The following is a 57671-nucleotide window of genomic DNA, read 5'->3' on the forward strand; positions in this document are numbered from 1 at the left end:
GAAACAATACGATCGTCGTGGTGGAACAGGAGGGGGGAAAACAGGAGCTTGTCCCGGTCCCGCCACATAGGTTTTGCTACCCGATATTGCTATAAACGCTATCCCCTCGCGGCATACCAGCGCTCACTGCTCTCACACGCCAACCCCATTGCTGCGCCAGCGCCAGCTACGGTTTAACGTCCCTTCCGCGTTAATATCCCAGCCCATCGCGCCAGCGCGCCACCGCGACGCACTCCGTCTTTACGTATCAACCTCATCAAAACGCCGACGCTGAGCTTCCAACTCAATAATTCGCGCCAACAACCGCTCCTGCTCCGGCGAATCAGCACCAGAGCGCTGCATCTGCCCACGCACATCGGCAATCTGACGAGTAATCCCCTGACGAATCAACGACATCATAATCCCGCGAACAAACGGCCACTGTGCCTCCACACCCGAATGAGGCAAAGGCTCAATCGCTAGTTGGGAAATCCCCTGATGTACCACCCCGTCAGCTTGCTCTAACACCTGTGCAACAAACCACTGCCCAGCTTGTTGTGCACGCTGCCCCGCATCCTGCACACCTGAATCACGTAGCTGTTCATAGCGCCGCTCATACATAACAACTCCACCAGCAGCCCGAATCGCATCATGAATCGCCTGATGCATCGGAACAGTAAAACTGCGCGCCGGTAACTCCTGCGCATTCGCCGCCCGAGATAAACCAGGAAGCTGCAACATCGCCGCCAACGCAAGCCGCTCCGTGCGAGCCACCGGATCCTTCACCGCAGATAACTGCGGCAACGGCATATCCGTGCCCCGCTCCACTATCGAACCATCAGCGTGCTCTAACATCTGCACTGGGCGGCCAGCCGTTTTCACCGTCTGCTCCACCAGACGCTCATCCATTGACAACCAACCCGCCAACTGGCGAATATACTCCGCCCGCAGAACCCGATCCCGAATCGTTGCAACAATCGGCGCAGCCGCCCGCAAGCCTGCCGTGCGCCCCTCCGCAGTATGCAAAGGAATAACACGAAGTAGCGACTGAATAACAAAAGCGAACAACGGCTGGCGGCGTTCAATCATCTCACATACCGCTTTATCGCCATACGTCATCCGCACCTCGCACGGATCCAATCCGCCCGGAGAAATCGCGATAAACGTCTGCGCTGCAAAGCTTTGATCTCCGCTAAAGGCTTTCAACGCAGCTTTCTGCCCGGCCTCATCGCCGTCGAACGTAAAAATAATCTCCCCGCCGATTACTGCACCCGAGGAAAACTGCAGACCAGCCGCCGGATTCGCAACATCACGAATCAACCGACGAACAATCTTGGCATGCTCGTCCCCAAAAGCCGTACCACATGTTGCCACCGCATACGGCACACCAGCTAAATGCGCGGCCATCACGTCGGTATAGCCTTCCACAATAACAATCCGACGATCCTGCGAGATTGCCTTTCTCGCCAGATCTACCCCGTACAACACTTGGGATTTCTTATAAATCGCCGTCTCAGGAGTATTGAGATACTTCGGGCCATCACCAGAAAGCTTACGCGCACCAAAACCGATGGTATCGCCAGTAATGGAACGTATCGGCCACATTACACGACCACGAAATCGGTCATAAAGCCCGCGCCCGCCCTGGGAAGCCAGCCCAGACGCCGCAATCTCTGCCTCCGTAAAGCTATTGCGCCGCAACTCTTTTAACAGACCATCCCAACTATCAGGAGAATAGCCGACGCGAAAATGCGCGATAGCCTGCGCATCAAAACCACGCTCTGCCAGCATTTGCCGAGCTGGCTCAGCCTCGTCAGTACGTAACTGGGCAACATAAAACTCTTCGGCAATACGGTGCGCATCCACCAACCGCGAGCGGTTCACGCCCGCCGGTGACTCTCGCCGCTGGCTTCCCTCTTCATATTTCAGCTCAACCCCAACTTTTTGGGCCAATAACTCCACTGCTTCAATAAAGGGAATGTGCTCAATGCGTTCAATAAACTCAATCACATCGCCGTTAGCCTGACAGCCAAAACAGTGCCATCGCCCCACCTGAGGGCGCACATTAAAAGACGGGGTTTTCTCGTCGTGGAATGGGCACAGCCCCTTAAGAGACGCAACCCCGGCGCTTTGCAAAGACACATATTGACCGACGATTTCTTCAATCCGCGCGCGTTCGCGCACCTCGTCAATACTTGCCCGTGCAATCAACCCAGCCACGGCGCTATTGTACCGTGCCAACCACAAACACCACAGACCATGCCTCTAGTGGCGTAACATTCCGCAATAGCGCGAATGCCATTCCCGAGCTGACTGATCCGTCAATGACGCCAACTGATCGACCACAACCCGCCACCGTGCGTCATTATCCCGCGCTTGTTCCCACATATCAGCAAAATGCGGCTCAAGACGCTCCTGTGGGCACTCTTCAATCACATCAGCTAAATCCATCAGAATTGTTCGCTGCTCAATATAACCTTGGTCGCTCTCCCGAGGAGCCATCACAAAATAGACCGCAATCCCTTTAAGGAACATAATCTCAGCCCGAGTTTGCGCTGGCACAACAACATTGCCCGCATAGCGGGTTAAGGCATGGTCATATTTCTCCCGAGTGGCCTGGCAGATCGCAGAAATAAAGCGCCCAATAAGATCTGACGTTAAATCCTTCAATCGGGCAAGATCTCGCAGCGTCCCCGCATAGGAATGCGGCCAGGAAGGCATGCTAAACAGCCGATTTGCCGCAGCCGCTAACTCCTCGGCGCTCACTTTCTCCCCATACCAGCCCAAGGTGGCCGTGATAACGTCATCGACTCCAGATTCGTGGCGCACCCCAAAAGCATCGGGGTTGAATTTCCGACGGACAATCGCATCCTCAATATCGTGAATCGAGTAGGCAATATCATCCGATAAATCCATGAGCTGAGCTTCTACGCACGTCCCCTGCCGATCGCCCCGCACCCAGTCAAAGGCATCTAGTTCCTCGTCATACACCCCGAATTTAGCTGCCGAAGGGCCCGCCGGATTCTTCCCATTAACCCACGGATACTTGATCGTGGCATCAATGGTGGCGCGAGTCAGATTTAATCCGACGGAACGCCCCTGCGGATGAAAACGTTTCGGCTCTAAACGGGTAAGCACCCGCAGCGTCTGGGCGTTGCCCTCAAAGCCCCCAATATCGGCAGCGATATCGTTAAGAACCGTCTCCCCATTATGCCCAAACGGCGGATGCCCAATATCGTGAGCTAGACATGCCGTTTCAACCACATCCTGATCTGCACCCAGGTTCTTCGCCAGCGAACGCCCAATCTGCGCCACTTCCAGCGAATGGGTCAACCTATTGCGAATAAAGTCATTGGACTCCGGACCAAGCACTTGCGTTTTCGCTGCTAGTCGACGTAACGCCGAAGAATGTAGCACTCTGGCACGATCCCGTTCAAAATCTGTGCGGGACGGATTCTTGGCTCGTTCACAGACCCATCGTTCCATATCAAAACTGGTGTACACAGGTTAACTTTAACCGTCCGTGGCACAATAGGGCATATGGAATTGCCAGTAGATCATCTCAGATCCACATCGACGACGCAGCTATATCGTGCGCCGTCCTTTTCCTTTCCCGGTTTTGATCATCACGTGTGGTATCACGTTCAGCCCCATGAAGTCCCTACCATGCAGGCCGCGATTGATATTATCCGCGCGCAAACTCGGTTAGGAATACAGGTTTTCACTTTCCCGGCGGTGTGCACCGACGCAGACCCTCATTACTGTGCCGCGGTCATGGAAAAAGCGCAACAGCGCGGGGTGCGTATCTTGGTTCATATTCCGGTAACAGACTCTGACTCAAATACTCCGGATCACGTCACTTCTTCCCAGCGTCACGACATCCTCAACGAGTGGATCTCTCGCGGAGCAGTCGGTGTTGACCTGGGCGAGATTGACTTAACGCAACCACAAAACCACGAATTTGCCCAACATCAGGCTTTACATCTTTTACAGGCAGAAATACAAGGAATTAATCCCGACGCTATCGTTTCGCTCTTCTTGCGCGGCCCCAGCCTCGAAGCAATCACTGCCCATGCCCTTGAGGATTATGTTCACGTTTTGCGCTACGAAGTCACCAATGCCCCGTCAATTCATGCGCGATCTTTATCTGATCGACTCTTTGAAGCAATTGCCCTCTCCGATGCGGTTGGGGCCTTGCCATCGTGGAATTGTTCCGGGGGGCTATACAACCTTACGGGAGGCCGGCTCAGCGCCTCAGCAACCTTACTCATGCGCTGTTTCTTGCCAGGAATTTTACACTTCCATGAGCACGTCGAAGGCTACTCACCCTCTACCCGTCATGCGCTGCGGATTCGTCATTCTCTCAACCTATATCGGGCAAATATGCTCATTGATGATAGCCAGGCGGATGACGGTTTTATCTGGCTCATCACTGATCCCGTTGACATGCTGATCAATTTCGGCCCGTATGACTATCATGTGCCCAACGACGGACGAGTTCTCGTCTCATCCATGATTGCGCTACCGCAAGTGGGCAACGATTTAGTCATTCCCCCTGGCGAAGTTGCCTGGCGGCGACGCGACCAGTAAAGCACCAAAAATCCTACTGGCAAAACATCCTATTCTCGCCTGCCGTAGCGCTTGGCAGGTTTGCGCGCGCAAACGCCACACGCCGGTTAGCTTCTTACTAACAATGCTTCGGGCGTCATCTTTGCCAGTCTTTAGTGATCACAGTGCAGCTAATAGAATCCAATCCCTTGCGTCGGTTCTGATCGCCGTTTTTACTCCTCCCCACAGAGGGCTATCCGCCAGAAACGTTTATCTCAGCCTCCCGTAAGGCCCGTTGATGTTCCTCACTCAGTTCGTGCGAACTCAACCATCCCTCTGGCAGATGGGCTCGTTTTTCCCCGCCACTGCGCCCGCGTTTGCCTTCCGCGGCACTCGGATAGGGCTGATCCTCAAGCGCTGCCAAACGTTCATGCAGCTCTTCCCGACTGGAAATAAGCGCTAAATCGTGGCGCGCCGCACCCCCGACGGAAAAGCCACGCAAATACCATCCAACATGTTTGCGCATCTCGCGCATTGCCCGATCTTCGTCATGAAAATGCTCAACAAGGAGGTGGGCATGCTGCTCAATAATCGCCGATACATCACGCAGAGTTGGGCGTGCCCGACGGGAGGATCCGTGATAGTCCGCGTATAGGTCATAGAACAGCCACGGACGCCCCTGGCAACCACGCCCAACCACCACACCTGCGGCTCCGGTTTGCGCAAGCATGTCACGAGCGTCAGCAGCCTCAAAAATATCGCCATTACCAAAGACCGGCAGTTGCGTGTATGCCACCAGTTCAGCAATCCGCGACCAATCTGCCTGCCCGGAATAATGCTGCGTTAAAGTTCTCGCATGTAGCGTCAATGCCGCAATACCTGCGTCCTCGCACATTCGCGCCACATCGCGGAAAGTCTCATGCTCGTGATCGATCCCGATACGAAACTTGGCAGTGACGGGAACACGCCCGCCACTTGCGCGTTGCGCCGCCCGAACTGCCGCCCGCACAATAGCGGAAAATAGATCGTGTTTCCACGGTAGCGCCGCCCCGCCCCCTTTACGAGTCACTTTCGGTACTGGGCAGCCGAAGTTCAGATCAATGTGATCTGCCCAGCCGTGAGCGATAAGCAGTTCCACCGCATTGGCAATACTGCGCGGTTCAACCCCGTAGAGCTGGATCGAACGCACCGGATCACCAATATCAGGCTCAATCATTCGCAGGCTTTCCGGGGAGCGTTCCACTAACGCACGGGCAGTAATCATTTCGCAGATATACAAACCATCACAGGCATACGTTCCCGCGCGATCATCATTGTGTTTGGGGTGCCCTAACTCGGCTGCCGCCGCTGCCGCACTGAGCCGGCACATCTGCCGGAAAGGCGGATTCGTCACCCCAGCCATTGGGGCAAGCACAATCGGGGTTCCCAGCTCTAAGGCGCCAATGCGAAGCGTTCCAGCTTTGGTCTCGCCTGCTTTGCTAGGCGGATATTGCGCTGCCCTTTGGCAATAGCGATCATCGAAAGCGGAATTCGTAGTCGGTTGGGATGAGTGGATCCAGCCGGTCATCTTTTGCACTAGGCGGTTATCACCGTCGTAGTCACGTTCTATCCGCGCTGGGGCGACGGGGAAAGGCATCATTGATTAGCTCCTCGCGTCGGGGCAACTGGAGCGAGTCGCGTCGCGATAGCCGTTGTCATCGGGATAGCGAGCACAAGGCCAATTGATGGAACGAGAGTGCGGACGATCTCCTCAGCAATCTCGCCAACAACCATTAGATCTAAGAACCCACGTTCAATCATCGCCGCGCTCATTAGCAGCGGTAACGCCGATCCGACGTAGGCGAATGCCAGAGTGTAAACCGTTGAGGCAATATGGTCACGCCCGATCGTCATAGCCTGACGGAAAATTGTGAAACGGGATGCCGACGGATTCGCCCCATGTAGCTCCCATACCGCTGATACTTGCGAGATAGTGACGTCATTGAGCGCGCCTAAACCGGCCAGAATAATGCCGCACACCAGGATATGGTTCATCTGCAAATATCCCAGTTGTCCATAGAGCGAAACAGCCCCGTCGGAAAGCGTTCCAGTGAGATTTGCCCAACGCACGCACACCCCCGCAAGGATTCCGGTAATAACTAATCCGCACAGCGTGCCAATGACGGCTGTCGTTGTGCGAATCGAGATACCGTGTGCGCAGTAAATAGAGAAAAACATCATCGCACCGGCACCGACGATGACCACTAATATTGGCGGTTTACCCAGAATCAACGCTGGCAGCATGAAGAATGCGACCACGGCGAGAGACGCAGCTAATCCCAAAATTGCAGCCAGGCCTTTACGGCGCGCAACCAGGGCAACAACGAGAACATACAGCGCCGCCAGGGCCGCCAGCGGTATTCCCCGCTCAAAATCGACAAAGATATACGGGGTTCCTGAATCTATCGCGGCCGCATTGAAAATAGCACTGACGCGATCTCCTGGCTCTAGACCGTTCGAGACAATATCAAACGGGACGTGCAGCGGAACAGTGACGCCCTTATCGTCAAGCGTCATCGTCACAGATGTATTGCCGAGTTTATCTACTCCGCCAACTTCGGCAATCTGCCCGTGAACAATGCTGCCGCTGGTCAGCGGGGTGTGCACTGCTGGGCGTTCGGCGCTAGGCCATAACAATAGGCAGCCGATTAAGGTTGCCACAGCCACCGGAATAACTATCGCCGCTAAAACGATTCGCACCCGGCGGCGATCTGCCGGCGTCAAATTCAGCCGAGCATTATGGTTATGGCTGTGCGGGGGCACCTGCTCGCAGTCACGCTCAGAACCAGAGGTGCCCAGGCCCTCGGAAACCGTATCCGCCGCCTGATTCACTAGCAGCCGACCAATTTACCAGCGAGGTAGCTCTCCACGTCATCAATCGGAATTCGGATCTGCTCCATTGAATCGCGATCACGAATCGTTACCGCGTTATCTTCCAAAGAGTCAAAATCGACAGTGATACAGAATGGCGTGCCGATTTCGTCTTGCCGACGGTATCGACGCCCCACCGCACCTGCGTCATCAAATCCAACATTCCAATTCTGACGCAAAGCCGCAGCTAAATCTTTAGCCAACGGGGAAAGCTGCTCAGAGCGCGATAGCGGAAGCACTGCCGCTTTGACGGGAGCTAGCCGCGGATCCAGCTTAAGCACCGTGCGCTTATCGACGCCGCCCTTCGTATTTGGCGCCTCATCTTCCGCATACGCCTCAACGAGGAAAGCCATCAAGGAGCGGGTCAGACCGGCGGAAGGCTCAATCACGTAGGGAACGAAACGTTCACCACTGGCCTGATCGAAGTACTCCAACCGCTTTCCAGAGGCCTCAATATGGGACGTTAAATCGAAATCTGTACGATTTGCAATGCCTTCCAGCTCACCCCATTGGCTACCTTGGAACCCAAAGCGATATTCCAGATCAACGGTGCGCTTGGAATAATGCGAAAGTTTCTCTTTCGGATGCTCATAAACTCGCAGGTTATCCGGGTTAATTCCTAAATCGGTGTACCACGCCAGGCGCTCGTCAATCCACGCCTGGTGCCACTGCTCGTCAGTGCCTGGAACGACGAAGAACTCAATCTCCATTTGTTCAAATTCTCGGGTACGGAAAATGAAATTGCCGGGAGTGATTTCGTTACGGAAGCTCTTTCCCACCTGGGCAATACCAAAAGGTGGCTTCATACGAGCGCAGGACATGACGTTAGCAAAATTCACGAAGATACCTTGCGCTGTTTCTGGGCGCAGGTAATGCAATCCGCTCTCATCATCAACCGGACCAAGGAAGGTCTTTAATAAGCCAGAGAAGGCTTTGGGTTCGGTCCATTGACCACGGTTGCCACAGCTTGGGCATGGCAACTGGGTTTTATCCACCTGCGATTCATCGATGCCCTGCTTGGCAGCATAGTGCTCAATAAGTTCATCTTCTCGCAATCGCTTATGGCAAGCCAGACATTCAATCAGCGGATCAGTAAAGGTGGCAACATGCCCTGAGGCTTCCCAGATCGCTCGGGGAAGGATGACCGAGGAATCAATACCGACGACATCCGCACGCGACTGTACATTGCGCCGCCACCACTGCCGTTTGATATTTTCTTTCAGTTCCACGCCGAGTGGACCATAATCCCACGCCGAGCGCGTCCCACCGTAGATTTCTCCCGACGGGAATACAAATCCACGCCGTTTGGCGAGAGAGATAACATTATCCAGACGCGAAGGTGCCGGCTTGGCCACTGCGATTGCTCCTTTGATTGCCGCCCACATCTGGATGATGCAGGCTCTACCTCCGTTAATTCTACGAAAGATTGCGCACTGCGGTCACGCTCCGCCCCAGACCGATAACAGTGCATACCATCACAAACTCCGAACTAAGCAGGCCTGAAATTGACGGTATTACCCCCACTAGACAAGAATGATTCTCATGAACATTAAGAAGTACTGTGCCCTGGCAGCCGGCGCGCTTCTCGCCCTAGCTGGCTGCTCCGATACCACCTCATCGTCAGAATCCGGTAGTTCCTCCGCATCGGGGACCTTGGCGGTGACCACCTCGTTCTACCCGCTCGCCTACTTGGTAACGCAAATCGGCGGAGAACACGTCACCGTCACCGATCTCACCCCACCCGGATCCGACGCCCACGATCTTGAGCTATCTCCCCGCGAAATAGCTGATATGCAGAAAGCAGATCTGATTTTCTATGTTGCCAAGCTCTCTCACGCCATTGACGACGCGGTAGAAAGCTCCGGCGTGAAGAACGCCGTCAACATCGGCGATTCCGTGAATTTACTGGAATACACCGAGATTACGAAAGCTACTGGCGCACAGGCTACTGGCGCACAGGCTACTGGTGCACAGGCTACTGACGAACACGATCACGAACACGATCATGCAGCCGGCAGCACCGATGAACATGGCGACCACGACCATGACAAAGACAGCGCCGAAAAAGAATCCGGCAGCCACGACCACGACTCTGCCGATGCCACCCAAGACAAGCATGACGAACACAGCGACCATGACCACGATGGTCACGACCACGGGACTCGCGATCCGCATTTTTGGACCGACCCATCCCGTATGGCACGTGCCGCTGACACAGTAACTCAAGAGCTCGTTAAACTCGATCCCGATCACAAGGCTGACTACGAAAAGAACCTGGCCAGCGTCAAAGACAAGCTCTCCAAGCTCTCTGCAGACATTGCAAAGATCACTCCCAGCCAGTGCCGCACCAATGCTTTCGTCGTTTCTCACCAAGCATTTTCATATCTCGCAGTCCAAGCAAAACTGACCCAAATTGGTATCTCTGGTTTTGACCCAGAAAGTGAGCCATCACCAGCTCGAGTACGCGAAATCAGCGACTTAGCGAAAGCACACAAGATTGACACCATCTTTGCTGCCACCGACGGCGAAATGAAAGCCGCCAAAGCCATTGCCGACGAAGCAGGAGTTAAAGTAGAAATCCTGGACGCACTAGAGAGCCAACGTGACCCTTCAAAGGATTACATTGCAGTTATGTCCCATAATATTGAACTGCTGCAAAACTCTATGGGCTGCCAGAAGTAAGCCTTTCTCGAACACTAAGGAATAATCCGTGACTCACGCAATACAGACCAGTGGCGTTCACGTCCACATCGGAGCCGCACATATCCTCCGCGGGGTTGACTTCGAACTAGCGACTGGACGCACACTGGCTGTATTGGGGTCCAATGGCTCAGGCAAATCCACTCTCATCCGCGCCCTCGTAGGTATTATCCCCACGAGCCACGGAACCATCCGCCTCCTCGGCCACGACATCACCCAACGCTCGCGCCTCCCCTGGGCCAACATTGGGTACGCCCCACAACGCATTACTGCCACCTCTGGCGTGCCTGCCACCGCTTTGGAAACTGTTATGGCTGGTCTTATCTATGGACGCCGCATGCGCCCTGGCCGCGGCGCTCGCACCCAAGCTCTCGAAGCCCTCGATATGGTTGGCCTAGCCCACCGCGCCACAGATGCGGTACACACCTTCTCCGGTGGGCAGCAACAACGAATCCTCACCGCTCGCGCCCTCGTGCGCAAACCCGATCTTCTTATTCTCGACGAACCATTCGCTGGTGTTGATGACACCTCACGCGAGTCAATCCGTCGCGTCTTACACCGCGAACAAGAACGCGGAACCACAATCGTCCTCGTACTGCACGAAATTCAAGAACACCTCGCTTTACTCCATGAAGCGCTGGTACTTGACGCCGGGCGCGTCCTAGAGCACACCAGCGATCTGAGTCGAATCGCTGGACGCACCGGGCATAACCATCCAGGCCACGACCATCTCCACCCTCACAGCGATCCTCGGCAGGATATGCATATCTCACAGGAAAGAGGACTGCTGTAATGCTTATCGACATGCTGCACTCGCCCCTCATGCAACGCGCCCTCATCGTTGCGTTCCTGGTCGGGTTATCCGCCCCAGTCGTCGGCACTTATCTCGTCCAACGTCGGCTGACCTTACTCGGTGACGGAATCGGGCACGTTGCCCTCACCGGCGTGGCCTGCGGGTGGCTTGCTGCCTCCGCCGCCGATGCGTCTTCGCGCGACGCCTGGGCGATCCCTGGTGCGATCCTGGCCTCAGTGTGCGGGGCCCTGCTCATCGAATGGATGCGCGCTCGCGGGCATGCATCCGGCGATGTCGCTCTGGCTATTTTGTTCTACGGCGGAATCGCCGGTGGCGTCCTCCTCATCGGAATGGCCGGTGGCACCACCGCCAACCTCAACGCCTACCTCTTCGGCTCGATTTCCACCGTAACTCAAAGCGATACCTACGTTACGATCGTTCTCGCCGTCATCATTTTGCTTATTGGCATCGGTCTGCGACCCGTCTTATTTACCTTGTGCCATGACGAAGAATACGCCCGCTCGTGCGGTATTCCCACACAGCTACTATCCGTCCTTATCTCCGTCACCGCTGCGTTAACAGTTTCCTTGGCCTTGCGTATTGTGGGCGCGCTACTGGTCAGCGCGTTAATGATTATTCCGGTCGCAATCGCACAGACGGTCACTCATTCCTTTAAGAGCACTATGCATATTGCGATGGTCGTAGGCGTGATAGTTGCTGAAAGCGGGCTAGTCATTACCTACATCAAGCCGTGGTCACCAGGGGCAACTATCGTCGTTCTCGCCGTCATCATCTACGCCCTGGCAACGCTGAGCCGCCCACTATGGTTACGGCATGGTTCAGGAGCGCACATTCATCACCATCCGCACCCGCATATCACACCTGACGTGACGGTTCAGCCATCCGACAACTCCCCCGTATCGCCTGAGGTGCGGTAATATCTGTGTGGGAGGCCGGTATGAGGATGACGCAACAGCGCACAGCAATTCGTGAATTACTTCGCGAGCGGGAAGATTTTCTTTCTGCCCAGGATATTCACGCACTGCTCCAACAGCGCGGAGCGAGTATTGGATTGGCAACCGTCTATCGCAACCTACAGGCCATGGCCGAAAGCCGAGTTGTTGACGTCCTGCGCAAAGAAGGTAGCGATATTTTGCTGTATCGCTACTGCGAGGATGGCGGTCATCACCACCATCTCGTCTGCCGTTCCTGCGGGCGAACCGTGGAAGTATCTATGGAGGCATTCGAAGAGCTCACTCATACCATCGCTCAAGAACACGGCTTTACTGCGATTGCCCACGATCTTGAGCTTTATGGGCTATGCGCCCAGTGCAGCCAGCATGTTCCCCAATCCGATCCCTCTTATGGCGGTGGTCGCCACGAGGATCACAGCGCACATGCTGATATCCACACGAGCTATTCCCGAGTATAAGGAAACAACATGGAGCAGATTGACGTGCGCGTCCCGATTACCCTCGGGCAGTTCCTTAAAGTTGCGAATCTGGCAGATACTGGCGGGCAAGCACGATTAATCATTGCTGAAGGCCTGGTTCGAGTCAATGGCGAGGTGGAGATGCACCGCTCTCATAACCTTGCCGACGGAGATATTGTCAGCGTTGATCGCCTGACCTTGCAGGTACGCGCCTGCAACTGAGCATCGTCTGCATTTGCCGATTAAACCTTTGCCTATGGCAGGTAACTAACTGGCTCAGGAATAGGTAAGTCCAGGTAAAACACCACCAGCCTTGCTTCTACTCCAAGCCCTACCCCAATGCCAGCCGTTTACCTCAAGGGCTCATTTCGCACAGTTATTTCCATATCTCTTCCCACCTTTTACTCCACGGCAGTAAAAGGTGGCTCATTTCGCACAGCCGGTACGTTCCAATACCCCACGACTCCGGCACGCCCTATTCCCGTTACTCCAAGCCGCGCCGCACCCGTTCGCTACCTACTCCGTACTCGCTGTTAATGCTGCCACGGTTTTTTTGTTGTTATCTCACGCAGCTCAGCGAATCTCCATATTTTATTGTTAATACCTGGTTGGCTCCTGCTGGGTCGCGCACATTCAGCCAGCACAAAATCAGACCCGCTCCCTGGCATGCCATCCATTGGCATTAGCGCCTGTAACCATGTGCGCTCAAAGAAAGCCCAGCCGCCCAGCGATCTAATCCGCCTAATCCGTTGCAGCCGGTAAAAGCATATTTCCGCTAGCACCGACGGCAGATAAGCAGCACTCACTCGTCATGCCTGATCTCGTTCGCCGTTATATCCGAGCCACGGTGACGCCGAGCAACATAAAGCTTTTCTCCCTGACACCCTGCACCCACAAACCGTGGCAAACGCAGTCCCCCCCTGCGCGCCCTTACCGCTATATAAGCGACACCCGCCACGCCAATATCTGCCAAAGGCACTAGGGAATCCATACAGCCCGACGCTGTACACACATTCCCGACATCAAAGCACGCAGTTACGCCCGAAATACACCTTCACGTCAGCAAATAGCGGCGGCGAAGGAGTGACAGCATAATCCGATGAGAGCTCCAAAACCGTCGTTTTATTACCCTGACGCACATGCAAATGCACCGGAGTAACACCAGGGTAGCGCTGAAGAATATCGGCGAGCTGATCCATCTTTTCCGGTATGCACACCCGTTCATCCAAAGCAATACTCACCGGTGTATTCGCATCCATATCGGAAATCTGCGGGATCGACACCCCAAACGCATTGAGTCGAACTGACTCGTCATCTTGCACCGATACCCGCGCCTGCACCACCGCAAGGTGATCCTGGGCCAACGTGGCAGCAAATTGTTCGTAGGTCTTGGGGAAGAAATTCACTTCCACAGGGCCAGTCATATCCTCAATCGTCACCGTGGCCCAGGGTTTGCCCGTTTTTTGTGTGATCCGAGTTGCCACATTGGTAATCAGACCAGCAATCGCCACTTGGCGCCCGTTAAGATCCTCATCAGCGTCAAATAACGACACCACCTGCGTATCAGCAAGGCGATTAAGTAATGCCTCCATACCAGAAAGCGGATGATCCGAGACGTACAGCCCCAGCATTTCCCGCTCATAGTTGAGTTTATCGCGCTTAGGCCACTCCGGCAGATCCGGCATAGCGACCGTCGGGGCGGCAACATCTCCGACACCGCTACCACCAAACAGATCAAACTGCCCAGCCGCTTCCTTATGCTTAATTGGCATAACCGCATCAACTGCCTGCTCAACAATGGCAACCACAGCGCGTCGGCACTCCCCTAATGAGTCAAATGCCCCTGCCCGTGCCAGACATTCAATCGACCGCTTATTACAGGCACTGAGCGGAATTTTATCCAAGAAATCCTGGAACGACGTAAACGCCCCATGCTTTTCGCGAGCGCTAATAATGCCCTCGACCACGTTCTGCCCGACGTTGCGCACCGCACTCAAACCGACGCGGATATCTTCGCCAACCGCAGCATAATTTGCCACTGATTCATTGACATCCGGCACCAGCACGTTGATCCCCATGTGGCGGCACTCTGCGAGATAGGTAGCTACTTTCGTCTTATCCGACATCTTCGACGTCAGTAGTGACGCCATGAATTCGGCTGGGAAATGGGCTTTCAGATATGCCGTTTGATAGGAAACCAAAGCATAGGCTTCCGAATGAGATTTGTTAAAAGCATACGACGCGAATGGCAGCAGAATATTCCACAGGGTATCGATGGAATCCTGAGAATATCCGTTGTTGAGCATGCCATTAGCAAAGGCTTGATATTGCTTTTGCAGGACGTCTGCTTTCTTCTTTCCCATTGCCTTACGCAAAATATCTGCTTGACCCAGGGTAAAGCCAGCGAGTTTCTGGGCAATACGCATGACCTGTTCTTGATACACGATCAAGCCGTGCGTTTCGCCGAGAATCTCCTCCAGATCTTCAGCTAGCTCTGGATGGATTGGGGTCTTTTCTTGTTTGCCATTCTTACGTAAGGCATAGTTCGTATGAGAATTTGCGCCCATTGGGCCCGGGCGATACAAGGCAGAGACGGCAGAAATATCGGAAAAGGAATCCATCTTCATCAACTTGAGCAAGGTTCGCATTCCCGATCCATCGAGCTGGAAGATTCCTAAGGTATCTCCCCGCCCTAATAGTTCATAGGTCAGCGGGTCATCCAACGCCAAGGTATCAACATTAGGGGCCTCTTTACCGTTAGCTCGGATGTTCTCCAAAGTGTTTTCAATGGTCGTCAGGTTCGATAGACCTAAGAAATCCATTTTGATGAGTCCGAGTTCCTCACATTCGGGATATTCGAACTGCGTCAGAATCGCTCCATCCTTTTGGCGCATCATAATAGGGATGACATCCGTCAGCGGTTTGGAGGACATAATCACGGCGCAGGCATGCATGCCGGTTTGGCGAACCATCCCCTCAATACCACATGCCAGCTCATAGACTGAACGGTATGCCTCCGAGGATTGGATGAGTTCTCGAATCTCCACTGCTTCGGCATAACGTGGATGTTTTTCATTGAATAGCTCATTGACCGGGACGTTCGTGCCCATCACTGCCGGCGGCATAGCTTTGGTGAGCTTATCGCCGACCTCATAGGGATGACCCAGCACCCGGGCAGCGTCCTTGAGAGACTGCTTAGCTTTGATCGTCCCAAAGGTGACCACCTGGGCGACTTTATCTTTCCCATATTTCTTTTCGACGTATTCGATGACTTCCCCGCGTCGGCTTTCATCAAAATCAATATCCAAATCCGGCATCGAAACGCGCTCTGGGTTCAAGAATCGTTCGAAGAGGAGGCCGTGTTTGATCGGATCTAGCTGGGTAATCCCCAGTGCATAAGCCACCATCGAACCAGCACCAGAACCACGACCAGGCCCTACACGGATTCCGCGTTCGCGCGCCCACCGAATGTAATCCGACACGACGAGGAAATATCCTGGGAAGCCCATCTGGACGATGACGCTGACCTCATAATCAGCCCGATCACGCACTGGCTGTGGGATGACCTCGCCATAAATCCGATGCAAGCCATTATCCACTTCGCGGATGAACCAGGACGTCTCGTCTTCCCCCTCAGGCACAGGGAAATTCGGCATGTAGTTAACGCCGTCCGCAGTGGTTTGAAAAGAGACGTTACAGCGTTCAGCAATCGCGAGCGTATTGGCACAGGCCCCATCTAAATGCCCAAAACTATTCCACATATCCTCCGAGGAACGCAGATAGTATCCGGTGCCTTCAAATCGGAATCTATCGGGATCATCAAGGCGGGCATTTGAATTAATCGCCAACATAGCATCTTGTACCCGAGCTTGATCCTGCGTGACGTAATGAGAATCGTTTGTTGCAATTAGCGGAGCACCGATCTTACGGGCAATATCGAGCAAATCATTGCGCACCCGACGCTCAATATCCAATCCGTGATCCATGATTTCGACGAAATAATTATCCTTGCCGAAAATATCTTGAAACTCACCGGCCGCAGCCAATGCCTGCTCAAATTGCCCCAGGCGCAAGCGGGTCTGGACTTCTCCCGACGGGCAGCCCGCCGTTGCAATGACACCCTCGTGATACTTGTCAATCAGCTCGCGGTCAATACGTGCGGCCTTGCGGAAGGTCCCCTCTAAGGAGGCAATAGAGGCCATCTTAAAGAGGTTGTACATGCCGGTGTTATTCTCAGCAAGCAGGGTGATATGGGTATATGTACCGCGAGCCGATACGTCATCTTTGCGCTGATCTTCAGTTCCCCAAAAGACGGCAGTGGTATCTTTGCGCGATGTTCCCGGCGTCATATACGCTTCGATACCGATAATCGGGTTGATACCAGCGCTTTTTGCGGTTTTATACAGCTCATACGCGCCATGCATATTCCCGTGATCGGTGATCGCGACCGCTGGCTGACCTTGCGCTGCTACCTCCGCAACGAGCTGGCTAATCTTCGCAGCTCCATCCAAAAGTGAGTAATCCGTGTGGACATGCAAATGCGCGAAGTTTTTGGCCATAGCTCCAGTCTATTGAGGATCGGTGAGCAATAGCTAGCGCACACTCGACCCAGTATTACTCACCACGCAGTTGATCTAAGGCACAAGTGAGATCCTGGGCATAGGGTGCGGTGAACTCCACATATTCGCCGGTGCGCGGATGAGAAAATCCCAGCCGTACCGCATGCAACCATTGGCGGGTCAGCCCTAATCGTTGGCTGAGCGCCGGATCTGCCCCATACATATCGTCACCCACACAGGGATGTTTTATCGCTGACATGTGTACCCGAATCTGATGCGTGCGACCCGTTTCCAAATGGATCTCGCACAGCGAGGCACCTACCAGTGACTCAATGACATCGTAATGTGTAATGGCGTGTTTGCCCTCAGCTCGAACCGCCATCTTCCATTGATGACGCATATCGCGAGCAATCGGCGCTTCAATTGTTCCCGACATGGGATCCGGCTGCCCTTGTACGAGCGCATGGTAAATCTTCGTGACCGTCCGATCGCGAAACGCATTCTTTAATACGGAATAGGCCTGCTCTGATTTGGCAACGACCATCGCTCCCGTCGTGCCGACATCAAGACGGTGAACAATCCCCTGACGCTCTTGCGGGCCAGAGGTCGTCAGCCGTACACCACAGGCAAGTAGCGCCCCAAGTACATTTGGGCCATCAAAATTCTGGGAAGCGTGCGCGGCAACCCCAGCCGGTTTATTGATGACGATAATGTCTTCGTCATCGTACAAAATATCCAGGTTCGCAACTGGCGTCACCACAGGGGCAGTGCTAGGTGCTGGCGGCATATCAACTTCCACAAAAGCACCAGCATTAACTTTCGTTGAGCTCTTTACCGGGCGAGTATCAACGAACACTTTATCGGCCGCAATCAGATCCGCACATACCGCACGAGATAAGCCCGACATCCGCGAAAGTACCAGGTCAATTCGCTGACCGGCAAAGCCATCAGGAACGATATATAACTTCACCAAATACGTCCTTTCGCTCTTAGGTCAGTCGATCTGCACTGGAATGCTCAGCATGTGAATGGGGGCAAGAACACAACTAGCGCGTTGCTATCTCATCGTCTGCCGTATCATCTGTTAGCGCCAGCTCACCATCACGTTCTTCGGCTGCCGTATCCTCAGCAGTTGAGGCATTGCTGGGTATTTTGGCAGCCGTATCGGTATCCTTCGTCGGCTCATCATCTTGCTCGATATTATGCGTCGCAATCTGCGTCGGTGCTAATAGCTGTAACACCACGACGAGCACTAACCCAGCAACCAGGGCAATATCAGCAACGTTGCCAATAAACCAATCGCCATACTTGATAAAGTCCACCACATGCCCGACGCCGACGCCTGGATCACGGAATAATCGGTCAATCACATTGCCGATGGCGCCGCCCCACACTACAGCCAAGGTCAGAGCCATCGCGGTATTCGCGCGCCGGATAAGAACCGGAATGACGCCTACCGCGATCAGACCAATAATAGTGATAATCCATGTTGCTGAGCCGCCAACAGAAAAAGCAGCTCCCGAGTTGAACGTCAACCGCAATGACAACACATGCCCAAGAATGGGAATCTCGGTGCCATCTGCCAGGGAATGTAACGCCCAAATTTTGGTTAGCTGATCGAGAGCTGTCACCAATATAGCCACAACGAGTGGAAGAAAACGTGTTCGCATGAGTCCGTGATAGCCAGAAGGAGGACACCGTAGGTGCCCTCCTCCCGGACCAATAATTAGTTGTTCTGTGCTTCGACGTTGTGCAGCAACTGCTCAAGGTAGCTGCGCAGGCGGGTACGATAATCGCGTTCGAAGTCGCGCAGTTCGGAGATCTTGCGCTCCAAGAGATCCTTCTCTTCGTTGAGCTTGTTGATCGTCCGCTCCCGCAGATCCTCAGCCTCGGTGATGATACGAGTACGATCAGCCTCAGCTTCCGCGACAATGCGTTCACCTTCGGCCTTACCATTGGCGACATGCTCATCGTGCAGGCGCTGAGCCAAGGTGAGCACGGAGGCCGCATTGACTGCCTCGGAGGTATCACCGCTTGCAACCGGCGCGAACGCAGCGGTCGATGCAGCATCCGAGGGCTGTGCCTGATCGGGCTGAGCCTGCTTGAGGCCAAGCTGGTTCTCCAACTCTGTAATGCGGGCATTAGCTGCCTGCAGTTGAGCCTCTAAGGACTGCTTCTCTTCGGTGAGGCTGGCGATGGTCTCGGCCACCTCATCGAGGAAGTAATCGACCTCGTCCTGGTCGTAACCCGCTTCGGATTCCTTTGACTCCTTGAAGCGGACATTAACCACGTCGTGCTCGGTCAACTGAGCCATGTTCTACTCCTCATAACGTTTGGAAAGTCGATGCTCACCGTGTGGGCATCGATCCGCTTAGATTACGCGAGGATGCCGTGTGCGCGAGACGCACAGCGAATCTAACCGGAATGCCTCACCAATTTATCACAGTTCAATAACGTGCGCGGTAATCCTGCTGGATTTCTGCGTCAGTGCCAGAACTCACACCGGAGAATCTGGCCCGAGCTCTATCCTCACACCAGCACCAAACTCATTTGTTGAACTATCTGAACAGCAATAAATAACACGAGAAAACCGAAATCGATCCCCACGCCACCGAAATTCAACGTCGGGATAAACCGACCGAGAAAACGTAACGGCGGATTCGTCAGGCGATACACCATATTTGCCAACACCAGCAACACCCCACGGGGATACCAGTCGCGCGCCAGCACTTGAACGATGTCTAAGATGACGCGAGCGACCAAAATGAGGGTATATACCTGGCAAATCCAGAAGATAGTTATGCCCAGAATAGCCATAAATTCACAGTGGATTAGGCGTAATCGTGCGTCGATTCCGAGCCGTGTGCGTCAATCTTCACCGTATGCGGAGAGAGCAAGAACACATCGTCAGAAATCCGGCTGAATGCTCCCTGCAAACCGAAACACAACCCGACAGCAAAATCAACGATACGAGTTCGCTCCGCATCAGCAGCTTCACTGAGGTTAAGGATCACGGGCATACCGGAGCGGAACTCCGTTGCAAAGTCCTTTACATCGCGATAGGAGGAAACCCATACAGTAACGATCCGAGCAACTTCCGGGGCTTGAGTAACCGGATGAATCGTTGAGACGGAGGCGTCCTCGTAGTACTCCCCGTCCTCATACTCGGCGTAATCCTCGTAGTCCTCGTATGAATCCTCAAGCGGCATTGCTTTTGCCGTGATTTTGTCAAGAAATCCCATGGCTGGTGTCCTTTTCCGTTGGCTTCCTCCAAAATAACTGAGAACACACCGAAAAGTGCACACCATCGCCGGTGTGTCATCAGCTCAATGCTGCAATGACGGCAAAACGCCCCGTCGCCTGCCCCTGATGCGTGGCCCGGCGGTGAGAAAAATAATCCGTAGATTCATACGTACACACGCTACTGGTACGAATACGGCTTACCTGGCACTGCCTCAGTTGCGCGACAAGACCGGAACGAATATCAATACCGGCACTGCCCTGTGCCGTAATAGCGCGAGTATGCGGAAACTGACGCCACAGCTCATGTGCCATCTGATCGGGCAGCTCATAGCATTTTCCGCAAATAGCTGGCCCGATATAAGCCTCCAGCTCTGCCACGCCACGATCACGTAAGGCCTGAACAACTCGCTGAGCAATCCCCTGTTCAAAGCCGCGGCGCCCGGCATGCACCACTGCTGCGTATCTGCCCTGGGTATCGGCGATCACGAGCGGAACGCAATCTGCAACCATGACGGCACCTGCCTGCCCTGGAGCAACGATAATCGCGTCTGCTTGCCCCACGCTGAGATACCCTAATGGCCCCCACTCAGCCTCATCAGCCGACGCAATATGGGTCCCGTGGACCTGGCTCATCCAGGTAATATCACATCCTACGAGCGCAGTTAAGGAATCCCGATTAGCCCGCACAGCCTCCGGATCATCCCCAACATGGAAACCGAGATTTGCGCTGGCATAGTCTCCGACGGAAAAACCGGCGTGACGATTGGTAACACCAATGCGCACGCCGACCGGAGAGCACGCCGAGCTAAGCCACTCGATGTGCGTCATCCCTATTTAATCCTTATTCATCACCGAAGAGGAAGGGCGGAATATCTAGATCGGGACGCCGCGTCGGACGCTCTTCCACCGGCGGAACCAAAGAGATTGGTTCTGCTTCGGTGCGAGTGACCCGCGGGCGCACAACCGGAGTCTCCACTGCTGGCGGCTCAACTACCGCCTCTGCTTTATTGACCTGCCCCGGCAAACGATCCTCACCCTCAGTCTCCGGAACCACGGGAATCGGAGTTGTTGACGCATGCTTCGCCGTTGATGGAGTGTTCTGGATGAGGTAATCCGCAGCCTCATCAAATCCAGCGGCAATAACCGTCACCTGGACCTCATCACCAAGGGATTCGTCGATATTCAAACCAATAATGATATTCGCGTTAGGATCGACAGCTTCCTTCACCAACTGCGAGGCCTCAGCGTGCTCCCGCAGCGTGAAATCCGTTGACGCAGTGAAAGACAAAAGCACGCCATGCGCACCATCAATACGCGCCTCCAAAAGCGGAGAAGAAATCGCGTTCTCTGTTGCCCGCAAAGCGCGATCTGGGCCGGTTGCTGAACCAATACCCATCAATGCCGTGCCAGCACCCTTCATGATTGCTTTGACGTCAGCAAAATCCAAATTGATCTCACCGGGCTTCGTGATGAGGTCAGAGATGCCCTTCACGCCATCATAGAGAACCTTATCGGCCATTCGATAAGCATCCATGATGGACAGATCTTCTTCCGTCGTCTCCAGCAGACGATCATTCGGAATAACAATCAACGTATCGACAGCTTCACGCAGTTCCGTAATACCAGAATCAGCATTACGGGTACGCTGTAAGCCTTCATGGGAGAACGGACGAGTGACCACGCCTACCGTCAACGCGCCATCTTCACGGGCTGCCCGTGCAATCACAGGCGCCGCTCCCGTTCCCGTTCCGCCGCCTTCACCAGCAGTCACAAAAACCATATCTGAGCCACGAATAGCCTCGACGACGAGCTCCAAGTTCTCCTCAGCGGCACGCTTACCCACCGTCGGATCCGCGCCTGCTCCTAAACCATTGGAGACTTTTTGACCAATATCGAGCTTGACATGAGCTTCCGATTTCATCAATGACTGGCTATCGGTATTGACGGCAATAAAGTCCACGCCTGCCAGGCCATCTTGAATCATCCGATCAATTGCGTTGACGCCACCGCCGCCGACGCCGACAACCTTAATATTCGCCGTGTTGTTCATTGCAGAGCACATCGTCTTTCCTTCCAAACCTCAAGCTGTACTTGAAGTTTTACGACTCTAACCTCGCGGAAAAAATAGAGAGCATTTGCCGTAAAATCAATGACCAAAGCGGCGTGTTGCTAATTTCGTCGCTGCGATTTTATCGGCATAGCAGGCAGGACAATCAGAATATTCGCCGTGCCCCTGCAAAAATTCCTATCAGCGGGATCGAGTACCTCATCTCAACAACACACATCCGTGCGTGCGCATAGGACAGCAAGTAATGACGTGAAACCATACTGGGGAAACAAGATGAGGAGGACTACTGCCCCATATTGACGTAGCGGCTAGCATTGGGATGATCCTGCTAAAATTCCGCACAAACACCAACGGCCAGCATAATCACATTGGCTATTGCGCGTTCAAGTGCAGGTTTAGCTCATATCGTCGGCGATAATATCGCACAAAATCCACCGCAACTCCAGCAAAACTGCACACAACAAAATGCGTAGCGCAACAACTCAATAGCGATTATTTATTTACTTACCGGCGCATCTGGCACAGAAACGTCATAATAATGTGCCGGATGGGTCACAAGCGCATCGAGGACTCGGGCTTTGAAATCAGCGCGTTCCACGCCACCCCAAAACACTGTTTGCCCCTCATTTAAGCGCAGGGTCATCAGATTTCCCTTAGCCACTGACACATTCGTTACACGCGAGCGCGTCGGCGCAGAAATCGTCCGTAATACCTGTAAAGCTTCCGCGATTCCCGACGTGCGATCCACACCTTCGGCCACCTCAACATGCGGTAACGTATTGGCTCGATCCGGGCTGAGCCGCAATTGCGTCCCATCTCCAGCCACTGCAATGCATGTTTTATCCTGCGTCAAGCACGCCACTGGAATCTCCTCGGTAATATGCACCCGCATACCCGACGGATATTTCTTCGCGACGTCAACAGCCGCGATCTCCGGAATCTTCTCCAAAATCTCCGCTTCAATACTCGATCCGCGCAGTGTTACCAAAGATTCGCCATCATACTGAGCAAGAATTTGCTCTAATTCGGTGTGATTGACAATGGTGTTCTCCGCATAACCGGAAATCTGTTCGGCATGATAGTGGTAGCGCAACAGCGGTGACGCGCATAGCACCCAGGCAAGCACGCCTACGAATACGACGATTCCACCAAGTATTGCCACCCGCTTCGAGCGCAGCCGCCACCGTTCGCGTTCGCGTTCGCGCCGACGTGCCGCCACCTCATCAGAGATGGTTTCCGATGAACCTTTCTTGGAAAATCGTCTGCCCCAGGTCGAACGCAGATTATGCACCCAAGCGCTCACACCTGTTTTATCAGAATCCTCTGGCACGGCGCTTGTTGTTTCCACCTGTGCGTGCGCAGAAAGCTCCTGGGAATCACCAGCAAAAGCATAAGAGAAGGATTCTGCCCTCACGAGCTCCGCATCATGTGCTACCTCGTCGGTATCTCGCGTTACCTCATCGGCGGCAGAATTTTGCTCACCCGATACGGAGAATCGGCGTCGCCAGCGTGCCCACGGAGCACAGCGGCGCGGCTCATCAGAAACTGCGCCCTCATCAGGAGCAGACTCGTCATCGTGCGCCTGGGCGTCACCGGAAAAGAACCCACCGCGCAACCACCGTTTTGCCCCTCTTAACGAATCATTATCAGTTTCGTGTAGTGTATCCGAGGTAGACGCACCCGCAGCCGGAAGATCTCGCGCGCGGTGCTCCTGCCAATAATCAGGATGCACACTGGGAGCGCTCGGCTCGTCCTCCCAGTCATCTTCATCATCTATCCACTCGGAATACTCGCCGGCAGCCGTCGGAATATAATCCTGAGGCTGGGGTGTACGCGATGATTCAATCTCCCCTCCAGCGAGGCGCTCTGCCGGAGACTGTGGCGTCAAACGTTGCGGTTTGCGTGGCTGGCGCGGTGCTCTCATCGCACACCGTCCGCGATCTCGTCAGCTAACTCCGTGACGTCACCCGCCCCCATCGTCAGGATAATATCCCCCGATTGCGATAACTGAGCGATACGCGCTGCCGCTTCATACCGATCTGGAACATAATGCGCACCTGGTAAATGGGCTGTAATCACATCAGCTTCAGCCCCCGCCGACGGTTCTTCCCGTGCGGCATATACCGAGGTAACCACCACCTCGTCAGCCAATGCTAATGCCTGCGCGAATTCTTGAGCAAAAATCTGGGTCCGAGAATACAAATGCGGCTGGAACAGGACACACACTCGCCCACCCGTGGCGGCAACCTGCTCACGCGCAGTTATCAACGTTGCCCGAACCTCGGTGGGATGGTGGGCATAATCGTCAATAATCCGGCGCCCAGCTACCTCAGCACGCTGTTCAAAACGCCGACCCGTCCCACGGAAAGCCGCCAATGCCTGCGCCATCTGATGCAGCTCTTCACCCAGTTCAACACCTGCGAGCAGAGCTGCCGTGGCGTTCAATAGATTGTGATTGCCGGGGACGGATAAGTGCAGTTCTGCCGGCACCCCACGGAAAGTCACCCGCGCACGACTCGGATCGAGAATCTCAATACTGGCATGGTGCTCTAACCCAGCACCTACCCCATAAGTCCATGTACGAATTCCAGCAGCTCGCGCCTGCTGAGCCAAGGCCCACGCCCCTGGGGAATCCGCACAACAAATCAGCAAACCACCAAATTCAATGCGATGAGCAAAGTCAACAAAGGCCTGTTCAAAAGCCTCCTGCGAGCCATAGTGATCCAGATGATCTGGCTCAACATTCGTGACGATGGCAATGCGCGGAGTATAGTTCAAAAACGATCCGTCGGATTCATCAGCCTCCGCAATAAACACCGGACCGCTACCCAAGTGGGCGCCACTCAACCCGCCAGCAAGATTGCCGCCAATAGCACGCGAAGGATCTCGCCCCAGGCTCTCTAAAGCCACTGACAGCATTGCTGAGGTTGACGTCTTTCCATGCGCCCCAGCAACCGCCACAAAATCTCGATCACAGGCCGCCCGCGCGAGCGCTTGGGAACGATGGATAACCTCTAGCCCCAGTTCTCGAGCCCGCACCAGCTCCGGATTATCCTCCCTAATTGCCGAGGAAACCACAATGACGGCATCATCGGGAACATGCTCGCCTTGATGCCCGACGTACACCGTTGCCCCAGCAGCGCGCAACCGATCTAAATTGGCCGAATGTGACCGATCTGAGCCGCTGACGTGCTCGCCACGCGCACAGAGTAATTGCCCAACAACGCTCATTCCAGCGCCACCGGCACCGATCAGATGATAGATCATTGCGTCACTCCCACGAGCCGCAGGGCCATTTTGGCTAATCGCCCGGCAGCGTCCAAAGGGGAAACCCCACGGGCTTGTTCTGACATCTGCGTCAACGTACCACCGTGGAAGAGCGGCAAAATCTGCTCTCGAACGACTTGGGCAGTGAACTGTTTATTGCGAATTAGCATGGCGCCACCAGCGTTAACAACGTCTTTTGCGTTCAGCTCCTGTTCGCCATTACCGATAGGAAGTGGGACAAACACTGCTGGCAGGCCCACCGCAGAAACCTCCGCCACCATCCCGGCGCCAGCTCGGGTGATAACCAAATCGGACGCCGCATAGGCGTAATCCATATCCGTCAGATAATCCAACACCACATAGCGATCATCTGGTGCCGCACTGCGCACTAACTCATCCTTACCGCGGCCAGTGACATGAATAACCTGCACACCAGCCTGACGGATCTCGTTTGCCACCTCACATAGCACTTCATTGAGGTGCTGTGCTCCCGAGGATCCACCGGTAATGAGCAAAGTGGGCTGCTGTGGGTCTAACCCAAAACGCTGCGCAGCCTCTTTACGAATAGCCGCCCGCCCGCCAGGTCGCGTCGCCAAATGCTCAATTTCCGCCCGCAACGGTAGACCCACACACACGGTAATCCCCCGCTGAGCTCGCAACGGAGTCGAGGGGAAAGTTAAAGCCACCGTCGCCGCAAACCGAGCGCCGAGCTTATTTGCCAAACCAGGGCGCGCATTGCCTTCATGAACGATAACCGGAATACGCCGCTTACGCGCAGCTAAATACACCGGAGTTGCGGCATACCCGCCAAATCCGATCACCACATTAGCGTGATACCGATCTAGGATTTCACCGGCGGCCCGCACCGCTTGAGCCAAATGCCGTGGCATACGAAGCAGATCCGCAGAGGGACGCCGTGGCATCGGCACACGCGGGATCGTCTCCAACTGGTATCCCGCCTGCGGGACGAGATCCGTCTCTAACCCTCCAGCCGTACCCACCGCAACGATCTGCGTCTGAGGGGATAACTCGCTAATCGCATGGGCAGTAGCCAACAAAGGATTAACATGACCGGCTGTGCCACCGCCAGCTAAGACGATACTCGCACTCACGACTGCTTCCTCCTGACTAGCGTCCGTACTCCTTGAGCAAGCCTACCGCGAACTCGCCAGCTATCCTTGACACCGGGTACGCCCAGAGCGCACGCACTAACACAACCAACCATCATCAAGGTAGCGATCATCGACGATCCACCCATCGACACGAAAGGCAGAGGCACACCGAAAACCGGCAATAAACCCGTAACCACGCACATATTCGATAAGGCTTGCCCACACAGCCACAGCAATGCGCCAATAGCTAAAAGCTGAGCGTAGCGATCCTGGTGGTACATAGCGATCCGGATGAGCGCCCAGCCCAACGCTAAAAACAAGACAATGACGGTGACGACACCAAATAATCCCAGCTCTTCACCAATGACCGCGTAAATAAAATCGGTATGCGCTTCAGATAGATCACGCCATTTTTCTTTGCCTGCGCCGATTCCAACCCCCGTCAGCCCTCCCGAACCGAAAGCGAACTGCGCGTAGTCGGTCTGGGTTGGAGAATCAATATCTGGCAACGTAAACAGCCCGGAGATGAACTCCCCCACGCGCCGAATACGCGAGGGCTTGGAGAGCAGCAAAACACCAGTGGCTACACCGGCAACAAAGAGCAAGGAAAGCATGTGCCAGCCGCGCATTCCCGCCAACCAGAACATCCCAATAGCGATAAGCGCATAGATGATGGCCGTTCCCATATCTTGCCCGGCAGCAACCAGACCAACAGCAATAGTGAAACCTAAACCAGGGATGACGAGAGTTCGCAGATTCTTAATTTCCTCAAGCTGTAGGCGGGCCAGCATGTGCGCTAACCAGACGATCATTGCCAGTTTGAGGAACTCAGAAGGCTGGATGACGACAGGGCCCAGATGTAACCAGTTATTATTTCCGTTTGCGCCTTCGCCGCCTTGGAGCAGCACTCCAGCTTGCAGCAAACACCCTAAAGCCAAAAACAGATGTGCATAGCGTCGGGTGAACGTATAGGGAATCATCGCCAAAATGATCCCGAAGAAGATCCCAGCGACACTCCAAATCATTTGCCGAATCGCGATAGAAAACAGGCGCTGCGTCGGATCAGCATCCACTAACCCAATGGAAGCCGGAGCTGTTGCCGAAAACACCATGAGCACGCCCAATAACGTCAGCACTAAAGTAGATAGCAGCATGACAACGAGGGCCTGCTGGACTTTATCCCGCCGTGCCCGTTCCGTATCTTCGCGTGCCGCTCCCACCTGCGTCATCCGTTCTGAACCAATCCCTCCACCGACGCGGTAAAACGCTGCCCCCGCTCGGCATAGGAGGTGAACTGATCTAAAGAGGCACAAGCCGGAGCCAAAATGACGGTATCACCTGGCTCGGCATAACCCTGGGCTGCAGTGACCGCCTCCCCCATCGGGTCAGCGCTATCGGGGGCAATATAGGTTACTGGCACATCCAGTTGGGCAAGCGCTGCCCGCCACGGCTCTTGATCGACACCAATGACGACAACAGCCCGCAGGCGATGTGCAACTTTTGCGACAAGTTCGTCAAAGCGTGCCCCTTTGGCCTGCCCGCCAACAATCCACACCACACGATCCAAGGAGATTAGCGAGGCAAAGGCCGCATGAGCATTCGTTGCTTTTGAATCGTCAATGTAGCGCACGTCGTCAACCATGCCAACCGTCTCAATTCGATGGTGACCGATCTGGAAGGATCGCAATGCTGTGCTAATTAGTGGACTATCCACCCCTATTGTGCGCGCCAATCCGGCTGCCGCGATAGCGTCTTGGATGATATGGGCGCCCAAAGCCCCTTCTGGACTCAAATGCCGGATGTCATCGAAAGTAAACAAAACCTCGGCATTCTCAGGTGCCCCCGGAGCGTAGACGCGGTCCAATACAAGTTCTTCTACTATCCCCATCTGATATGCGGCAGGCGCACCCAGCGAAAGCCCTATGCAGCGCACGTCATCCGGCACGTGCATTGCCACCATCTGTGCAACATAGGGGTCCGAAACCGGCATCAGCACATGGTCAGCTCGCTGGAAAATACGAGCTTTTGCGGCAAGATATTCCTCTCGACTCCCATGCCATTCCAGATGGTCGTCAGCAAAGTTCAAACAAACCGCCGCATGTGCTGCCAGCGATTGCGTTGCTGCCAGTTGGAAAGACGATAACTCCACGGCAAAAGCCTGAGCAGCCTGTGCTGAGCAATCTGATACTGCGCTCACTGCCGGATTCCCGACGTTGCCAATCGCTTGTGCACGCAAACCAGCCGCATTCAGGATATGCGCCAGCATCGACACGGTAGTCGTTTTCCCATTTGTACCCGTCACGCACAACCACGGCGCATAGTTTCCGGCATCATCAACGGCTCGCAACTGCCACGCCAGTTCAATCTCTGAATACACTCGGATGCCTGCCGCGCGTAGTACCTGCCAGACTATTCCCGTCTGTTCAAAAGCCGGAGAGATGACGACCTCATCGGGTTGCCAGCACTGAATGAGCTGAACTAACTGCGCAGGATCATCATGAGAACCACAATCAAGCTGATGTTCGCTAATTGCCGCGCATTGCGAAAGTGCCTGCGAACGCCCATCCCAGGCGCTGACGATTGCTTCAGTGTGGTCCAGCAAAGCCTGAATTGCTGCTTGACCCGACAGCCCTAAACCAAGTACTGCGACTCGCTTCCCAGAAAACTGGGCTGCACCAGGAATCCGTGAATTCATTGCCGTGCCAACCATTCTGCGTAGAACAACCCCATGCCAGCCGCCGCTAAGAGAATCTCAATCAGCCAGAACCGGACAACAATTGTGACCTCTTTCCAGCCTTTAAGCTCAAAATGATGGTGGAGCGGAGCCATACGGAACACCCGTTTCCGGGTTGCTTTGAACACTCCAATTTGAATCACATCGGACATAACAACAATCACGAATAGCCCGCCGATGAGAACAGCCAAAATTTCCGTTTGGGTCAAGATCGACACACCAGCGAAAGCGCCCCCAAGGGCAAGTGATCCCGTATCCCCCATGAAGATTGCTGCCGGAGAGGTGTTATGCCATAAGAAGCCTAAACATGCGCCCACAATCGCAGCGCAGATAATGGCGACATCGCGAGGATCTCGAACGTCATAACAGCCTCGATCTGGATTCACAATTGACTGGCAAGACTGATAGGACTGCCAAATCGTCATCACAGTATATGAGCCGAAAGCGATAACTGAAGCACCGGCCGCTAAACCATCTAGGCCGTCCGTGAGATTGACCCCGTTGGACCACGCGGTGATAAGGAAATTCGACCACAGAATAAAGAGCATGACCCCGACGGTAATGCCCGCAAAAGCCAGCGACATTTTGGTGTCGCGCACAATCGAGATATGCAGTGTTCCCGGAGTCCGATATAGCTCATTGCGGAACTGCAGAGCGCCGACCGCAAAAGATACGCCCACTATCCCCTGACCAATAATTTTTGCCCACGGGGAAAGCCCCAAAGATCGTTCATTGCGCACCTTGGCAAAATCATCTAAGAAACCGACGATTCCCAAGCCGACGAATAATCCAAGCAGCAAAACACCAGAAGCATTTGGCATTCGCGCTGCGGTGATATTCGCGGTGATGTACCCGATGAGCGTAGCAAAAATAATGATGATGCCGCCCATAGTAGGAGTTCCACGTTTGACCAAATGCGTCGTCGGCCCATCTTCTCGGATGAATTGGCCATACGATCGCTTGCGCAATAACCGGATGAATAACGGCGTACCAAACAGCGAAAGAATCAGTGACGTGGCAGCCGCAACGAGGATTGAGAGCATCTCTAGCTAGCCTTCCTTACCAGCGCATCTGCAATGCGCCACACTCCTGATCCATTAGAACCTTTTAGTAAGACTACGTCATGAGGACGCAAAATCTGGTGAAGTTGCTGCGTTGCCGTATTCACCTGCACGTGATACACCTCAATACCGACCCTTCGTGCCGCTTTTTCACAGGCTTCCATACCCGAGCCGACAGTGACCAGCACGTCAATCCCCTTCTCGTGGAGGACCCGCCCTAATGCGGCGTGTTCTGCCTCCGATTCCTCCCCTAATTCCAGCATTTGACCGAGAATTGCAACTGTGCGCCGGCCAGCTCCCAGCATGGCCAGTGCGGCAATCCCAGCACGCATAGAATCTGGATTAGCGTTGTAGGAATCATCAATAATGGTGATCCCGTCACCCTCCGAAACCGCCATACGGTGCGGGCTTCCTGGCTGGCAATCAGTGAGAATCTCCGCTATCTGCCCCGGAGTCATCTGGCAGACATGCCCGACAGCCGCCGCCGCACAGGCATTCGTGACGTGATGTTCGCCCACCAGCCCTAATCGCACCGGCGCGCACCCACGTGGGGTATGTAGCTGGAACTGCGCACACCCACGATCCGTTATCTGAATATCAGTGGCATACACATCGCCTTCTGCCCCGAAAAACACCACCGGAGTATGTGCCATATCCGCCATCTGACGGACCCGCTCATCATCACGATTCAATATCACCGTGCCTTGCGGGCGAGTGCCGGTTACGAGTTCGCTCTTGGCACGAGCTACATTCTCAATTCCGCCGAATTCGCCCAGATGTGCGCGGGCAACGATTAGCACAACAGCAATATCCGGCGGGGCAATCGACGTCAAATAGTCGATATTGCCAATATGATCTGCGCCCATTTCCAGCACGACGGTCGCGGTATCCGCGCCGACCTGTAAAACAGTTAAGGGTAAGCCTAATTCGTTATTAAAAGACCCTGGGGGTGCCACAATCGGCCCCCGCCCAGCGAGCAGCAGCGCGAGGAGATCTTTCGTCGTTGTTTTCCCGACGGATCCGGTAATCGCAACGACGCGCATATTCGGATTCGCTATTCGCGCACGCACTAAATTCTCGCGAGCTAACCGCCCTAATGCGGCAATGGGATCATCAACGACGATCATGCGCTCAGGCGGCACGCCAGCATTCCGAGCGCGTTGTTCATCAGCCGTTAGCACCGCCCGCGCACCGGCAGCCAGCGCGTTCGCACCCAGATCATTACCGTTGACCCGTTCGCCAGCAATAGCTACAAAGAGCTCTCCACCAGTAACCGTGCGGCTATCTGAGGTTACCGCGCAGATCAGTTCCTGAGCGCACGGAGAAGACGGCTCGGGGATACGCCCGTTGGTATCCTGTGCCACTTCGGCAAGTGAAATAGGAATCATGATGTGCTCTCCCGTGCCTGTTGACGCTGTGCTAGACATTGGCGGGCGACCACTCGGTCATCTATTTCCACTGCCGTACCAGCGACATCCTGAATGGTCTCATGCCCACGTCCGGCAATTAAAATAGCGTCCGTATCGTCAGCATAAGCAATGGCCGCCGCGATTGCCTGTGCTCGATCAGGGATTTCCTTCCATACTGCCCCAGGCACGATTCCAGCGATCACCTCAGAGCGAATCTTTGCCGGATCCTCACCGTGCGGGTCATCATCAGTCACGATAAACATATCGGCGCACTGGGAAATAGCCTGGGCCATCATCGGGCGCTTTAATTTATCGCGATCTCCTGCCGAGCCACTGACGACGATCAACCGACCGTCCGGGCGTTGCGCACGCATTGCCGTCATTGCTTTTTCAAGTGCGTCAGTGTTATGGGCAAAATCAACGACGGTATAAGGGTGCTGCCCCACCGCTTCCATGCGCCCGGGCACTACCGGAGAGATTCCACGACGGCTAACAATATCGCGAACTAGCTGTGGATCTACTCCGCTGGTTAGCACCATAGCTAGCGCCAGAGCAGCATTCGCCTCGTTAAAGTCGCCAGCTAAATCCGTGCGGATTTCCATTGGCTCATCCACAACCGGACCCGTTAAATACGGACGCCCGTGCCGATGATGCACCTGCCATTGGGCCGCTTTCCCCGTCATAGATAAAGCCGTTATGGCATCGGGGCGTACAGCGTGGGCTTGACGGTACAGCCGTTCGCCCCACTCATCATCAATCGTCACTACTGCACGCTGGCAGTAGGAGGGCTCAAACAGCTTCGCTTTAGCCGCAAAATATTCTTCAAAGGTCTGGTGGAAATCCAAGTGATCCTGCGTCAGATTAGTAAAGCCCGCAACCGTAAAACACAACGGGCGGGTTCGCCCTTGCGCTAAAGCATGCGAGGAGACTTCCATAACGAGGTCTGTTCCCTGATGTTGCCTCAACTGAGCAAGCATCTTTTGCAGATCAACCGGCTGCGGAGTGGTCAAGGCAGCCGGCACGTCACTCCCAGCGATGCGGACGCAAACCGTCCCAATCAGCCCCGTTGTTCGCCCCAAGGCACGCAAAATATCGTCAATCATGAAGGTTGTTGTGGTTTTGCCGTTCGTCCCCGTCACTGCAAAACTATGCAAATCAGCGCTCGGATAGCCCAAGACGATGGCGGCAATCTCCCCTGCCCGTTGGGGTACCCGATCCACAATCACCCGCGGAATATCCGCCGGAATCATCAATGCGCCGGCTGGATCTGTGCAGATGGCCACTGCACCGGATTGCCAGGCTGCCTGCGCAAATGTGGCAGCATGGACTCGCGCCCCTGGCCCAGCAATGAACAGATCTCCGGCAGTGATCGTCCGATTATCGGCACTCACACCACGAATAACGGCATCGTCGCCATAATGGCGCGTCCCCAGGTGGCGTGCCAATTCACTCAGCCGTATGCCGGAATCATATTTACTTCCCATTAGCAGCTAACTCGCTTTCCGACCACGGCAATCGCACTAGCGGGACAGTTGACGGCGGAATCTTCATCTGCCGCATGGCAAACTCTGCCGTATGGGCGAAAACTACCGCTGCCGTATCGCCACCATAACCAGCACCGCGCGCGTTATAGACGATAGAAGCAAAAATAATCTTAGGATCCTCAGCGGGGATCATACCCACGAAGGTACCGGCTCGCTTCGTCAGGTTGCCGTTCGCATCCGGGACCTGCGCCGTACCTGTTTTACCGGCAACGTTATACCCCTTTACCCGCGCGAGATAGCCGGTGGAGTTAATATCCGTCACCGCCTGCATCATCTGAATCATCGTCTGTGCAGACTGCGCCGAAATCACTTGTCGGGATGGCGCCACCGGCGATGAGGAGAATTGCCCATCCACGCTTTCCACCCCATCGACAATATGAATCGGAATGAGCACTCCACCATTGGCGATAACAGAACCGATCTGCCCTAACTGCAGGGTCGTCAGATTCCAGGCTTGACCAAACATGGTCGTGTAGTGCCCGCGTGGTCCCCAGTTTTCGTATGGGTGTAAAGTACCTGCTTGCTCTCCGGGCAATTCGATTCCGGTTAGCTGCCCCAACCCAAATGCTTTCATATACTCGTAGCGTTTAGCATCTGGGATGCGATCACCAATTTGCACTAGACCAGAGTTGTACGAATAGGCCAAGATACCGGCTACCGTCAGGCGTTCTGCCGGATGGGGGTTATTATCCGAAATGACCTCACCATTAGGCATTTGGATCGGCGTGGTCGATAGGAAAACATCACGCGGGGTCACAGCACCTTCATTAATAGCCGACGAGAACGTGATGAGTTTTCCGGTCGATCCGGGTTCGACGAGGGCGGAAACTGCCCGAGAATTCCAATTCGACGGATCGGTTGCCGCAAGATTGGACGGATCTGGCGAATTAGAATCAGCTAAGGCCAAAATACGGCCGGTGCCGCGCTCGATAACGATTGAGGTTCCCCATTCTGCTCCTTGAGCACTGACCACACCATCCAGCGCATCTTGGGCTGCGCGCTGCAAATCGCGATCAATGGTCAAGTGAACGGTTCCACCGTCTACCGCCGGAGTTTCATGCCGTTCGGCTTGTGGGAATACCGTGCCACTAGGGCCAACTTCAACTTGAAGCTCACCTTCCTGGCCAGCTAATACTTCGTTGTAGCTCTGCTCAATACCGGCTCGACCCGAGATCGTATTAGATTCTGCGGTCTGGCCCAAATATCCCAAAATTGTGCCTGCGGTCGTCCCGTTGGGGTACTGGCGTTGCATGAAGCGCTCTGGATAGATTCCTCGTATTCCCAGGGCATTGACTTCTCGCCATTCATCGGGGGAAATATCCGAGGCAACCAGCTCCCAACGGGACGCCTCGCTCTTGACTAAGAGTTTCCCGCCCAATTCGGCTTGATCGATATGCAGTAATGGGGCAAGTTTTTTTGCTGCTGCCGCCGCACCAGCACCATCGACTTTCCCGTCATCGTCATACGAGACGTAATCTGCAATCTCGGTTTGATCTGCCCGCACGTTATAGCGCTCGATAGAGGTCGCGAGAATCGCTCCGTTTGCATCGACGATGTCTCCCCGCTTGGCTTCCAGCGGATAGGTGCGGGAACGGAATTCCTGAGCTGTCTGCGCTAGGGTATCTGCCTGCACAACCTGGAGGTAGAACAGACGCCCACCCAGAACCATCGCAACGACGAGGAGCACGACGAATAACGGCCGCAATCGACGGCGGGTTATCATCCGCGCGGCGCGGTCAGCGCCCAGCCCCTTCCCCAGGCCACGACGATAACTCTCGATAAGGATTGCTCCTACCGAGCGGTCAGTGTCAGCCATACGGATCCTTAGTTGTTCGATGCTGGCGCGGGAGCAGTAATCACCCCGGTTTCGAGGTCAATATGCAAAGCTGCACCAGCCGGAACAAGACCCAACTGCTGCGCCTTTGCTTTGAGGACGGCCGGCGTCGAAACGGTGATCGCTTCTTTCTCCAGCGTTGCTTCCCGAGCAGAAACTTCATTGAGTTCCACATTAATGTTCTTTAGATCGTATGCACCCTGCACCATGCGCGTGTTGAGGTGAAATGCGACGCCTAATGAGCCGAGAAAGAGCACCAAGCACAGCAACACAGTTCCGAAGAAACCGCGCGCTGGAGCGGGGGCTGGCACAACGCGCAGCCCAGGCATTTCGATGACTGGACGTGAGGCGGGAACTGCCCATCCGGGTTTGTGTTGTGCTGCGATGCTCATGAGACACCTCGATAGTTATCCGGATCATAGAGATGATCGGGGGTGGAAGCGATGCGTTCAACCGCCCGAACCCGCACAGAAGCGCTACGCGGATTGGCAGCGATCTCTGCCGCGTCTGCTTTTAACGCACCGCGATGTACGGCGCGTAAGAATGGTTTATGGGAGTCGAGCTCGACAGGTAATCCCTTCGGAGTCGAGGACGTCATCCCCTGTGTGAAGGCATCTTTGACAATGCGATCTTCAAGCGAGTGGTAGGACTCAACGAGCACCCTGCCACCGATGTGAACAGACTCAATGGCCCGCCAAATGGCTGCGGATAGCACATCCAGCTCTGAGTTCACCGCAATGCGTAACGCCTGGAAGGTTCGCTTCGCCGGATGCCCACCAGAGCGACGCGCTGGTGCCGGCATCGCCTGATCGATAATAGAAACAAGCTGACCAGTACGGGTGATTGGCTCATTCTCGCGGTATCGGAGGATCTGTGCCGCAATTCGTGAGGCACATTTTTCTTCTCCGTAGCTACGCAAGATGTGCGTCAGCTCGCCATGCGAAACCTTAGCTAACAGCTCAGCAGCCGATTGCCCCTGAGTAAGATCCATCCGCATATCCAGTGGAGCGTCATGCGCATACGAAAAGCCACGCTCAGCATCGTCAAGTTGAAGTGAGGAGACGCCTAAATCCATGAATACTGCATCAACGTATCCGTCGCGGCCGTAGTGCGCAGCAACCCGATCCACCTCGTCGTACGTGGCGTGCACTGCATGAAAACGCTGCCCGAAGGGTGCGAGCCGCTCGCTAGCTAGGCAGATAGCTTGTGAATCCCGATCAATACCGATGACCTGCAATGCGGGAAACTCCGTCAGGAAAGCCTCCGCATGCCCACCCATACCCAGTGTGCAGTCGATTAACACAGGGTTCTCACCGCTGAGAGCTGGACGCAATATATCAATACAGACTCGGGCGAGGACCGGAGTGTGTAAGGCATTATGAGCTGCGGTACGCACCGATCCTCCTTTCTGTATCAATCGTGGGTGTTATTGGTCCTCCACCGTTGCCCTGAAGTTGGGGAATTACCGCAGGACATCGGTAGAAGGCCAATCACACCCCGTGCGTTAAAAAACTCCGGGGATGAGTTCGTCTTCGCGGTCAGCGAATTCGGACTCATTGGACTGTAGGTAGTCATTCCATGCCGTCAAATCCCACACTTCGATATGAGATCCTGATCCGATAACCGCGAGATCTCGCTCTAGCCCGGCGTATTCGCGCAGGGCGACGGGAATAGTGATTCGCCCTTGCTTATCGGGGATTTGATCATTAGCTCCAGACAGGAACACGCGAGTGTATGTACGCGCTTCCTTGGAGGTCATAGGAGCGTGCTGAAGCCGAGCCACAATGTCTTCGAACTGTGCCATCGGAAAGACGTAAAGGCAGTGCTCTTGCCCTCGCGTCATCACCAATCCACTTTGAAGCTGATCGCGATATTTGGCAGGGAGGATCAGACGCCCCTTATCGTCCAAACGCGGTTCGTATGTACCAAGGAACAATCTGACACCCCCTTTCTTCAGCGTTAACCCCACTTTACTCCACTTTGCTCCATAATCAAGCGCAAAACACAGTTTCTCCCTCTAAATTTCCGCTAAATATCAAGGGAAAATACGGTGGAGTAAAAATCACACCTTGTGCCAATCTTTTTTTCACAACACTGCATACAGCTTCATACGCCCACCGCCTGACAATCTGAGGAAAAGGCGCCAGATTAGGGAAAACTCGCGGGCCTGCGCCATCCCAATCAGAGTATCCACACGCAGTGGAGCAAAGTGGAGGTCAATAAAAAAACAAGCAATCCCGTAACGACCAGATCTCAGCCACTAACGAACTAGCAGCTAGGCGCCTTAGATAACCACACCGAGACGGGCAGCAGCACAGCATATCTGTATCAACAGGCTCCTCGCCTGCCGTATAGACGAGAGGCATACGAGAGGAGACGTCAGAACTCGAACGCAGTAATATATGTGGAAATAAAATGAAACGAGCACGTATTGTGCCCGTTTCTCACGATATTCAATTACCTCAGCTCAATTATCCGGCTGTAACAATCTAACTAGTGGTCCACTGACCACCCGAACCATTAAGCTGCCAATCTATCTACATATTTACTGTTAGCCTCCGCAAAAACAGCGTTCCCTTTTATTACGCCCTTTCAGCCACACCTACCCAAGGCTGTATAGCAGTAAGGACATAGGCGAACATTCATCGGCTGAGGTTTTACTGCTGCTGACGCTTACGCCACTCCTCCATCTGCTTTTCCATAAAGCTCAGCGTCGAACGTTGCCGCTGCTCGCGCGCCACTGCTGGCACCCGCTTTGCCCCGCACGATAAATACCACATTCCAGCAAAGACGACGAAGAAGCCCAGCACGCCGACAATCACGCTCTCAATGGACACCCCGCCTAATACAATCAGCAGACCAACCACCGAAATAATCAGCCCTAAAACGAGATGCTTAGGAGAAAACGCCATCTGGGTCGCCCCAGTAGATTCCTTCGTCGGCGCTAAAGAATCAGCAAGAGACGGATCATCATCCTTTAACTGTGCCTCTAGCTGCTCTAGCATCTTGCGTTCGTAATCAGATAGCGCCATCTGTGCCTCTCCCCAATCGATGTACTGCTAGGATACCCCATCGAATCGGCAAGGGCAGGTTTCCTTATGCTCCACGCCTAACCGCATACCTTTCCGCACACCTATTTTCCTTACCTGACTACCGCAATCCCTAGATTTACCGTTCAGGCACGGCCTAACACATCTTTGATATTCGGCAACAATAAAGACGCATCGCGCCGCGACTGCAATGCATCGCCCAAGACAGCAAAAGCTATATGTTGCCAGCAGAGCGCGGTCACCGTCAGCTCTTATTGCTGCATATAGCCGGTATCGCGGTTAGTTATTGCCATACCCTTTAGGATTCCATACACCAACATACGCACCGACGAATCCTATGCTTTCATACCAGTGCCGAAGCAGAAAGGAGCACCACCATCCGCGATCCGCACCGAGTATCCCGCAGGTTTCAGCCGCACTCCAACCGTCTATTCTTTATTATTCTCTAACGGCTGTTCCCCAACCAAGGATCCTGGCGTCAACATACGATCACCAAATTTCGAACGGATCGAATCCATTACCCACTCCGCTTTCGCCTGACGCTCATCCGTATCCAACATGAGCTGCACCCCGCGATGCGGATCAGCAAAATTCTCCGCCTTCACCCCCAGTAAACGAATCCCCGGCTGGCGAATATCTACCTCGTAAAACAAGGCACGTGCCGCATGAAAAATATCCATTGCCAAATCCGTTGGACTCGCTAGCGTTACCGATCGAGTAATCGTGGAAAAATCATCTGCGAAACGTACCTTAATCCCAACAGTCCAAGCCGTCAGCGATTCATGACGAAGCCGAGCCGCTACATTATGTGCCTGCGCAAGAAGCTCCCGCAGTGCTTGCGCACCGTCGATCGGATCGAAAAAAGTCTGTTCTCGGCTGATGGATTTCGCTACACGTTGCGGCGTGACCACTCGAGGATCACGGCCCATCGCGAGCGCAAATAATTGCGTTCCCAGCGCTTCACCTAACAAATGGCGTAGCGCATCGGGACCGAAGGCCACCAAGTCAGCTACCGTGATGATCCCCCGCTGCTCAAGTTTGCGACGGGTTTTCTCGCCCACCCCCCACAAGGAGCCAACCTGGAGCGAGTGCAGAAAATCTTGGGTGCGCTGCACCGGAATCAACAACATCCCATCAGGTTTGGCATGAGCCGAGGCAATCTTTGCCACATGTTTCGTTGCCGCAATGCCGATAGAAGCAGGAACTCCCTCCTGCTGGCGAATACGTCGGCGAATATCTTGAGCAATCTGCGTGGGAGATCCGAACATTTTTCGTGCGCCGGATACGTCAAGGAAAGCTTCATCCACGGAAAGCTGTTCAACAAGCGGAGTGATCGAATCAAAGATCGCCATAATTCGTTTCGACACCGCACGGTAACGCTCTGCACGCACTGGCAGGATCACAAGCTGAGGGCACAGCCGTTTCGCCTGCGCAACCGGCATAGCCGAATTAACGCCAAACTGTCGCGCCTCATAGGAAGCCGCAGAAATTACCCCGCGTTCCCGGCCGCCCACTGCAACCGGTCGACCCCGCAATTCGGGCTTATCAAGCAACTCTACGGAGACGAAAAAGGCATCCATATCCACATGCAGGATCGGAGTGCCTGAATCATCGGCGCCCCAATCGCGTTTCGCGCCTGATGTGCGCGGCGCACGTGACATTACCTCGTCCTCCCTGAATCCGCACGTTCTGCTTCATCCGCTCTGTGTTTCCTCTTCCTTTAGACTACCGCTATGGCTCGCAAACACCAGACTCACTCTCCAGAAAAAACATTGCCGACGCATACTCGCACAGCAATGTCCGACGTCACCCTAAACTCTTGCGGAGATTTAGTCACTATGTATATTGATGGCGCGGAATCCTCAGCTCTCGATCTGAGCGATCCAACCCACCTGGAATTTGAATACATGCAACATATTTTGTGTGCCGTATCTGCCGTCCTACCGGAGGTTTCTCCCTTACGCGCCTTGCATTTAGGAGCTGCTGGCTGTGCATTAGCGCGCGCTATTGATGCGATGTGGCAGGCGAGGCAACTCGCTATCGAAATTGATCCGGAATTAGCTCAACAGGTACGCCAATGGTTCGACCTTCCGCCCGCGCCACGACTGCGAATCCGCGCTCAGGATGCCCGCATAACCCTGGATACTAATAGCGGTTCGTGGCACGTCATCATCCGCGATACCTTCCACAACGGGCAGGTTCCACAGCATTTGCGCACCATACAGGCCCACGCTCATGCGGCCCGACTGTTAACAGAAGATGGCGTATATTGCGTCAACATCGCTGACCGTAACGAACACAACGGCATCGCACCTGCCCTACCAGAGATTCGGGCAATCGGCGAGGTTTTTCCACATCTTTTGGCAATAGCAGACCCAGCAATTCTCAAGAACCGACGGCATGGCAACCTCGTTGTTATTGCAGCGCATCGCCCATTGCCACATGACGCTATTCAAACTGCTATCCGGCGCTGCCCGTTACCCGCGCGTATCCTCAAGGACGCAGAGCTACGACGTCGAGCAGAACATTGCGAGCTCCTCACCGACCAGGCAATAGGCTGGCCTTTTCCCAGCGCTCAGTAAGGAATCTTCACACATCCCCGACGCACAGCCTGCGCCTGTCTCATCCGTGCTCCTCCTCGTCGCGTTCTTCCGCTCATCCTTCACGCCGCCAAGGTTGTGCTTTCTCGAATAATCGCACCCCACCTAAAACAGGTAGCCTCAACAGATTTCCGCACTGGCACAACACCGGCAGGGATTTCCCTCTTTCCCCCCCCCTGAAACCGCTTGGCACTGACGCATAACGCCTCAGGCCCAGCACCGCGCTGGCAACCAGCCCGAGGATCAGTCGCGTTATTTCACAGAGCCGCACATTCATACCACGCACCGAAGATACAGCGCGGGCAATCCGACCCCGCCAGTTAACTCCCTACTCTGGCTGCTCCTCGTGCGCTGATCCCCGCACACCAGCGCGTTGCATGAACGCAAAATAACGCCGAGTACGCTCCTGGAATCGATCCTCATATCGGGCGATAACCTCACGCAAGGGCGGCACAACAATGCCGCTTTCTTGCTGGCGACGCCGAGTCCTGCGGCGCGCACAATCAATTCCCACCATACCGATCAGCCATACGATCAACTGGACGGACATCGCCACTCGGAAATCACGAGGCTGCAGTGGCGCTCCTGCCGATGACCAATCCAACAGCACCCCGATTAAACCGGCAACAATCAGCCCAGCAATGAAACCGCCCATATTAGCCAGCCCATTAGCAATCCCCATTCGCTCAGCCGGCACTGCAGTACGCACAAAGTCAAAGCTGATTGATGATCCAACCCCAGACATGGCGAGCACGATGAGGAATCCAACCGTAATCCAGGTCGGAGTTGGGGCGGGCAGAAGGAGAACCGTCGTCCACGCTGCCAACATCATTAACGCAATGCCATTGACTAGCCACACCCGTCGTAAATAATGTTTCGCCGTTAAATGCCCAATAACCGGACCAAGGATCACAACAGCAACACTGACGATCACCAACATAGCTGCCGCTTGGGACTGAGAGTAGCCATCATATATCTGTAAGAACGGCACTCCCCACAACAGAATGAAAACCGTGTTAGGAAAATTGCACGTCCAATGGCTCCAAAAACCTAACCAGGCAGCCGGCTCACGGAGAGTTTGGCGGAATGGAGCATGCGCGCGTGAGACAACCGCGGCTGACAGTTGCCGCGCAATCACCGCGTCATCATCAGGAAGATTCGTGTATTTCCACTGCCGAGGGGTATCTCGGATGATGGCCACCCCTAAGATAGCAACCACCACACCTAAGAAAGCCAAGGCCACAAAGGCCGGATTCCATCCCATATTGGTCAAAATCAATGCGAAAGGCACAGCCGAAATAAGCTGCCCACCTGCCCCGACAATCCCCGTCAACTGGGTCATCAGTGGGGCACGTCGAGGCGGAAACCAGGAAACAATCAGGCGAATAACCGCAGTGAAAGCCGTGGCGTCTCCTACCCCGATAAGTACCCGAACCGCCAGCGCTAAGCCAAGAGATTCAGTGACCGCCATGCCTATCTGACCGATGGCCACAATTAATGCCCCACCACTGAGCAGCACCCGCGCACCAAAACGATCCAGCAGCATACCTACCGGAATCTGCGCAAGGGCATAAACCCCGATCTGCACAACCGTAAAAAGTGACAGTGTTGAGGCGGTAATCCCAAAGCGATCAATAGCGGTCAGACCCGCTACACCAAAAGAAGTGCGCCCAGCAACGGCAACTGCATATATTGCTACCGCCGCAAGCCATACCAGCAGAGCCACTTTGTGGCGGCGAATCATTGTTCCTCGCTCTGCGTATTCGACCCGTCTTCGGCGATGTAGTGGTGGCGTCCACGACGCAAGCGCACGCCATCGCGTCGGCGCTCCCCAGCTAGATCGTGCGCGGATTTCCCGCTATTGGTTGCTTCACTTAGGTTCTCTACCAACTCATCTGATACGTCATCTGGTTTTGCTACCGACCCAATATTTTCCGCATCAATATCTGCAATATGCTCAAGCGGGTCTTTATCGTAAGTCGCGAGAAATAGCTCGGCCGCCTGACCAATTTCTTCTGCACTGGGAACTTCGCAGGTAATCTCATCGTTGCGGGCAAATTGTTCGCCACGCTCGTCATATTCTCGTTCTAAATGGTGGACGAACTCCTGGAAAGCGCTCGCTCCTGCCGTCTGCTCCTCCAATGCGTCGCGCTGGAGTAATTCCAGACGCTCCATATCTCCCACTGGTAACGTCGGCCCACCAAGCTGGGCTAACATCCGAATTCCCGCAAGAGCACCGGCAAAATACACATTCGATGCAGTATTGAAATACATCGGGACTCGCACTCGGATATTGGTTACATCAATACCCGCTTTCTGAGCTAGCAACTCGAAGAAATCACACACCCCCGCCGGATGCACAATCTCGCCTTCAAATAACGGGGCTTGTGGATTTGGCTTCGTAGAGCGAATCACCATATCGACTGGTCGCGTATGGGGAACAGCCGCAGGAATACAGGCAACAGTGAACACTCGCTGGACGCCAAATAACGCGATGATACGTAAAAATTCCTGCGCAACTTGCATCCATTTGAAATGCGGCTCATGACCGGCCAAATATAGGAAAGGAACCCCGTTGACGTCCGTGGCCAAGGTTAAATTCATACGTGGAATGGAGATCCCCGCTATCGCACCATCAACTACCTGTAAAGTCGGTAAATCCGCCCGATAGTCGTAGAGCATATCCGAGTTTGCTTCCCCAATTTCCTGGCTCGATAACGTCTGGCAGATAGAATGGACCGCACCACAGATCTCACCGGCATCTCGCCCCAGATCAATCATGTTGATAACGAGGGTATCGACATGCAATCCTTGAGCGATTTCATCAATAGAAAAGATCTCGAAATCCACTATTGCCCTCCAGACGTCTCCTATATAGCCAATCATAGTTTCCGAATCGGGTTAAGCGGTGTCCACGTTATCCGTCTCACCCCGTTGTGACCTGCATGTTTACTGCGGCTAGGCGGCGTGAGCTTTCTGACGTATTGCTCGCTCGGATTAAGGGATGCATCGAGCCTCGAAATCGGGAATAATTGACTGCCGTATTCGCGACAGGGAGGCTAAACTCGGTGACTTCACCCGACCGCCAGAAAGCACAGACATCGGCACACACATCCTCGGCAGACGAGCACGCCGCACAACGCGCACTGGCCGAGGAACAACACTTCGTCGATCAGGCATATCGCGCTTTTGACCGTCAATACCAGTATTATCTCGATCGGCTTTCTGAAGTGCGGGCGCAAACAGGTCATGAATCACCTGGCGCACGCTCCGAACGCGACTCCTTCGCAACCCACTACGAAGACAACCTCATCCGACTGCGTAACTTAGAAAATCGCCTTGTCCTTGGGCGTCTCGACATGCATGAGGATACTGTTTTCCATATTGGGCGAATGGCTCTGCGCGATGAGGAACACAATATTTTACTGACGGATTGGCGCGCACCCCAATCCCAGCCGTTCTACCAAGCGACCGCCGCGCAACCTGGTCAGGTGCGGCGCCGCCGTCACATCCAGACTCGCTTTCGCACTGTTACTGCAGTGGAAGATGAATTACTTGAAAATGCTTCGGCTGACGATGACGGGCTAAATCTCACGGGCGAAGGCGCGCTAATGGCCGCTATGAATTCGGCCCGCGACGGAAAAATGGGTGATATCGTCGCCACAATTCAAGGGGAACAAGACCGCATTATTCGCGCCCCCGCCAAGGGTGTTCTTGTGGTGCAAGGTGGGCCAGGAACCGGAAAGACCGCCGTTGCCCTTCACCGCGCCGCTTATCTGCTATACACCCATCGCGATCGGTTAGCGCACTCTGGCGTGCTTATTATTGGGCCCTCTACCGTATTCTTGCGCTATATTGACCAAGTCCTCCCCTCGCTCGGCGAATCTGATGTCGTATCGACAACGCTCGAACAGCTCGTCCCTAACGTGGAGGTCACGGGCACGGACGATGCTCGCGTCACGGAAATTAAAGGGCGACTCATCTGGTCAACAATTGCCAAACGCACAGTGCGCCAGATCCTACAAAAACCGCTTGATAGCGCTGTATCCATGCGGATTAACGGCATTAACGTCATGCTCACTCCGGATATGGTTGACGAAGCTCAACGCAAGGCCCGACGCAGCCACAAGCCGCACAACGAAGCTCGGGATATATATGCCACCATGTTGGTCCAGCAACTTGCCACCCAGTTAGCCGACGCTCACGGTCGCAGCGTCGAAGAAAATGATTGGCTGAGCAATGATGTGGCACAAAGTATTGACGCCCGACGCGAGATTAATCTGCGTTGGCTGCCCTCCTCGGCAACAACCATTCTTGCTCGGCTCTACGCCAAACCTCATCTGCTAGCTCGCGTTGCCCCGGAACTGAGCCAGGCGGAACGCGACGCCTTATATCGTCCGTTAGATGCCCCCATGACCCGTGCCGATGTGGCTATTATCGACGAGTTTGAAGAACTGCTTGGCCCACTGCTGAGCAACGCTCAACGTCAGGCTCATGCCCGAGAAGAAGCTGAAGATCACGCCCTGAACGAGTATGTCTCACAGACGATGTCTGCCATGAATCTGGGAGGCGGAATCGTCAGCGCCCAACAGATGGCCCAACGCCTGCACGGCAACCGTTCTGATAGCACGCTTGCCGAGCGAGCCGCGAGTGATCGCCAGTGGACGTACGGGCATGTTGTTGTCGATGAGGCTCAGGAGTTAACTCCCCTGCAGTGGCGGATGATTGCCCGACGGAATCCGGCTATTTCTATGACAATCGTCGGCGATGTGGACCAGCGAACAGTTGGTGCTCCGGAGGGAGGCTGGCAGGAAGCCCTGGCCGATATTGCCCCCCACTGCCATATTGAACCGTTGACGATCTCATATCGGACTCCTGCCCGCGTACTGGAACGTGCCCAACAGGTTATGGAGCACGCTGGATTTCCTGTTCGACCTATACAACCGGCCCGCGATCTACCACACAGCTATCGCGTTCATGGTGGCGGCGTGGAGCTTTTGTGCGATCTCGTGCAGAATGCTGTGCGCGATCTGGATAACGAATACGGCGCTGACCGTGGATCCATCGGCATTATCGTCCCCGAGAATCGCACTGACGAGGTGGCACATTCCCTCCAGAGCAGTGCACATCTCAACAACTGGACGCTTAACTGCGGAGGTACGGACCTCTACGCGAGAATACATATTGTCACCCCACGGATGTCGAAAGGCTTGGAGTATGACATCGTCATTCTTGTCGAGCCGGCCGAGATCCTTGCCGATGGTCCGGGTGATCTCTATGTCGCGATGACTCGTCCTACTCGACGCCTTGACGTCATCTCGACAGGCGATCTACCGGCTGGCTTCACTCCTTAATCTCACCACTGGCTCCAATCACTGAGGAAGGCAAAGGCATGACCCGAATTCTTCTCCTGGAAAATCCCCACGACATCGCCGATTCCTCATTTAGCCGGTACGGAATTGAGGTTGACCGGATCGCCGGATCCCTCAACGAAGATGACCTTATTGCCCGACTCGCTGGTTACGATATGGTCGGCATCCGTTCAAAGACACGCATCTCTCGTCGGGTGATTGAATCCTGCCCAGATCTCGTGGCCATTGGTGCTTTTTGCATCGGAACCAACCAGATTGATCTAGAGGCCGCCTGCGATCATGGCGTCGCAGTATTTAATGCGCCGTATTCCAATACTCGCTCAGTTGTAGAGATGGCTCTGAGTGAAATGATTGCCTTAATACGTAATATTCCCGCCCAAAATCATGCTCTCCACAATGGGATATGGAATAAGACTGCTGCCGGCTCTCACGAAGTCCGAGGAAAGACGCTCGGCATTATCGGCTATGGTTCAATTGGTTCACAGCTATCTGTGCTTGCCGAAGCAGTGGGAATGAACGTCATTTTTTACGATCATGCCGAACGCCTTGCGTTAGGAAATGCCCGTCGCGTAAACACATTAACAGAGCTGTTGAGCACTGCTGATGCCGTGTCTGTGCATATCGACGGACGCCCAGAAAATACGGGATTTTTTGATGCAGAAAAATTCGCTTTGCTTAAACCAGGGGCAATCGTATTGAATCTTGCACGGGGTCACGTGATGGATCTTGATGCGCTACGCGAAAAACTCCTGGATGGCTCGGTGGCCGGCGCAGCAGTTGATGTTTTTCCAGCGGAGCCGTCTGGCAATGGTGAGGCTTTTTCGTGCCCGCTTAGCGACTTGCCAAACGTCATCCTCACTCCGCATATTGGTGGTTCTACATTGGAAGCCCAGGAATCAATAGGCCAATTTGTTTCTCATAAGCTCCTTGATTACTGGCGAAAAGGCTCCACAGATATGTCGGTGAACATTCCAAATATTGCCAGTGCCCCTACCGCGCAATCCAGCCATAGGGTCGCTTGGGTACATTGGAACACTCCTGGCGCTCTAGCGGATGTCAATAAATTATTTGCTGACGAGAACGTCAACATTACCTACCAGTCACTTGCCACACTTGGCGAATATGGATACATGGTGACGGATACTGACAGCGAGATTCCACCTCATATTTTGGAACGTCTCAGCCAGGCAAAAGCCCATATTCGTCTGCGACTTCTATGCCGTCCATAAACTGGCACGTTTTGTTGGCTTACTGCACTGCTTGCGAAGCGAGCAATGTTATATCAATGTGCTGGTAACGTAATGTGGCTGTACGACATGCAACGCGGTCGGATATTGCTTTTCGGGATGAGGCTGGCAGCGCATTGTAACCGTAGCGGCAGGTCAGCAGCCTAATATTTTCTCTCTTACCATGCCGGCACATCAAGGTGCCGATATGCCGATATGCCGATATGCCGATATGCCGATATGCCGATATGCCGATATGCCGATATGCCGATATGCCGATATGCCAGGGTATCCCATACAGGCGCTTCCCATACAGACATGCCTCCTTTCCTTCTCCTTTCCTTTTCCTTCTCTCCCCCTCCCACTTTCCTCCTCTTCACGCTTTCTCGCTCTTTTTCTTTCCCTATTCCTCTTCCCCTCCGAAAGCAGCACAACCTACTACCTCCCCTCCTGCACATCACGACATTGCAGGTATCACAAAAACTATTTCTCACGAAATCTGGGAACGAAGCGGGATTTTCACACCTCATGGCATAGCCCTACACCAGAAACCCCTGCCCCGTGACTCAGTAGCAGAGCAAGCAGGTCACGCCCATAGCTAACCTGTCTTCAGGGCGTGCACGCCGGTTCGCAGTGCATTAGGCTACGGAATAGTAACTAGAAATGTTAGCTACTGATTTGAGAAGGACATCTCATGGACCATATGGAGCGCGCACACTCGCACTACAGCGAAGGCGTCCCCACGCATATTAATCCTGTTACTGAGCCAATTGGCGAGCTTTTGTTATCTGCGGTCCGTGATTTTCCGCAGCGATGCGCCATTGATTTCTTGGCCCGCGAATACACGTATGCCGAAATCTTGGATGAAGTTCAGCGAGCAGCTCAAGTTCTTGCGATGTGCGGGGTCCGAAAAGGCGATGTCATCTCCCTTATCTTGCCTAATTGCCCGCAGCATTACGTGGCTTTCTATGCGGCAATGATGCTTGGCGTAACTGTGGCAGAGCATAATCCCTTGGCACCGCAATCCCAGATTGACGCTCAGATCGAGCGAATTGGATCGCGCGTTGTTATCGGCTGGGAGCAAACTATCGAAAAGCTGATTATTGACAACAACTTCAAGGGGCGCACGTATCTCGCTGTCAATCTCACTAAGGCACTGCCAAAGAAGTCGCAATTCCTTCTTAAGCTCCCGATTAAGGCTGCACGGGTTCAACGTCGTAAACTGCGTGGCGAGGTTCCTCCTGGTGTCCATTCATGGGATAACCAGGTTAAACACAATGCACCTTATCAGTTCACCGACGAGGACACTCCTGCCATCACAGATACTGCCGTTTTGCTCATGACGGGTGGAACCACCGGCACTCCAAAAGCTGTGGAACTATCCCACCGAGCTTTGCTTTCTAATACCGAGCAAAGCCGCCTATGGCTGAATGCATATAAACGCGGCGAAGAAACTGTCGGCGCTGTTTTGCCGTTCTTCCACGCTTTCGGTTTGCAGTTGTCGATGCTGGTGTGTGTATCTATGGCCGCTACTCAGGTCATGACTCCTAGTTTCGATGTGGATATTCTTTTTGCTGCACATAAGCGTCATCCCATCACGTTCTTCGGCGGCGTGCCTCCTATGTTCAAACGGATGCTTGACGCGATTGATAAGGGCGCAACCGCTGATTTATCAACGATTCGTTATTCGGTGTGTGGAGCGATGCCTCTTGATCCCGAATTGGCTCGGCGCTGGGAGGAACACTCGGGCTACATTATTGAGGGCTATGGTATGACGGAGGCTGCGCCGGTGATTTGCGGATCTCCAACTAGCTCTCATCGCCGTCCGTCAACGCTGGGTATTCCTTATCCGTCAACCGAGGTCCGTGTGGTTCATCCAGATAATCCGACGGTTGATCTGCCTGATGGAGAAATCGGTGAGATTATTGTGCGCGGCCCGCAGGTTTTCTCCGGGTATTACAAGGATTCAAAAGAAACCGCAACAACATTAGTTGATGGCTGGTTGCATACCGGCGATCTAGGCATGTGGGATGACGGTTTCCTGGTTATGGCTGACCGGCGCAAAGAGATGATTATTAATTCTGGGTTTAACGTCTATCCTTCTGAGGTTGAGTCTGCGGTACGCGATATGCCTGGCGTTGTTGACGTTGCCGTGGTGGGTATGCCTACTGATTCTTTCTCTGAATCAGTTGTTGCCGCCTTGGTGCTAGAGCCCGGAGCAAATGTTGATCTGGAAGCTGTGCGGCGGTGGACTGAAGACAAATTGGCGCATTATGCAATGCCAAAATCTATCGCTATCCTCGATGACCTTCCTCGTTCTCAACTGGGCAAGGTGATGCGTAAAAACGTCAAGGAAAAGCTGGCGACGCTGGAACTTGTTGCTGGTCAGTGGCGAGAGAAAGTCAGCGAGGCGTCATCTAAGGCAGCTCAACATATTGATGGATATGTCAGCACTGTTATGGATCGTGCTGCTGCGGCTCGATCAACTATCACCTCGTTGACGACGCATCACTCGAACCCTGATGAGTCTTCAGATGAGAGTGCTGGTAACAAGGAAGATTCTGAGCTCTCGCAAGAGGGTTCTTCGCCTTCTGATACAAACTGAGCGCTTATATATCTGTAGTTGGTTGTGGTGGATCTGGATAACTGGCAAGTATATCCAGATCCACCACAACCAACCAATCGTCTCTCTCCTACTTACTGTCGAGCTTTTTAACCGACTATCGTAAATGCTCTGCATCGGAGAAAGTTCTGTTTGCTTCTCTCCCCCCCCCTTCGGCGCACCATTCCAAAGCCACGCCGAAGGGAGTACTGACGAGAGCGCTATCATCAACCAAAAATTCCTCGCGCACGTGATAACGCTTCATTGATGCGCCGTAAAACAAGATCGCGCATATACGGGGTGCCATATTTTAGTAGTGCCATCTCTCCATTTAGGAGTTCTACCGAGTAGGAACATCTGGTTTTCAGTACCTAAAGTCTATTTTCCCCGATTGCCTATTGTTTAACTGTCTGACTCCGCAGAAGATCGCAACGTATCAATCGCTGCTTGAAAATCATCTAATGAATTGAAATTCGAATACACCGAAGCAAATCGCAAATATGCCACTGTATCTAATTTACTAAGTGGCTCTAAAATTGCTAATCCAACCTCTTGGGAGTCTACCTGAGCCGCACCTGAACCCCGCAAAGTTTCTTCAACCTGCTGAGCTAAAACTGCAAGCTGATCTCCAGTCACCGGCCGCCCTTGGCAAGCCCGACCAACACCGGAAATAATCTTCTCTCGAGAGAATGGCTCAGTCGCTCCGGAACGTTTACACACCATCAGGGTTGCTTTTTCCGTCGTAGTGAAACGCCGACCACATTCAGGACATTCTCGGCGACGACGGATCATCATTCCGTCTTCCGAAGTGCGCGTGTCAACAACACGGGAATCGTCATGGTGACAAAAAGGACAGAACATGTTCATAAAATACCGCCTTGCCCGCCATGCGGCAAACAAAAATCCTCATTAGGCAAGAGCAATACATCGGATATCAGCGAAAACTTCCACACTCTAGTACGCCGGTAGGATCAACTCCTGCCCAGCAACTACCGAAGCTGACTCCAGCCCATTGAGCTGAGCAATATCCGCAACGACTTGCTCCGGAGCAACATCCGCATCAATCGAATTGGCAATCGACCATAAACTCTCCCCCGATCCAACAGTCACCATTTCACCCGCTGAGATTCCGGGAGACACCAGATTGAATAACATCATGCCAACCAGCACGCCAAGCATAAGGACCGCTGCACATAACGCACTAAAACTTAACGCCCGAACTCGAGCCGATGAACAGCGCAAAGTGGCGCGCGAGGCGGCATCCTTACGTGGAGCCATTAGATAATTCTCTATTTGGTGCCCACGCCTATTATGTATCGCCGATGTAGATTCTGCCGCCGCTCCAGCATTTAGTAAAGCTTTATTACCCCGAGGAGCATAATGCGCAGCGCTTTTTCTACGAGACACCTCCACAAATTCAATGCGAGCTGACCGAGAATCATCATCCACCGCGTGCTGCTGTTGTGCCCAATCAATATCCAAGGAACTCGGAGCAGGAACGACTGATAGTAATACAGCCCGATGCGCATTCGAGCATGCTGAATGAATCGGAGCAGATTTTGCCGCGAAAGCTTCTCCGGCATCACCATTCTTTCCAGCTGCTACTGACACTGGGCGGATAATGCTAGAGCTCCGAACATTCTTGCCAGTTGCCGCACCCACAGCAGAACGTTTCCCGCGTGGCAAATAAACGTCATCAGCCTGCAGTAATGCTGACATAACAGCCTCCTCGAACACATGTTCATCGAACGTATGTTTGAATCATAGCAACCCACACTTGCAATGTCTAGAACGCGTGTTCGATGTAAATTAGAACACATGTTTGAATGCACGAATAAAATTAGCTATAATTAGAGGCGAGCAACACATAACAATATGCGGTACATGAAAGCCATATTGGTTTCCATCGCATTGAAGAGGACTAGGGAGGGAAGCCGATGCCATCGCCACATCACGCAATAACCGAGCGCCAAGCGGCCATCTTGCGCGTCATTTGCGATAAAATCTCAGCTCACGGCTATCCGCCAACCGTTCGAGAGATCGGCGATGCGATTGGATTGAAATCCCCATCCTCTGTCAAGTACCAACTCGATCTACTCCATAACGCTAATCTCATCGTGCGCGATCCGCGCCGCCCACGCACTTTAGATGTCACCGAGCTTGGTCGTACGCATGCTGGAATCACGGAACCTATTAACCATCCACGCCGATCTACTCAAACCGATCAGGTCGTATCAAATTCGGTAGCTTCTACCGCAATACCATCCTCCGAATCCATCCACGTTGCCCCTTATAAACAACCTGATAACTACCGCATCGACGACACGGAGTTCATCGTCAGCGATCCTGTTACTGTGCCAGCCGTTGGTCGTATTGCTGCCGGCGGTCCGATATTGGCAGAACAATGCGTTGATGACGTATTCACCCTCCCCCGTCAATTGACCGGCACCGGAGATCTATTCATGCTGAAAGTAGTCGGAGATTCCATGATTGACGCCGCAATATGCGACGGCGACTGGGTTGTCATCCGCAGGCAATCTGTTGCTGAGAATGGAGAGATTGTCGCAGCCATGATTGATGGCGAAGCCACCGTCAAGGCTTTTCAACGTAAAAGCGGGCACGTTTGGCTTATGCCACGCAACTCCGCTTACGCTCCTATCCCTGGCGACGAGGCAAGCATCCTCGGTAAAGTTGTCACCGTGCTTCGCGCGCTCTAAGGATCAATACTTTACCCAATCCCATTTACATGGCTCCACTAGCCAGGCTTTTACCTCCACCAAAGTCGATACCTATCCTCGGGTGGCGCCCAGGTACAAATCATTCAGTAGGATTACTACTCCCTATCCTCTTGGCCATCTTCATTATCTTGACCATCAACAATGTTCTCAGCAGAATCATTCTGGCGCGATTGCCCCGAACGCGCCAGGCGGCTGAGCTGCTCTAACACATAATCGCGATCAACAGTGCGCCACAGTTGCGGCATAGACGCAATAAGATAGCCAGCATAGCGCTTATAACGCAACCGAGAATCCAATACCGCAACCACTCCACGATCTGTTGTTCGACGTAATAACCGCCCCGCGCCTTGCGCCAACAACAGCGCCGCCTGGGGAACAGATACCGCCATAAACGCATTACGCCCCGCACGTTCTGCCGCCTCACAACGGGCTTGCGTTAGCGGTTCATTCGGACGCGGAAAAGGAATTCGATCAATAATGACAAGGCGATTCGTATCCCCTGGCACATCCACTCCCTGCCATAGTGACATCACACCAAATAGTGACGCGTGATAATCACTTTCAAACTGCTCAATAAGTGTTGATAGCTGGTCATCACCTTGACACAAGACCGGCGTATCAACCAAAGGTCGCACATAGTCAGCCGCTCGTTGAGCAGCCTCTTTCGATGTGAACAAACACAGCGCTCCGCCTTGGGAAGCCTGGATCAGATCCACGATTTCCTGCCGAAACACATCGTCATACCCTCCCTGCCCCGGCGGAGGTAAATGCGCAGCAACATAAAGTATGCCCTGACGATGCGGCGTAAAGGGCGAACCGACGTCAATGCCTTCCCACGGCCCCTGCTCTGGATAACTAAAACCCACTTTGTGGGCCATCGCATCAAAACTCCCACCCAAATGCAAGGTAGCTGAGGTCAAGATAGCCGGACGTTCTGCAAATAGCGTTCGCGCAATTCGCCCCGAGACGTCCAACGGAGCAAGATAGATAGTGCGCACCTCGCCATATTCGCCTAACCATGCCACCAACGAGCCGGACGTCACCGCCTCAGATAAACAATCCGTACAAAAGTCAGCCAATTGCATTGCCCGAACCCGCAACCGCTTCTTCTGGGCTGTTGCATCTTCAGTATTCTGCGGCATACCAGCAATATCACTCAATGCCTCTTGCACAGATCCAAGAAGTTGCGTCAAAACCTCACGCAATCCATCCGGAATCTCTGTCAGGCGCTCTACCGGCAGCGCATTAAACATTGCGTCAATATCGTCAGCAATTTCCAAGATCGAATCCGCCGAAAGGCCTGCTTGCCTGAGCAAACGTGCGAAAGAAGCAAGATCGAAATGAGATAACGAACGCGTCAATTGCGTTGTTACTCGCTCAACAAGATCATGGGCCTCGTCAATAATATACGCATCTGCTTGCGGCATAACCGGCGTTCCCGTCGTCTCAATACCAAGTAATGCATGATTAGTAACGACGAGATCCGCCTCCTGAGCAGCAGCTCGTGCCTGCATGGCAAAACAATCCGCAGCAAAAAGACAGGTCGTACCGACACATTCCTGTTTAGAAACAGAAATCTGCTGCCACACCCGATCGCCAACCCCCGGAACAAGATCGTCACGATCTCCAGTTGAGCTGCTAAGCGCCCACTGCCGAGCACGCACCACCTCTTCGCCCACTGCGCTCGCACCGAAAACACCCTCATCTCGGGAAATTAGCGAATCCTCGTCGGGCGAACCCGATTGAACTCTGCGCATACAGGCGTAGTTATTCCAGCCCTTTAACAGAGCCACCTCAACATGCTTGCCGTAACGCTGCGCGATTGCTTGCACAACCGCCGGCGCATCTGAGGTCATAATCTGGCGTTGCAAAGCCAAAGTTGCGGTGGAAACAATGGCCCGCTGCCCAGAAAAAGCAGCCCACGTCAGAGCTGGAACAAGATAACCAAAAGATTTTCCCGTGCCCGTTCCTGCCTGCACCATAATGTGTTGGGAATCAACGAGCGCCTGATAGACCTTATCCACCATGACAGCCTGACCGTCACGATATTGGCCTCCCATTAGCTCAATTAACACATTGAGAACTTCACACGGGTCGCATGCGGCCAATTCCTTAGCAATTTCCTCGGAAACTTCCTCAACAGATTCCTCGGTATCCCTCTGAACTTCAACCGGCCGCTCGGCAGACTCCGCCGTAGATTGTTCTGTAGGCTCCTCACTCACCAGATACTTCTCCGTATCCACGGCCTGCTTCCACTAGCCCTGCCTGACGCAAAACTCCCCATAACTCATGGGTCACTCGCGCCCGCATGTGCGTCCCGCCAGATTCATAGGATTGCATAAGAATCTCAGCATCTTCATGCAATCGATGCACCAGATCACCGCGATCATAGGGCACGAGAAGATCCACGGAAATCGTCGGGTGCGGCAACAGGGACTCAATACGATCGCGCAACTCCTCTATTCCTCGCCCGTCTGCCACAGAAACAACAACTGCCTCCGGATAGCGGGTGCGTAACAATGCGATATTAACTGGATCAGCGATGTCAGCTTTCGATAAGGCAATAATCTCTGGAATCTCGTGTACTCCATCAATATCTGCTAAGACGTGATGTACCGCATCAATCTGCCCTAAGGGGTCATCATGTGCCGCATCCACCACATGCAATAAGACGTCAGCGTCTGCTGCTTCTTCCAGGGTTGAGCGGAACGCCTCAATCAGTTGAGTTGGTAGGTTACGCACGAAACCAACCGTGTCCGTCAAGGTATATTCTCGCCCAGAACGGGTATAAGCGCGGCGTACCGTCGGATCTAAGGTTGCGAATAACGCATTTTCCACCAACACACCCGCACCCGTGACAACATTCATCAGTGAGGATTTCCCTGCGTTCGTATAACCCAAGATCACAACAGAGGGAACTGCGTTTTTCTGCCTGCCCTGACGTCGGGTCTGACGAGAATTCTTCATCTGAGCAATTTCTCGCCGCAATTTAGCCATACGCTGACGAATACGGCGCCGATCAAGCTCAATTTTCGTTTCACCTGGACCACGCGAGCCGATACCGGCACCACCGGCAACTCGACCACCTGCTTGTCGGGACATCGACTCACCCCAACCACGCAACCGAGGTAGCAGATATTCCAACTGAGCAAGCTCCACTTGCGCTTTGCCCTCCCGAGATCGGGCGTGCTGGGCGAAAATATCTAAGATAAGAGCCGTGCGATCAATGACTTTCACGTCGATCACATCTTCTAACGCACGACGTTGCGAAGGCGCCAATTCGCTATCGACAATAACCGTATCAGCACTATGAGCATGAACGATCTGCGCAAGCTCACGGGCTTTTCCGGAACCTAAATAGGTTGCCGGATCAGGATATGTACGGCGTTGCAGTACCCCATCGCACACCGTTGATCCTGCCGTATGCGCTAAAGCCGCTAATTCCCGTAGCGACTCTTCTCCAGCTTGCATATTGCCGTCCGTCACAACGCCAACCAGCACCACCCGCTCTAGGCGCAACTGCCGGTATTCAACCTCGGTAACATCTGTCAGCTCGGTCGATAACCCCGGAACACGACGCAAGGACGAGCGTTGTTCCCGCTCAAAGCCATCACCAGCCCAGCTTCCCGAATACGCCGGGTCAGCTTGCAGCGCAGTACCGTCATGAGACAAGACGTGAATCGGACGAGAGGATTTCGCGTTAATAAAGGACTCCTTCATTGGGTTACCTCTATTGTCTAACACGTGGGAGGTATTGGAAACAAGGACGCGGCTCAGACACCTGAAGTCACACCAGGTAAGGTATATCTCGTGACTGAGCACTATTTTTCTGCTGAGCCGATCTCTGATTCGCATGAGCGCGAGCTAGAGATTGATATTGCTGGCCATTCTTATCGCATACAAACCAGCTCGGGAATATTCTCTCCTGACGGGCTAGATAAAGGTACTGCTGTTCTCCTGCACAAGGGAGGGCTACCCGAGCTGACCACCGGAGCACGTATCGTTGATCTTGGATGCGGCTGGGGGCCACTGACTTTAGCGCTAGCTGCCCACTACCCCGATGCCCATGTCTACGGAATTGACGTTAATGCTCGTGCGCGAACCTTAGCTGCGCATAATGCTGCTCGTGCTGGATATAACAACGTCACAATCACTGAGGACGCCCCGCTAACTGACATTGACTTGTTGTGGTCGAATCCTCCTATCCGGATCGGCAAGTCAGCTCTTCACAATCTGCTAAGCCATTGGTTAGATCGGCTAGCACCACATGGCGTGGCATATCTCGTCGTTCAGCGTCATTTAGGCGCAGATTCCCTATTGAGCTGGTTACAAGAATCTGGCTATCCGGCGGATAAAGTAGGATCTCAGAAGGGATTTCGAGTATTGCGAGTGTATGGGTGCGGCGTGGCGTCATCTCGTTAAAACCACGCCGCACCACACCTCAATCGCTGTATCGCTTGTCGATCACTTTATTGATGTAGCCCCACGCAGTGTTAGCATTTCCAGTATGGATATATAGATTTCTACGTTCACATCAACGCGCCTTTCTACATATCCTCACTTTTATTCGTTATTCAAGAAACGCTCCACCTGAGCACTAGCCCAGTCAAGAAGATGATCTTCCGCATCGTTCCAGATAATACGCGGATCTGCCCCGAACCATTTGCGCTGTTTGCGAGTCAGCTTCCAGGTTGCTGTTGCAATATCCTCCTGTGCCTGCTCAGGCGCCATCTGACCATCAAGGACTGCAATTGCTTGAGCGTATCCAGTTGCTCGGGAAGCCGTCGGGCCATCGCGTAATCCGTGCTCACATAGCCCCTGCACTTCTTCCAGTAATCCGGATTCGAACATACGACGGGTACGTCCCGCTATCCGCTCGCGTAATAGTTG

At 53.9% G+C, this 57671-nt stretch carries 47 protein-coding genes (1 of these 47 running past the window's edge); 12 read left to right on the forward strand and 35 right to left on the reverse strand.

Annotation, left to right across the window (positions count from 1 at the left end; all coding sequences use genetic code 11):
- Positions 1-240 precede the first annotated feature (240 nt).
- Together dnaG and ACLHIJ_RS03040 are read right to left on the reverse strand one after the other, a co-directional pair.
- Positions 241-2199, reverse strand: coding sequence for a DNA primase (gene dnaG, locus ACLHIJ_RS03035; RefSeq protein WP_411298453.1), 1959 nt, complete (start codon positions 2197-2199; stop codon positions 241-243).
- A 45-nt stretch (positions 2200-2244) separates the two neighbouring features.
- Positions 2245-3483, reverse strand: a complete 1239-nt coding sequence (locus ACLHIJ_RS03040) for a deoxyguanosinetriphosphate triphosphohydrolase (protein ID WP_411296193.1) — start codon at positions 3481-3483, stop codon at positions 2245-2247.
- Between the two features lie 36 nt (positions 3484-3519).
- Between ACLHIJ_RS03040 and ACLHIJ_RS03045 the strand changes: the two genes are divergently transcribed.
- A complete protein-coding gene (locus ACLHIJ_RS03045) occupies positions 3520-4569 on the forward strand; it encodes a hypothetical protein (RefSeq protein ID WP_411296191.1) in 1050 nt (349 codons plus the stop codon).
- Between the two features lie 211 nt (positions 4570-4780).
- On the opposite strand, the gene dusB is transcribed toward ACLHIJ_RS03045, so the two are convergent.
- Genes dusB through ACLHIJ_RS03060 form a run of 3 tightly spaced genes read right to left on the reverse strand, consistent with a single transcriptional unit; the run spans position 4781 to position 8792 of the window.
- The gene (dusB, locus tag ACLHIJ_RS03050) at positions 4781-6166 is read right to left on the reverse strand and encodes a tRNA dihydrouridine synthase DusB (RefSeq protein WP_411296190.1); all 1386 of its coding nucleotides are present in this window, start codon (positions 6164-6166) and stop codon (positions 4781-4783) included.
- A complete protein-coding gene (locus ACLHIJ_RS03055; RefSeq protein ID WP_411296189.1) occupies positions 6163-7398 on the reverse strand; it encodes a YibE/F family protein in 1236 nt (411 codons plus the stop codon). The genes dusB and ACLHIJ_RS03055 overlap by 4 nt, the downstream gene beginning before the upstream one ends.
- Positions 7398-8792, reverse strand: a complete 1395-nt coding sequence (locus ACLHIJ_RS03060) for a glycine--tRNA ligase (RefSeq protein WP_411298454.1) — start codon at positions 8790-8792, stop codon at positions 7398-7400. Before ACLHIJ_RS03060 ends, ACLHIJ_RS03055 begins: the two co-directional genes overlap by 1 nt.
- 187 nt (positions 8793-8979) lie before the next feature.
- Between ACLHIJ_RS03060 and ACLHIJ_RS03065 the strand changes: the two genes are divergently transcribed.
- From ACLHIJ_RS03065 to ACLHIJ_RS03085, 5 genes are read left to right on the forward strand one after another with little or no spacing between them, the layout of a single operon-like run.
- Entirely contained in the window at positions 8980-10119 is a 1140-nt protein-coding gene (locus tag ACLHIJ_RS03065; protein WP_411298455.1) for a metal ABC transporter substrate-binding protein, read from the forward strand.
- Between the two features lie 28 nt (positions 10120-10147).
- Positions 10148-10930: a metal ABC transporter ATP-binding protein gene (locus ACLHIJ_RS03070; protein ID WP_411296185.1), complete on the forward strand. Its 783-nt coding sequence runs from the start codon at positions 10148-10150 to the stop codon at positions 10928-10930.
- Positions 10930-11868 carry a metal ABC transporter permease gene (locus ACLHIJ_RS03075; RefSeq protein ID WP_411296184.1) on the forward strand — a complete coding sequence of 313 codons (939 nt, stop codon included), beginning with the start codon at positions 10930-10932 and terminating at the stop codon, positions 11866-11868. The genes ACLHIJ_RS03070 and ACLHIJ_RS03075 overlap by 1 nt, the downstream gene beginning before the upstream one ends.
- Positions 11869-11888: 20 nt before the next feature.
- Entirely contained in the window at positions 11889-12362 is a 474-nt protein-coding gene (locus tag ACLHIJ_RS03080; RefSeq protein ID WP_411296182.1) for a Fur family transcriptional regulator, read from the forward strand.
- Positions 12363-12371: 9 nt separating this feature from the next.
- Positions 12372-12584, forward strand: a complete 213-nt coding sequence (locus ACLHIJ_RS03085) for an RNA-binding S4 domain-containing protein (protein WP_411296181.1) — start codon at positions 12372-12374, stop codon at positions 12582-12584.
- Positions 12585-13384: 800 nt separating this feature from the next.
- On the opposite strand, the gene dnaE is transcribed toward ACLHIJ_RS03085, so the two are convergent.
- The 22 genes from dnaE to dinB all read right to left on the reverse strand — a co-directional run bounded on the left by dnaE (position 13385) and on the right by dinB (position 39904).
- Entirely contained in the window at positions 13385-16921 is a 3537-nt protein-coding gene (dnaE, locus tag ACLHIJ_RS03090) for a DNA polymerase III subunit alpha (protein WP_411296180.1), read from the reverse strand.
- 55 nt (positions 16922-16976) lie between these two features.
- Positions 16977-17891: an RluA family pseudouridine synthase gene (locus ACLHIJ_RS03095; RefSeq protein ID WP_411296179.1), complete on the reverse strand. Its 915-nt coding sequence runs from the start codon at positions 17889-17891 to the stop codon at positions 16977-16979.
- 76 nt (positions 17892-17967) lie between these two features.
- Positions 17968-18591 (reverse strand): signal peptidase II, encoded by a 624-nt coding sequence (gene lspA, locus ACLHIJ_RS03100; protein WP_411296177.1) that lies wholly within the window; start codon positions 18589-18591, stop codon positions 17968-17970.
- Between the two features lie 56 nt (positions 18592-18647).
- Positions 18648-19235 (reverse strand): DivIVA domain-containing protein, encoded by a 588-nt coding sequence (locus ACLHIJ_RS03105; RefSeq protein WP_411296175.1) that lies wholly within the window; start codon positions 19233-19235, stop codon positions 18648-18650.
- A 215-nt stretch (positions 19236-19450) separates the two neighbouring features.
- Positions 19451-19738 carry a YggT family protein gene (locus tag ACLHIJ_RS03110; protein ID WP_411296173.1) on the reverse strand — a complete coding sequence of 96 codons (288 nt, stop codon included), beginning with the start codon at positions 19736-19738 and terminating at the stop codon, positions 19451-19453.
- 14 nt (positions 19739-19752) lie between these two features.
- Positions 19753-20163, reverse strand: a complete 411-nt coding sequence (locus ACLHIJ_RS03115) for a cell division protein SepF (RefSeq protein WP_411296172.1) — start codon at positions 20161-20163, stop codon at positions 19753-19755.
- Between the two features lie 79 nt (positions 20164-20242).
- Positions 20243-20992 (reverse strand): polyphenol oxidase family protein, encoded by a 750-nt coding sequence (locus ACLHIJ_RS03120; RefSeq protein WP_411298456.1) that lies wholly within the window; start codon positions 20990-20992, stop codon positions 20243-20245.
- 13 nt (positions 20993-21005) lie between these two features.
- Positions 21006-22226, reverse strand: a complete 1221-nt coding sequence (gene ftsZ, locus ACLHIJ_RS03125) for a cell division protein FtsZ (RefSeq protein ID WP_411296168.1) — start codon at positions 22224-22226, stop codon at positions 21006-21008.
- Between the two features lie 502 nt (positions 22227-22728).
- Positions 22729-24156, reverse strand: coding sequence for a cell division protein FtsQ/DivIB (locus tag ACLHIJ_RS03130; RefSeq protein ID WP_411296166.1), 1428 nt, complete (start codon positions 24154-24156; stop codon positions 22729-22731).
- A complete protein-coding gene (murC, locus tag ACLHIJ_RS03135; protein ID WP_411296164.1) occupies positions 24153-25499 on the reverse strand; it encodes a UDP-N-acetylmuramate--L-alanine ligase in 1347 nt (448 codons plus the stop codon). The genes ACLHIJ_RS03130 and murC overlap by 4 nt, the downstream gene beginning before the upstream one ends.
- Positions 25496-26611 carry an undecaprenyldiphospho-muramoylpentapeptide beta-N-acetylglucosaminyltransferase gene (murG, locus tag ACLHIJ_RS03140; RefSeq protein WP_411296162.1) on the reverse strand — a complete coding sequence of 372 codons (1116 nt, stop codon included), beginning with the start codon at positions 26609-26611 and terminating at the stop codon, positions 25496-25498. The genes murC and murG overlap by 4 nt, the downstream gene beginning before the upstream one ends.
- Complete coding sequence (locus ACLHIJ_RS03145; protein ID WP_411296160.1) at positions 26608-27840, reverse strand: FtsW/RodA/SpoVE family cell cycle protein; 1233 nt, start codon at positions 27838-27840, stop codon at positions 26608-26610. The genes murG and ACLHIJ_RS03145 overlap by 4 nt, the downstream gene beginning before the upstream one ends.
- The gene (murD, locus tag ACLHIJ_RS03150; RefSeq protein ID WP_411296158.1) at positions 27837-29306 is read right to left on the reverse strand and encodes a UDP-N-acetylmuramoyl-L-alanine--D-glutamate ligase; all 1470 of its coding nucleotides are present in this window, start codon (positions 29304-29306) and stop codon (positions 27837-27839) included. Before murD ends, ACLHIJ_RS03145 begins: the two co-directional genes overlap by 4 nt.
- Entirely contained in the window at positions 29303-30388 is a 1086-nt protein-coding gene (gene mraY, locus ACLHIJ_RS03155; protein WP_411296156.1) for a phospho-N-acetylmuramoyl-pentapeptide-transferase, read from the reverse strand. Before mraY ends, murD begins: the two co-directional genes overlap by 4 nt.
- A 2-nt stretch (positions 30389-30390) precedes the next feature.
- The gene (locus ACLHIJ_RS03160) at positions 30391-31794 is read right to left on the reverse strand and encodes a UDP-N-acetylmuramoyl-tripeptide--D-alanyl-D-alanine ligase (RefSeq protein WP_411296154.1); all 1404 of its coding nucleotides are present in this window, start codon (positions 31792-31794) and stop codon (positions 30391-30393) included.
- The gene (locus ACLHIJ_RS03165) at positions 31791-33299 is read right to left on the reverse strand and encodes a UDP-N-acetylmuramoyl-L-alanyl-D-glutamate--2,6-diaminopimelate ligase (RefSeq protein ID WP_411296152.1); all 1509 of its coding nucleotides are present in this window, start codon (positions 33297-33299) and stop codon (positions 31791-31793) included. The genes ACLHIJ_RS03160 and ACLHIJ_RS03165 overlap by 4 nt, the downstream gene beginning before the upstream one ends.
- Positions 33289-35175 (reverse strand): peptidoglycan D,D-transpeptidase FtsI family protein, encoded by a 1887-nt coding sequence (locus ACLHIJ_RS03170; RefSeq protein ID WP_411296151.1) that lies wholly within the window; start codon positions 35173-35175, stop codon positions 33289-33291. Before ACLHIJ_RS03170 ends, ACLHIJ_RS03165 begins: the two co-directional genes overlap by 11 nt.
- Before the next feature lie 8 nt (positions 35176-35183).
- Complete coding sequence (locus ACLHIJ_RS03175; protein WP_411296150.1) at positions 35184-35585, reverse strand: hypothetical protein; 402 nt, start codon at positions 35583-35585, stop codon at positions 35184-35186.
- Complete coding sequence (gene rsmH / locus ACLHIJ_RS03180) at positions 35582-36589, reverse strand: 16S rRNA (cytosine(1402)-N(4))-methyltransferase RsmH (protein WP_411296149.1); 1008 nt, start codon at positions 36587-36589, stop codon at positions 35582-35584. Before rsmH ends, ACLHIJ_RS03175 begins: the two co-directional genes overlap by 4 nt.
- 108 nt (positions 36590-36697) lie before the next feature.
- A complete protein-coding gene (mraZ, locus tag ACLHIJ_RS03185) occupies positions 36698-37129 on the reverse strand; it encodes a division/cell wall cluster transcriptional repressor MraZ (RefSeq protein WP_411296148.1) in 432 nt (143 codons plus the stop codon).
- A 721-nt stretch (positions 37130-37850) separates the two neighbouring features.
- On the reverse strand, positions 37851-38225 hold the full coding sequence (locus ACLHIJ_RS03190) for a DUF3040 domain-containing protein (RefSeq protein WP_411296147.1): 375 nt from the start codon (positions 38223-38225) through the stop codon (positions 37851-37853).
- 446 nt (positions 38226-38671) lie between these two features.
- Positions 38672-39904, reverse strand: coding sequence for a DNA polymerase IV (gene dinB, locus ACLHIJ_RS03195; protein WP_411296146.1), 1233 nt, complete (start codon positions 39902-39904; stop codon positions 38672-38674).
- 72 nt (positions 39905-39976) lie between these two features.
- On the opposite strand from dinB, the gene ACLHIJ_RS03200 reads away from it, so the two are divergent.
- Positions 39977-40825 carry a spermidine synthase gene (locus ACLHIJ_RS03200; RefSeq protein ID WP_411296144.1) on the forward strand — a complete coding sequence of 283 codons (849 nt, stop codon included), beginning with the start codon at positions 39977-39979 and terminating at the stop codon, positions 40823-40825.
- Positions 40826-41171: 346 nt separating this feature from the next.
- Here ACLHIJ_RS03200 and ACLHIJ_RS03205 read toward each other — a convergent pair whose 3' ends face one another.
- Positions 41172-42587, reverse strand: coding sequence for an MFS transporter (locus ACLHIJ_RS03205; protein WP_411296143.1), 1416 nt, complete (start codon positions 42585-42587; stop codon positions 41172-41174).
- Positions 42584-43693 carry a PAC2 family protein gene (locus ACLHIJ_RS03210; RefSeq protein ID WP_411296142.1) on the reverse strand — a complete coding sequence of 370 codons (1110 nt, stop codon included), beginning with the start codon at positions 43691-43693 and terminating at the stop codon, positions 42584-42586. Before ACLHIJ_RS03210 ends, ACLHIJ_RS03205 begins: the two co-directional genes overlap by 4 nt.
- Positions 43694-43911: 218 nt before the next feature.
- Between ACLHIJ_RS03210 and ACLHIJ_RS03215 the strand changes: the two genes are divergently transcribed.
- Both ACLHIJ_RS03215 and serA read left to right on the forward strand, forming a co-directional pair.
- Positions 43912-46197: a UvrD-helicase domain-containing protein gene (locus ACLHIJ_RS03215; RefSeq protein WP_411298457.1), complete on the forward strand. Its 2286-nt coding sequence runs from the start codon at positions 43912-43914 to the stop codon at positions 46195-46197.
- A gap of 38 nt (positions 46198-46235) precedes the next feature.
- Positions 46236-47444: a phosphoglycerate dehydrogenase gene (gene serA, locus ACLHIJ_RS03220; RefSeq protein WP_411296140.1), complete on the forward strand. Its 1209-nt coding sequence runs from the start codon at positions 46236-46238 to the stop codon at positions 47442-47444.
- Between the two features lie 176 nt (positions 47445-47620).
- On the opposite strand, the gene ACLHIJ_RS03225 is transcribed toward serA, so the two are convergent.
- Positions 47621-47761 (reverse strand): hypothetical protein, encoded by a 141-nt coding sequence (locus tag ACLHIJ_RS03225; protein ID WP_411298458.1) that lies wholly within the window; start codon positions 47759-47761, stop codon positions 47621-47623.
- A gap of 374 nt (positions 47762-48135) precedes the next feature.
- Between ACLHIJ_RS03225 and ACLHIJ_RS03230 the strand changes: the two genes are divergently transcribed.
- Complete coding sequence (locus tag ACLHIJ_RS03230; RefSeq protein ID WP_411296137.1) at positions 48136-50046, forward strand: AMP-binding protein; 1911 nt, start codon at positions 48136-48138, stop codon at positions 50044-50046.
- A gap of 399 nt (positions 50047-50445) precedes the next feature.
- On the opposite strand, the gene nrdR is transcribed toward ACLHIJ_RS03230, so the two are convergent.
- Both nrdR and ACLHIJ_RS03240 read right to left on the reverse strand, forming a co-directional pair.
- Positions 50446-50904 carry a transcriptional regulator NrdR gene (gene nrdR / locus ACLHIJ_RS03235; RefSeq protein ID WP_411296135.1) on the reverse strand — a complete coding sequence of 153 codons (459 nt, stop codon included), beginning with the start codon at positions 50902-50904 and terminating at the stop codon, positions 50446-50448.
- A gap of 93 nt (positions 50905-50997) precedes the next feature.
- The gene (locus ACLHIJ_RS03240; RefSeq protein ID WP_411296134.1) at positions 50998-51762 is read right to left on the reverse strand and encodes a LysM peptidoglycan-binding domain-containing protein; all 765 of its coding nucleotides are present in this window, start codon (positions 51760-51762) and stop codon (positions 50998-51000) included.
- A gap of 218 nt (positions 51763-51980) precedes the next feature.
- Between ACLHIJ_RS03240 and lexA the strand changes: the two genes are divergently transcribed.
- Positions 51981-52760, forward strand: coding sequence for a transcriptional repressor LexA (gene lexA / locus ACLHIJ_RS03245; protein ID WP_411296132.1), 780 nt, complete (start codon positions 51981-51983; stop codon positions 52758-52760).
- Between the two features lie 116 nt (positions 52761-52876).
- Here the strand turns inward: lexA and ACLHIJ_RS03250 are convergent, their stop codons facing one another.
- Positions 52877-55003 (reverse strand): ATP-dependent DNA helicase, encoded by a 2127-nt coding sequence (locus ACLHIJ_RS03250; protein WP_411296130.1) that lies wholly within the window; start codon positions 55001-55003, stop codon positions 52877-52879.
- Complete coding sequence (gene hflX / locus ACLHIJ_RS03255) at positions 54996-56501, reverse strand: GTPase HflX (RefSeq protein ID WP_411298459.1); 1506 nt, start codon at positions 56499-56501, stop codon at positions 54996-54998. The genes ACLHIJ_RS03250 and hflX overlap by 8 nt, the downstream gene beginning before the upstream one ends.
- A gap of 90 nt (positions 56502-56591) precedes the next feature.
- Here hflX and ACLHIJ_RS03260 point away from each other — a divergent pair, with 90 nt between their 5' ends.
- Positions 56592-57203 carry a class I SAM-dependent methyltransferase gene (locus ACLHIJ_RS03260; RefSeq protein WP_411298460.1) on the forward strand — a complete coding sequence of 204 codons (612 nt, stop codon included), beginning with the start codon at positions 56592-56594 and terminating at the stop codon, positions 57201-57203.
- 141 nt (positions 57204-57344) lie between these two features.
- On the opposite strand, the gene miaA is transcribed toward ACLHIJ_RS03260, so the two are convergent.
- Positions 57345-57671 carry the 3' portion of a tRNA (adenosine(37)-N6)-dimethylallyltransferase MiaA gene (miaA, locus tag ACLHIJ_RS03265; protein ID WP_411298461.1) on the reverse strand. Its footprint extends 606 nt past the window's final position, so the window shows 327 of its 933 coding nt (coding positions 607-933); the start codon falls outside the window, past its right edge — the gene reads right to left on this strand; it ends in the stop codon at positions 57345-57347.

Source organism: Trueperella sp. LYQ141, assembly GCF_046599555.1.
In the GTDB taxonomy this organism is placed as follows: Bacteria; Actinomycetota; Actinomycetes; order Actinomycetales; family Actinomycetaceae; genus Trueperella.

Coding starts and splice junctions, on each gene's coding strand:
- ACLHIJ_RS03045 (WP_411296191.1), top strand. CDS start 3,520: ATGGAATTGCCAGTAGATCATCTCAGATCCACATCGACGACGCAGCTA.
- dusB (WP_411296190.1), bottom strand. CDS start 6,166: ATGATGCCTTTCCCCGTCGCCCCAGCGCGGATAGAACGTGACTACGAC.
- ACLHIJ_RS03065 (WP_411298455.1), top strand. CDS start 8,980: ATGAACATTAAGAAGTACTGTGCCCTGGCAGCCGGCGCGCTTCTCGCC.
- ACLHIJ_RS03075 (WP_411296184.1), top strand. CDS start 10,930: ATGCTTATCGACATGCTGCACTCGCCCCTCATGCAACGCGCCCTCATC.
- ACLHIJ_RS03080 (WP_411296182.1), top strand. CDS start 11,889: ATGAGGATGACGCAACAGCGCACAGCAATTCGTGAATTACTTCGCGAG.
- ACLHIJ_RS03085 (WP_411296181.1), top strand. CDS start 12,372: ATGGAGCAGATTGACGTGCGCGTCCCGATTACCCTCGGGCAGTTCCTT.
- dnaE (WP_411296180.1), bottom strand. CDS start 16,921: ATGGCCAAAAACTTCGCGCATTTGCATGTCCACACGGATTACTCACTT.
- lspA (WP_411296177.1), bottom strand. CDS start 18,591: ATGCGAACACGTTTTCTTCCACTCGTTGTGGCTATATTGGTGACAGCT.
- ACLHIJ_RS03105 (WP_411296175.1), bottom strand. CDS start 19,235: ATGGCTCAGTTGACCGAGCACGACGTGGTTAATGTCCGCTTCAAGGAG.
- ACLHIJ_RS03110 (WP_411296173.1), bottom strand. CDS start 19,738: ATGGCTATTCTGGGCATAACTATCTTCTGGATTTGCCAGGTATATACC.
- ACLHIJ_RS03115 (WP_411296172.1), bottom strand. CDS start 20,163: ATGGGATTTCTTGACAAAATCACGGCAAAAGCAATGCCGCTTGAGGAT.
- ACLHIJ_RS03120 (WP_411298456.1), bottom strand. CDS start 20,992: ATGACGCACATCGAGTGGCTTAGCTCGGCGTGCTCTCCGGTCGGCGTG.
- ftsZ (WP_411296168.1), bottom strand. CDS start 22,226: ATGTGCTCTGCAATGAACAACACGGCGAATATTAAGGTTGTCGGCGTC.
- ACLHIJ_RS03130 (WP_411296166.1), bottom strand. CDS start 24,156: ATGAGAGCACCGCGCCAGCCACGCAAACCGCAACGTTTGACGCCACAG.
- murC (WP_411296164.1), bottom strand. CDS start 25,499: ATGATCTATCATCTGATCGGTGCCGGTGGCGCTGGAATGAGCGTTGTT.
- ACLHIJ_RS03145 (WP_411296160.1), bottom strand. CDS start 27,840: ATGACGCAGGTGGGAGCGGCACGCGAAGATACGGAACGGGCACGGCGG.
- murD (WP_411296158.1), bottom strand. CDS start 29,306: ATGAATTCACGGATTCCTGGTGCAGCCCAGTTTTCTGGGAAGCGAGTC.
- mraY (WP_411296156.1), bottom strand. CDS start 30,388: ATGCTCTCAATCCTCGTTGCGGCTGCCACGTCACTGATTCTTTCGCTG.
- ACLHIJ_RS03160 (WP_411296154.1), bottom strand. CDS start 31,794: ATGATTCCTATTTCACTTGCCGAAGTGGCACAGGATACCAACGGGCGT.
- ACLHIJ_RS03165 (WP_411296152.1), bottom strand. CDS start 33,299: ATGGGAAGTAAATATGATTCCGGCATACGGCTGAGTGAATTGGCACGC.
- ACLHIJ_RS03170 (WP_411296151.1), bottom strand. CDS start 35,175: ATGGCTGACACTGACCGCTCGGTAGGAGCAATCCTTATCGAGAGTTAT.
- ACLHIJ_RS03175 (WP_411296150.1), bottom strand. CDS start 35,585: ATGAGCATCGCAGCACAACACAAACCCGGATGGGCAGTTCCCGCCTCA.
- ACLHIJ_RS03190 (WP_411296147.1), bottom strand. CDS start 38,225: ATGGCGCTATCTGATTACGAACGCAAGATGCTAGAGCAGCTAGAGGCA.
- dinB (WP_411296146.1), bottom strand. CDS start 39,904: ATGTCACGTGCGCCGCGCACATCAGGCGCGAAACGCGATTGGGGCGCC.
- ACLHIJ_RS03200 (WP_411296144.1), top strand. CDS start 39,977: ATGGCTCGCAAACACCAGACTCACTCTCCAGAAAAAACATTGCCGACG.
- ACLHIJ_RS03205 (WP_411296143.1), bottom strand. CDS start 42,587: ATGATTCGCCGCCACAAAGTGGCTCTGCTGGTATGGCTTGCGGCGGTA.
- serA (WP_411296140.1), top strand. CDS start 46,236: ATGACCCGAATTCTTCTCCTGGAAAATCCCCACGACATCGCCGATTCC.
- ACLHIJ_RS03225 (WP_411298458.1), bottom strand. CDS start 47,761: ATGTCTGTATGGGAAGCGCCTGTATGGGATACCCTGGCATATCGGCAT.
- ACLHIJ_RS03230 (WP_411296137.1), top strand. CDS start 48,136: ATGGACCATATGGAGCGCGCACACTCGCACTACAGCGAAGGCGTCCCC.
- nrdR (WP_411296135.1), bottom strand. CDS start 50,904: ATGTTCTGTCCTTTTTGTCACCATGACGATTCCCGTGTTGTTGACACG.
- ACLHIJ_RS03240 (WP_411296134.1), bottom strand. CDS start 51,762: ATGTCAGCATTACTGCAGGCTGATGACGTTTATTTGCCACGCGGGAAA.
- lexA (WP_411296132.1), top strand. CDS start 51,981: ATGCCATCGCCACATCACGCAATAACCGAGCGCCAAGCGGCCATCTTG.
- hflX (WP_411298459.1), bottom strand. CDS start 56,501: ATGAAGGAGTCCTTTATTAACGCGAAATCCTCTCGTCCGATTCACGTC.